This window comes from Streptomyces sp. NPDC001880 (assembly GCF_053594575.1).
Genome location: NZ_JBSFET010000042.1, coordinates 1 through 55229 on the forward strand (window position 1 = coordinate 1; position 55229 = coordinate 55229).

A 55229-nucleotide genomic window follows, 5' to 3' on the forward strand; every position below is an offset into this window, starting at 1 on the left:
GCCCGCATGGTCGACGAGGCCCACGGCGAGGTCAAGGTCGCCCTCCAGGAACTCCGCGACCTCGCCCGCGGCATCCACCCCGCCGTCCTCACCGATCGCGGACTCGACGCGGCGCTCTCCGCCGTCGCCTCCCGCTGCACCGTCCCCGTCACGGTGAGCGTGGACCTGCCGGGGCGGCCGGCCCAGGCGATCGAGGGGATCGCCTACTTCACCGTCTCCGAGCTGCTGCAGAACGTGAGCAAGCACGCACGGGCGACCCGCGCCTCGGTCGACGTGTGGCGGGTGGAGAACCGGCTGATGCTCCAGGTCACCGACGACGGACGTGGCGGCGCCGAGGTGTCGTCGGGCTGCGGGCTCGCCGGGCTGACCGAGCGGCTGGACGCGGTGGACGGCGTCCTGGTCGTGGACTCCCCGCAGGGCGGCCCGACCCGGATCACGGCCGAGCTGCCGTGGCGCGGCTGAGCACGGACGTACCCCACCCGGCAACGGACGTACTCCACCCGCTCCACCCGCTCCACCCGCTCCACCCGCTCCACCCGGCGACGGACGAACTCCACCCGGCGGCCGAGGACACCGCACCGCCGATACTGGGATGCTGGGGACCGTACACGCGGGACCAGCGAACAGTGGGGGATACGGCGTCATGGTGGAGGACAGGGTGCGAGTAGTCATCGCCGAGGATTCGGTGCTGCTCCGGGAAGGACTGACCCGGCTGCTGACCGATCTGGGGCATGACGTCGTCGCCGGAGTCGGGGACGCCGAGGCGCTGCTCAAGACGGTGAGCGACCTGGCGGGGCAGGACGCGCTGCCCGATGTGGTGGTCGCCGATGTGCGGATGCCCCCGACCCACACCGACGAGGGTGTGCGGGCGGCCGTGCGGCTGCGTAAGGACTATCCGGGGATCGGGGTGCTGGTCCTTTCGCAGTACGTCGAGGAGCGGTACGCGACCGAGTTGCTCGCCGGGTCCAGCCGGGGTGTGGGCTATCTGCTGAAGGACCGGGTCGCCGAGGTCAGGGAGTTCGTGGACGCGGTGGTCCGGGTGGCGCAGGGCGGTACGGCGCTGGACCCGGAAGTGGTGGCGCAACTGCTGGGCCGGAGCCGTAAACAGGACGTTCTGGCCGGGCTGACGCCGCGCGAGCGCGAGGTACTCGGTCTGATGGCGGAGGGGCGGACGAACTCCGCGGTGGCCAGGCAGCTCGTGGTGAGCGACGGCGCCGTGGAGAAGCACGTCAGCAACATCTTCCTGAAGCTGGGCCTGTCCCCCAGTGACGGGGATCACCGCCGGGTGCTGGCCGTTCTGACCTACCTGAACTCCTGACGGACTGACACTCTGTCAGATATCTGGTGGCGGACACCCTGGGCAGCCGACCACAGCCATCTCGGTGACCGGGGCGGGGCGTACAGCGCCAGGGGGCGTCACCAGAGTCCTAGTACCAAAGAATGAATGCGCAGCGTCTTCATCGAACGCCCGGGGGGCTTGCAAAACGTGACAAACCGGTATCGAATCGCGTCCCAAAATGACGTCCACCATCTGATCGGTCCAGGGAAGGCGACCCTTACCGACGTAGGGTGGGCAGGGGAACCGCCGGGGGGCCGGCGGGTCCCGAGTCGCCGCCCCGAGGGAGGTCCAGTTCAGTGACCAGCCAGGTCAGTAGCCCAGCCGGACAGGCCGATGAGGCCGGCGAGGCGCTCGTCGGGGGCCAGCGCGCCCCCCGCTCCGATCACGCGAGTGCGGGCGAGAAGGAGATCCGCCGTCTCGACCGGGTGATCATCCGCTTCGCGGGTGACTCCGGAGACGGTATGCAGCTCACCGGTGACCGCTTCACTTCGGAGACCGCGTCGTTCGGGAACGATCTGTCGACGCTGCCGAACTTTCCCGCCGAGATCCGCGCCCCCGCAGGGACCCTGCCGGGGGTTTCCTCGTTCCAGTTGCATTTCGCGGACCACGACATCCTCACGCCGGGTGACGCGCCGAACGTGCTGGTCGCGATGAATCCGGCCGCGCTGAAGGCGAACATCGGCGATGTGCCGCGTGGTGCGGAAATCATCGTGAACACCGATGAGTTCACCAAGCGGCCGATGGCGAAGGTCGGCTACGAGACCAGTCCCCTGGAGGACGGCTCACTGGAGGCGTACAACGTCCACCCGGTGCCGCTGACCACCCTCACGATCGAGGCACTGAAGGAGTTCGGTCTCTCCCGCAAGGAGGCCGGGCGCTCGAAGAACATGTTCGCGCTCGGGCTGCTCTCCTGGATGTACCACCGGCCGACCGAGGGGACCGAGGCGTTCCTGCGCGCCAAGTTCGCGAAGAAGCCGCAGATCGCCGAGGCGAACGTGACCGCGTTCCGCGCCGGGTGGAACTTCGGGGAGACGACCGAGGACTTCGCCGTCTCCTACGAGGTGGCGCCCGCCTCGCAGGCCTTCCCGGCGGGTACGTACCGCAACATCTCGGGGAACCTGGCGCTGTCGTACGGGCTGATCGCCGCGTCGCGCCAGGCGGACCTGCCGCTGTATCTGGGCTCGTACCCCATCACTCCGGCCTCCGACATCCTGCACGAGCTGAGCCGGCACAAGAACTTCGGTGTGCGCACCTTCCAGGCCGAGGACGAGATCGCGGGGATCGGGGCGGCGCTGGGCGCGGCCTTCGGGGGTTCCCTCGCGGTGACGACCACCAGCGGGCCGGGGGTGGCGCTGAAGTCGGAGACCATCGGGCTCGCGGTCTCCCTGGAGCTGCCGCTGGTCGTGGTCGACATCCAGCGCGGCGGCCCGTCCACCGGTCTGCCGACCAAGACCGAGCAGGCCGATCTGCTCCAGGCGATGTACGGGCGCAACGGCGAGGCCCCGGTCCCGGTCGTGGCCCCCAGGACCCCGGCGGACTGCTTCGACGCCGCGCTCGACGCGGCGCGGATCGCCCTGACCTACCGCACCCCCGTCTTCCTGCTCTCCGACGGGTATCTCGCCAACGGCTCCGAGCCGTGGAAGATCCCCGAGATCGACGAACTGCCCGATCTGCGGGTCCGGTTCGCGACCGGCCCCAACCACGAACTGGCCGACGGCACCGAGGTGTTCTGGCCCTACAAGCGCGACCCGCACACCCTGGCCCGGCCGTGGGCGGTGCCCGGCACCCCCGGTCTCGAACACCGCATCGGCGGTATCGAGAAGCAGGACGGCAGCGGCAACATCTCCTACGACCCGGCCAACCACGACCTCATGGTCCGCACCCGTCAGGCCAAGGTCGACGGCATCGAGGTCCCCGACCTCCAGGTCGACGACCCCTCCGGCGCCAGGACCCTGGTGCTGGGCTGGGGCTCCACCTACGGCCCCATCACCGCCGCCGTCCGCCGGCTCCGTGCCGCCGGACAGCCCATCGCGCAGGCCCATCTGCGCAACCTGAACCCCTTCCCGAAGAACCTCGGCGAAATTCTGGGACGTTACGACAAGGTCATCGTCCCCGAGATGAACCTCGGCCAGCTCGCCACCCTCATCCGGGCCAGGTACCTCGTCGACGCCCACAGCTACAACCAGGTCAACGGCATGCCGTTCAAGGCCGAACAGCTCGCGACGGCACTCAAGGAGGCCATCGATGCCTGACGCCAACCAGCTCCTGAACCTGGTGCCCAAGGCCGAGGCCGAGCAGTCCATGAAGGACTTCAAGTCCGACCAGGAAGTCCGCTGGTGCCCCGGCTGCGGTGACTACGCCGTTCTCGCGGCCGTGCAGGGCTTCATGCCCGAACTCGGCCTCGCCAAGGAGAACATCGTCTTCGTCTCCGGCATCGGCTGCTCCTCCCGCTTCCCGTACTACATGAACACCTACGGGATGCACTCCATCCACGGCCGCGCCCCGGCCATCGCCACCGGGCTCGCCTCCTCCCGCCGCGATCTGTCCGTCTGGGTCGTCACCGGTGACGGCGACGCCCTGTCCATCGGCGGCAACCACCTCATCCACGCCCTGCGCCGCAATGTGAACCTGAAGATCCTGCTGTTCAACAACCGGATCTACGGCCTCACCAAGGGCCAGTACTCCCCCACTTCCGAAATCGGCAAGATCACCAAGTCCACGCCGATGGGCTCTCTGGACGCCCCCTTCAACCCGGTCTCCCTGGCCATCGGCGCGGAAGCCTCCTTCGTGGCCCGCACCATCGACTCCGACCGCAAGCACCTCACGAGCGTGCTGCGCGCGGCGGCCGACCACCCGGGCACGGCGCTGGTGGAGATCTACCAGAACTGCAACATCTTCAACGACGGCGCGTTCGAGGCCCTCAAGGACAAGGACCGGGCGCAGGACGCGGTCATCCGTCTGGAACACGGGCAGCCCATCCGCTTCGGCGCGGACAACGGCAAGGGCGTCGTCCGCGACCCGGCCACCGGTGACCTCCAGGTCGTGACGGTCACCGAGGAGAACGAGTCCCGGATCCTGGTCCACGACGCCCACAACCCGTCCCCGACCACGGCCTTCGCCCTCTCCCGTCTCGCGGACCCCGACACCCTCCACCAGACCCCCATCGGCGTCCTGCGCGACATCGACCGCCCGGTCTACGACACCCTCATGGCGGAGCAGCTCGACACCGCCGTCGAACAGAAGGGCAAGGGCGACCTCGCCGCACTCCTTGCCGGAAACGACAACTGGACGGTCGTCGGCTGAGCCTGCCGTCCGGATCACGCCGTCGCCGGACGGGCTGAATTTCGGCCCGTCCGGCGATAGGGCTGAATTTCGGCCCGTCCGGCGATTGCGTACCGGGGTGCGTCGGGCCACCGCGCACGATGTGGCCATGACCCTGGACCGGCCCGTGTACCGAATCAAGCGGCGTCTGCTCGGCAAACCGCTCACCACCGAGCGCATCAGCGAGGAGAAGCTGAACAACCGGACGGCGCTCGGGGTGCTCGCCTCCGACTGCATCAGTTCGTCCGCGTACGGCTCCGAGGAGATGCTGCGGGTCCTCGTGCCGGTCGTCGGGGCCGCCGCCTTCACCCTTCTGATGCCGGTGACCGGCGCGATCCTGCTGGTACTACTGCTTCTGACGCTCTGTTACAGCGATGTCGTCACGATCTACACCCGGGCGGGCGGGTCCTATGTCGTCGCGCGGGAGAACTTCGGGCCGAACGTCGCACAGATCGCCGCCGTGGCCCTGCTCGTCGACTACATCGTCACCGTCGCCGTCCAGGTCTCGGCCGGCACCAACGCCCTGATCTCGCTCGCCCATCTGGTCGGCGACGACTTCACCGGCCTCGACCACCTCCAGCTCCCGGTCTCCGCCGGCGTCATCGCGCTGCTCGCGTACGGGAATCTGCGCGGGATCCGCGAGGCGGGCCGGACCTTCGCACTGCCCGCCTATCTCTTCATGGCCGCCGTCGGGCTCGTCCTCGTCGCCGCCGCGGTGCGCGGGATCACGGGCGGGCTGCCGCACGCCGATCTGCACGACGCCGGGGTCGTACCGCTCGGCACCCCGGGCGAGGGCTGGCTCCACGGCGCCTCGCTCTTCATCGTGCTGCGCTCGTTCGCCAACGGCGGCTCGTCCCTCACCGGGCTCGAAGCGATCTCCAACGGCATCTCCGCGTTCCGCGAACCGCAGGGCCGCAACGCCCGCCGCACCCTGATCGCAATGAGCTGTGTGCTCGGCGTCCTGGTCCTCGGCGTCTCCACGCTGGCGCACTTCACCCATGCCGTCCCGTACGTCGACGGCACTCCGACGGTCATCGCGCAGGAGGCCCATCTCGCCTTCGGCGACGGGCCGCTCGGGACGGCCGGGCTGGTCTTCGTGCAGCTGGCGACCGCACTGGTCCTCTACACCGGCGCCAACACGCCGTTCACCGGCTTCCCGTTCCTCGCCAGCTTCGTCGCCGAGGACCGGTTCCTGCCCCGGCAGCTGACCCGGCGCGGGCACCGGCTCGCATTCTCCAACGGCATCATCGCGCTGACCGTCGTCTCGCTGGCGCTGCTGCTGGTCACCGGGGCCAACGTGGACAAGCTGGTGGCGCTGTACGCGATCGGCGTGTTCACCGCCTTCACCATGGCCGGGTCCGGTCTCACCGCGTACCACCTGCGGCGCCGGGAGCGGTACCGCCGGGTCAAGATCGCCGTCAACGCGCTGGCCGCGGTCATCTCGGCCGCCGTCGTGCTGATCTTCGCGGTCACCAAGTTCACCGAGGGCGCCTGGCTGGTCGTGGTGGTCTTCCCGCTCGGCGTGTGGGCGCTGATGCGGATCAACCGCGAGTACCGGCGCGAGGCCGCGGTGCTCCAGAGCCTCCAGCCGCCGGGGGCCGACCGGCCCCGGGACCTGCGCCATCTGGTCTTCGTCCTGGTCGAGACGCTGGACCTGGCGACGATCAAGGCGCTGCGGTACGCGCACGAACTGCGCCCGGACGAGATCCGGGCGGTGCACTTCGCGATCGACGAGGCGCACGGCAGGCGGCTGGCCGCCCGGTGGGAGGAGACGGCCGCCACGTCCGTCTCCCTGGAGCTGGTGGCGTGCCCGGACCGGCGGCTGCGCCACGCGATGAAGGAGCTCGCCACCCGCACCACACAGGACGGCCGGACCTCTCTTACGGTGCTGGTGCCGCGGCGGATGTACACCAATTGGCTCGGGAAGCTGCTGCACCGGGGCACCGGCGAGCAGATGGCGAAGACGCTGGCACAGCTGCCGCACGTGGCGGTGACGATCCTGCCGTTCGACGTGTCGCGTGCGCTGCGCGCGCTGGAGGAGGGACGCGCACCCCAGCCGGAGTGACCACGCGGGCTAGGGGGCGTGGGCCTCGCGCTCGTCGTACGTCTCGCGCTTCGGCCGCACCGCGTCCGGGCGGCGTTCGGTCCAGCGGGCCAGTGCCCGTGCCTGCTCGGCGGCCTCCCGGCCCAGGCCGGTGAGCGAGTGGTCGCCCCGGGGCGGGAGCACCGAATTCGCGTCGCGAACAGCGACCTGGCCCGGCTGATCGGCCGGCCGACGCCGCCGCCCGCCGAAACCGTGGCACCCGCGTAACACCCGTTCACCCGCACCTCAGGAGCCCCTTGTCATGACCGTATCCCGATACGGGTATGACATCGGGCCCTCCCCGGCGCTACCGTCATGCAGTTGACGCAGACACGCCTGGAGGGCCCGTGAAGGGGATCAACGAACAACGGGCGGGACTCCTGTCCGGCATCGGCGCCTACGGCCTGTGGGGGCTCGTCCCACTCTTCTGGCCGCTGCTGAAGCCCGCCGGCGCGATCGAGATCCTCGCCCACCGCATGGTCTGGTCCCTGGGCTTCGTCGCCGTCGCACTGCTGGTGCTGCGCCGCTGGTCCTGGATCGGCGAGCTGGTCCGGCAGCCGAGGAAGCTCGGCCTGATCTCGGTGGCCGCGGTCACGATCACGGTCAACTGGGGCCTGTACATCTGGTCCGTCAACAACGGCCATGTCGTCGAGGCCTCGCTCGGCTACTTCATCAACCCGCTGGTCACCATAGCCATGGGCGTCCTGCTCCTGGGCGAACGGCTGCGCCCGGTGCAGTGGGTGGCGGTCGGTACCGGTTTCGCGGCGGTGCTCGTGCTGGCGATCGGCTACGGGCGGCCGCCGTGGATCTCGCTGGTCCTGGCGTTCTCCTTCGCGACCTACGGCCTGATGAAGAAGAAGGTCGACATGGGCGGCCTGGAGTCGCTCACCGCCGAGACCGCCGTGATGTTCGTGCCCGCGCTCGGCTATCTGCTGTGGCTGGGTGCCCGGGGCGAGTCGACGTTCACCTCCGACGGCGCCGGCCACGCGGCGCTGCTGGCCTCGGCGGGCCTGGTCACGGCCGTCCCGCTCGTGCTGTTCGGCGCGGCGGCGATCCGGGTGCCGCTCTCGACGCTGGGCCTGTTGCAGTATCTGGCGCCGGTCTTCCAGTTCATGCTCGGCATCCTCTACTTCCACGAGGCGATGCCGCCGGAGCGGTGGGCCGGGTTCGCTCTGGTGTGGCTGGCGCTCACCCTGCTGACCTGGGACGCGTTCCGGACCGCACGGCGGACCAGGGCCCAGGTGCGCGAGGCCCTGCAGACGGCGCAGCGGCAGGCACCGCGCCGGAATCCGCCGGCCGACGAACCGGCCCCGCACGCACAACTTTAGTTACCCAGTTGCTTTTTTAACTCGGTTACGTTTTCCTGGATACACGAAACCGCGACCGAGGAGCCCGCATGCCCGCAAACGCGCCTGCCGCAACCACCCCCGTACTGATCGTCGGTTCGGGTCCGACCGGCCTGGCCCTCGCCTGCGACCTGGCACGGCGCTCGGTCGGCGTACGGATCATCGACAGGTCCCCCGAATTCCCCCGCAGCTCACGGGCCAAGGGCCCCAACCCCCGCTCCCTGGAGGTGCTGGAGGACCTGGGCGTCGTCGACCGGGTGCTGGCCGCGGGGTCGGCGCCGCTGCCGATGCGCAAGTACCGGAACGGGCTGCCGGTCGCGGACACCGATCCGTCCGAGTTCTCGCACCCGACACCGGACACCCCGTACGCGCACGGCCGGCTGATCGCCCAGTGGCGACTGGAGGAGATCCTGCGGGACCGCCTTGCGGAGTACGGGGTGCACGTGGAGCTCGGCTCCGAGGCGGTCGGCCTGTCGCAGGGGCCCGAGTCGGTGACCGTCGCCCTCGCCGACGGCCGGAGCGTTCGGGCACGGTACGTGGTGGGCTGCGACGGCGGCCACAGCCCGGTGCGCAAGATGCTCGGCGTCTCCTTCGAGGGGAGGACGACCGAGGAGCAGGCGATGGTCTGCGGGGACGTGGAGGTGGACGGCCCCGACCGCGGCATCTGGCACCAGTGGTTCGACGAGGACGGCGCCGTGATGCTGTGCCCGATCCCGGGCACGCGCGCGGGCTGGTGGTTCCAGGCCGGGCCGGAGCGCGACGCGGCGGGAGCCCTCGTACCGCCCTCCCTGGAGAGCTTCCAGCGCCTGTTCGCCAAGCACACCCGGCTCCCGGCGGCCCGCCTGACGCAGGCGACCCTGCTGTCCACGTACCGGGTCAACGAGCGCATGGCCGACCGATACCGGGTGGGCCGCGTGCTGCTGGCCGGGGACGCGGCGCATGTGCACTCGGTCGCCGGCGGGCTGGGCATGAACACCGGCATCCAGGACGCGTACAACCTGGGCTGGAAGCTCGCCCGGGTCGTCGAGGGCCGGTCGGACGCCCGCCTCCTGGACACCTATGAGGAGGAGCGGCTGCCCGTCGCCTCCTGGACGCTGGGCATCACCGCCGAGCGGCTGCGGGCGACCCTCGACGCGATCCGGCAGCCGGGCGGCGGCCTGGACACGGCGGTCTCCGGGGACACGGCGGGCCTGGGCCTCGGCTACCCCTGGAGCTCCCTCTCCGCCCCCGGCTCCACCTCCCGGCTGCGGGCGGGCGACCGCGCGCCCGACGCCCCCTGCCGCGACACCGCGACAGGCGCGCCGACCCGCCTGTTCGAGGCGTTCGCGGGCCCGCACTTCACGCTGCTGGGCTTCGGCCCGGAGACAGCCGAGGCACTGCGGGCGACGGAGGCGGCGTACGGCGACACGGTGCGGGCGTACGGGGTGGACGCAGGAGCCCCCCGCGACCTGACCGACGACGCGGGCCACGCCCGCACGGCGTACGGCGCTGCCCCGGCCACCGCCCTCCTCGTCCTGGTCCGCCCCGACAACCACGTGGCCCTGATCGCCCCGGCCGCCAGGAGCGGGGCGATCGGCGACTACCTCGACCGCCTGGCCGGCACGGCCTGACGACGGGGAGCGCCTACGACGGCGGGCGCTGCGCGGCTTCCGGCGTTGGAGGGGCGGGAGGCCACGGGACATCGGCCAGCAGGGGCAGGATCTGCTTCTCCTCGTAGTCGAGGTGTGCGTTCAGTTCCGTGGACATCCGGTCCAGTTCGGCGTGAAAGCGCTCGGGACGGGCGATGCCGATGTCCGCCAGCAGGGACACCAGCTCGCCCTGGATGCGGGCGACCGTGCGGTGTTCGTCGGCGAGCCGGGCGAAGGTGTCCGTCAGGTGCGGGTGATGACGGGCGATGCCGGGGAACAGGTGCTCGTCCTCGCTGGTGTGGTGGAACTCCAGTGACTGGCAGAACGCCAGGCAGCGCTGCCGGATCTGGAGCCCGAGGCCCGGAGCCGGTGGCGCGCCGGGGCCCCGGTGGGCGGCCCGTGCGGCGAAGTGGGCGTCCACCTCCGCCTTCACCTGGCGCAACTGGCCCCGCAGCCAGGTGTGGACCTCCATGAGCTTGCCCGCGAGGGTGGTGATCTCGCGGGGCGGCTCCCAGCCCTCGGGCTCGGCGCGCTCCAGCACCACGACCGGGAGGAGCCGGGTGGTACGGGCCTGGTAGTCGGCGTAACCGGGCGCCGCCCGCACGGCGTGCGCGAACAGTTCCTCGCGCCGCGCCCCCTGCGCGGGGACCGCGAGGGCCTGGAATGTACGGGTGCCGAGCTCCACCCGGACCACGGGGTGGGCGAGCAGGTTGCGGTACCAGTCGGGGTGGCGCGGGGCGCCCAGGTTGGAGCCGACGACCAGCAGCGCGTCGCCGTGGCGGACGTAGCCGAGGGGTGTGGTGGTCTCCTTCCCCGACCTCGCGCCGGTGGTGGTCAGGAGTAGGAGGTCACCGCCCTCGAAGGGGCCGCCGACCTTCCCTGCGTTGGCGCGGAACTCCTCGATGACGGACTGGTTGAAAGGTGTGGGCATGTGTTCTGTGTCTCCGTGGGAACGGGTGAGCGCGATGCGCGGCCCATGGCGGTGCACGGTGCCGGGGCATGCGGAACGGGAGAGTGCGACCAGCGGTCGCGGCTGCGTCAGATGCAGGGCGCGGAGTGTGAACTCATGACGGGCCCCTCGGTGAAGGGTGTTCGCCCGAGCACCGGCCGGCCCACTGCTCTTTGGCCGGCGTCACGCGACACCGGGTTCATTACACGCACCCGGGCGGTGGCCTGTCAACGCACGCCCATCCGCGCTCCGGACGCCCCGACCCCGCCCTCCGGGCGGAGGACGACGCCACTTACGGGACAGCCCTTAGGCTTGCGCCATGCCCATCCCGCCCGCGTACGCACTCGTCGCCACCGACCTGGACGGCACCCTGCTGCGCAGCGACGACAGCGTGAGCCCCCGCACCCGCGCCGCGCTCGCGCTGGCCGCCCGCGCCGGGGCCCGGCATCTCGTGGTCACCGGGCGGCCGGTGCCCGGGATACGCGGACTGCTCGACGCACTGGGCTATCAGGGGCCGGCGGTGTGCGGTCAGGGGACCCAGCTGTACGACGCCGGGTCCGGGCGGCTGGTGCGTGCGCTCACCCTGGACCGGGAGGCCGCCGACACCGCGCTCGGCAGGATCGAGGCCCAAGTGGGGCCGGTCTTCGCGGCCGTGGACCAGGACGGGGCCGAAGGGCGGACCCTGATCGAGCCGGGCTATGCGATGCCCCATCCGACGCTGCCCGCCCAACGGACCCGTCACCGACACGAGTTGTGGTCCGCGCCCGTGGTGAAGGTGCTCATCCGGCACCCGGAGCTCACGGACGACGCACTGGCCGAGACGGCCCGCGAAGCCGTCGGCGATCTCGTCACCGTCACGCTCTCCGGCCCCGGCACGGTCGAACTCCAGCCGTACGGCGTCGACAAGGGGACCGGGCTCGCGCTGGCCGCCGAATACCTCGGCGTGGCCGCGGACTCCACGATCGCCTTCGGGGACATGCCCAACGACCTGCCGATGTTCCGGACGGCCGGGTACGGCGTGGCCATGGCCAACGCCCATCCTGAGCTGCGGGCCTCGGCGGACGAGGTGACGAAGTCGAACGAGGGCGACGGGGTCGCCAAGGTGCTTGAGCGGGTGTTCGGCTGAGCCGTCCGTACCGGCCTCCGACAGTCACCCCGGCCTCACGGCTCCGGAGGCACCCCGATCGCCCGCAGCACATGCGCGACCAGTGCCGCGATCTCCTCCTCGTCCGGCATCGGCCGGCGCAGGACATGCCGGTAGCAGATCGGGCTGTACAGCATCTCCACGGCCAGCGGAAGGTCGGCGTCCGGCGGGATCCGCCCCTGCTTCTGGGCCCGGCGCAGACGGGCGACCGCCTCCTCGAAGCGGGGGGCGACCAGCTTCGCCCGGACGGTCCGCGCGAGTTCGTCGTCGTGGTGCGTCTCGGAGAGGATCCCTGCGTACGCGGGGCCGAAGGGCGGCGTGGAGATGAGCTTCGCCGCACCCGCCAGATCGGCCCGCAGATCGGAGGCGATGTCGCCGGTGTCGGCGAACGGCGTCGTGCCGACCAGCGCGTCGGTGAAGGCCTCCAGGATCACCGCGCTCTTCGACGGCCACCAGCGATAGATCGTCTTCTTGCTGACGCCCGCTCTGGCCGCGATGGCCTCGACCGTGACGCGGCCGTACCCCTTCTCCGTGCACAGTTCGAGAGCGGCCTCCAGGGTCGCCCTCCGTGATCTCTCGCTGCGGCGCTGTGAACTCGGCGATGTGATCATTCGGTGAGCATAAGCGCGTTCGAACCGGCTGTTGTTGACAGCCCGTCACCAAGGATCGAACAATACGCAGGCGGAAACGGAACGTGCCGTGTCGCATCGTTCCCGCAGTTCGCACCGTTCGTGCCGTTCGTGCCGCGACGAGCCGATCGGGGGACGGCTCGCCCGGCCGACGGCGCGAATGGGGCGTTGCGCCCCGTGCGTCAGGCGGTGATGTCCTTCGTCGTGAAACGGGCCCAGGCCGCCGAGCCGAACACCACCGCGTACAAGCCCTGAAGCCCCAGGTTCTTGACCACTTCGTCCCAGTAGACGGGGGCGCGCAGCAGATCCGCGTACGACATCCAGTGGTGCGGGAAGAGATACGGGTGCAGCGCGCTCAACTGCGGGATGCCGTCCACGATCTGAACGGTGATCAGCAGTCCGACGGTGGTGGCCATGGCCGCGATGCCGCTGCCGGTGAGGGTCGAGACGAACAGGCCGACCGCAGCGAACCCGGTCAGCGACGCCGCGACCACCACCGCGATCAGCCCGGCCCGCAGCAGTCCCTCACCGAAGCCGATCCGTGTCCCCGAGATGGTGGTGACCTCGCCGACGGGGAAGAGCAGCACGCCCACGGCGAGCGCGGAGAGCGCCACGACCAGGGTCGCGACCAGGCAGAACACCAGCACCGAGGCGTACTTCGTCAGCAGCAGCCTGGTGCGGCCGGCCGGGGCGACCAGCAGATAGCGCAGCGTTCCCGCGTTGGCCTCGCCCGCGACCGAGTCGCCCGCGACGACCCCGACTGCCATCGGCAGGAAGACCGGGAGCGTCACGGCGAGGGCGGCGAAGACAAGGAAGAGTCCGTTGTTGGTGATCTGGGAGAGGAAAGCCGGGCCCCCTCCGCCGCCGCCCGGTCCGGGCGAGGAGCCGCCGTCCGTCTCGATCCGCACCGCGACCCCGATCAGCACGGGCACGGCGGCCAGCACCCCCAGCAGCGCGAGGGTGCGCCAGCGGCGGAGCGTGGTGGTCAGTTCGGAGCGGAGGATCCCGAAGGTCCACAACGGGCTCGGCGCCCGGCCCGCCCCGGCGACTGCGGCTTCAGCCTGCGACATCGAAACCCTCTCCGGTCAGTGCGACGAAGGCGTCCTCCAGCGAGGCCCGCTGGACGCCGAAGGACCTCAGGCGTACTCCGGCGTGCACCAGCGCCCCGCTGAGGTCGGCGAGTTCCACGTCGCCCGGCGGGGCCTCGGCGCTCACCCGGTCACCGTCGACCGCGATCCCGGTGACGCCAAGCTCCTTGAGGACCCGGGCGGCCTCTCCCGGGTCGGGGGTGGTGACGGCCAGCCGGCCTCGGGCGCCCGCGGCCAGCTCCGCGACCGGGCCCTGGGTGATCAGCCGGCCCCTGGCCATCACCGCGGCGTGCGTGCAGACCTGCTCGATCTCGTCGAGGAGGTGCGAGGAGAGGAAGACGGTGGTGCCGTCCGCAGCCAGTTCCCTGACCAGGGTGCGGATCTCCCGCATGCCCTGCGGGTCCAGGCCGTTGGTCGGCTCGTCGAGGACGAGCAGGCGGCGCGGCTGGAGCAGGGCGGCGGCGAGGCCCAGGCGCTGTTTCATGCCGAGCGAGTACGCCCTGGCCTTCTTCCCGGCCGCCGCGGCCAGCCCGACCCGGTCCAGGGCCTGCCCCACCCGGACCCGGCGGGTGCGCGGATCGGCGGTGGGGTCGGCGGAGTCGTACCGCAGCAGATTGTCCCGGCCGCTCAGGAAGCCGTACAGCGCGGGCCCCTCGATCAGCGCGCCGACCTGCGGGAGCACGGTGCGGGCGGCGCCCGGCATGGTGTGGCCCAGCAGCCGCGCGGTGCCGGACGTCGCCTCGATCAGGCCCATCAGCATCCGGATGGTGGTGGTCTTGCCCGAGCCGTTGGGGCCGAGGAATCCGAAGATGCTGCCGGCGGGGACGCTGAGGTCGAGGCCGTCGACGGCGAGCTGGCCGCCTCGGTAGCGTTTGGTGAGGCCCCGGGCCTCGATCACGGCTCCCGGCTCGGTGACCGTCGTCGGTTCGACGACGGTCCCGGACTCTGTCATGCGTACTCCCCATGGGTCGGGCAGGGCCCGTCCGCCGGACGGGCCAGGGCCTGTCGTCAAACTGCCGTCGTCGCCCGAAGGGCGGCCGCGCGGCGTCCGGTGCGTGCGATCGCAAGGCGTCGGAATGGACTCGGTCGGGTCTCCCTGCTCGAACGCACTCGAACACGCTTGAGAGTTCGAGGAAGGAGCTACCAGGCTATTCCGGCAACGCCGCGAGCGTGCGTGCCAAACGCCGCGCGGCAGACGGCATTTTGACGGCAGGCCCCCAGGGCGGACCGCCCCGCCGTACGGGGCGGATGCCGTTGGTCAATTCGCATTGACCAACAGCACCCAGAGCGTACGGCGGGGCGGGTGGGCGGTGCGGGAAGCGCGGCGCGCCCCGGCGTCAGGAGGCGCTGTTCGCCGCCCGGACCAGCGCGTCCTTGGTGACCGCGCCGACGTACACCTTGCCGTCGTCCGTCATCAGGGCGTTGACCAGGCGGGTCTTGAAGACCGTGCCCGAGCCGAACGTTCCGGTGACCTTGTCGCCCAGCGCGTCCAGGAACTGCTGGGCCTCGGCCGGGACATCGTCCGACGCCTTCGAGGGGAGGCCGGTGCCACCCGGGGTCGTGATCTCGGCGATGGCGTTCCAGCCCTCGCCGATGACCTTGGCGTCCTTGACTCCCTGGTCCCCGGCGCCCAGCTCCCCGACACCCGGGATCAGGCCGCCGAGGCTCTTGTCGGCCTTGTGCTGCGCCTTCGCGTCGTCGGCCTCGGTCACCTCGGTGCCCTTGGGCGGGGTGAACGTGAACGAGGAGGCGTCCGGCTTCGAGAAGTCGACCGCGGTGAAGCCGGCGTCGACGACGGCCTTGCCGCCGCTGCTCGGAAGCAGCGTGAACTTCAGCGGCACGCCGTTCTGCGCGTCGACCGCGACCGTGACCGAACCGATCGTGGAGCCGCTCTGCTTCGGCTTGACGACCAGCTTGTACGCGTCGCGCCCGGCGACCTGCGCGGTGCCGTCGACCGTCACCGACGTGGTGGGACCGGCCGCCTTCAGCACCTGCTCGGCAAGTGCCTTCGGGGTGGTGGGCACGCCCTCGGGAACGGGGTGCCCGGACTTCTTCCCGGCCTCCTTGCCCGCCTGGTCCTCGGTGGCGTGGTAGGCCTGGTCGGACTTGCTGTCGTACGCCCAGACCTGATCGCCGTTGCGGATCATGCTGTACTCGGACGCGTCGTCCAGGATCGACAGCCGCTGCTTGTCGGGGCCGTCGGCGGCCACCCGGAGGGTGTGCGTGCCGGAGGCCAGCTCCGTCATCCGCTCCTGCGGGTCGGCGCTCGAACCACCCTTGCCGCCCGTGTCGCCCGGGGCGAAGGATTCGGCCAGACCGCCGAGCGACGGGATGCCGAAGTCCGTGCTGATCTTCACCGTGCCGGAGAGCTGCTCGGCGTCCGAAGCGGCGATCTTCTCGATGAGTTCCTGTGCGCTGATCTTCGGCAGATCGGGGTCGCCGGAGCTCGCGAGCGCCGGGACGAGCCCGATCGTCGCGGCCGCGACTCCCGCCACCGCGACCGGGACGATGTAGCGCGCCGCCTTGCGGCGGCCTGCGGCGGTGCCCCTGGTCCCGCCGTCGGTTCCTGCGCTGTCGTTCGGTGCCATGTGTGCCCTACCTCCGTGGTCGGCGGCTTCCGTCCGGTTGCACTCGTCCACTCCGTGCCGCCATTCTCACCCGGTTTGGTCAGGAGTGGTTGTTCTCCATCTGACCAAACCCGGGGCACGGAGGCGTCAGCCCCCGGGAGCAACTCCACATACCTCTTCGGTATGACACAGCACGCCGTTTGCGCCCCCGTCCAGTAGGGGACGCCACGACGACGGCTCAGATCCTGCAGGACGGCCTCGGACCGGATGGCGGACGTGGTCCGGTGCGTGCGATTCCAAGGCGGAGGACAGAGCCGGACGGGGTCTCCCCCGTTCGAGCGGAGCCGAGAGCTCGGGCAAGGAGCGCCGGCGACCGACGGCAACGCGGGCAGCGTGCGTGCCCACCACGCCCACCCGGTCGGAGGTCACCCGACAGGCTCTCAGCCCGCGCGGTGCACCACCGCGTCGCACAGCTCCCGCAGCGCGGCCTTCGCATAGCCCTCGGGCAGCGGCGCCAGCGTGGCCCGCGCCTCCTCCGCGTACCGGACGGTGTCCCGCCTGGCCTGCTCCAGCGCCGGGTGGGCGCGCAGCCTGCGCAGCACCTCGGCGTGCCGGGCGTCGTCGCTGAGGTCGCCGGCGAGCAGTTCGACGAGCTCCAGGTCCTCCGGCTTCCCGTCGGCCTCCGCCTGCGCCCGCAGGTGGAGCACGGGGAGGGTGGGGATGCCCTCGCGCAGATCGGTGCCCGGGGTCTTCCCGGACTCGTGGGAGTCGGACGCGATGTCGAGCACGTCGTCGGCGAGCTGGAAGGCGACGCCGAGCCGCTCCCCGTACTGGGTGAGGATGTCCACGGCCGAGCCGTCCGCGCCGGCCATCATCGCGCCGAACCGGCAGGACACCGCGATCAGCGAGCCGGTCTTGCCGCGCATCACTTCGAGGTAGTGCTCGACCGGGTCGCGGCCGTCGCCGGGCCCCGCGGTCTCCAGGATCTGGCCGGTCACCAGACGCTCGAACGCCTCCGCCTGGATGCGTACGGCCTCCGGGCCGAGGTCGGCCAGTATGTGCGAGGCGCGGGCGAAGAGGAAGTCGCCGGTCAGCACGGCCACCGAGTTGCCCCAGCGGCTGTTGGCGCTGTCCACGCCGCGGCGCACATCCGCCTCGTCCATCACGTCGTCGTGGTAGAGCGTCGCGAGGTGCGTCAGCTCGACGACGACGGCCGCGGGCACCACGCCCGGTGCGTCCGGGTCGCCGAACTGGGCTGCCAGCATCGCCAGCAGTGGCCGGAAGCGCTTGCCCCCGGCGCGTACCAGATGTTGCGCGGCCTCCGTGATGAAGGGCACGCCGCACTTGGTGGCATCGAGCAGCCCGGACTCGACAGCAGCCAACCCGGCCTGGACATCGGCCTCAAGTGCCTGGTCCCGCACGCTCAGCCCGAATGGCCCGACGACGGTCACGAGGGGATCTCCTGTCTGCTGACGATCACACGGAATGTCGATGTGTCGCTGTCATCACTCAAGTCAGCGTATCCAATCCCCTTTGGATCACCGTGGGCGCCTTCCCGCCACCGCCGGTATGTTCGGGATCAGCTCATACGATCAGGAGTTCTCCCTTTGTCCCACACGGCCACCGACACCGAATCCAGTCAGCCGCCGCCCGAAGACGACCATGCATTTTTCGGCCAGCCACGAGGGCTGATGACCCTGTCCGGCCTGGAGGTCTGGGAACGCTTCTCGTTCCTGGGCATGCAGGCGATCCTGGTGCTCTACTTCGCGGACACCGTCGCCCACGGCGGCATGGGCATGGAGGCGGGCACCGCAGCATCGGTCTCAGCCGCCTACGGCACCCTCGTCTATCTGGTCTCCGTCGCCGGCGGCTGGCTGGCCGACCGGATCCTCGGCTCGTACCGAGCCGTCCTGTACGGCGGAATTCTCATCGCCTGCGGGCATTACGCCATGGCGGTGCCCACCGACACCATGACATGGGTCGGCCTCGGCCTGATCAGCGCCGGAACCGGTCTACTCAAGCCCAATGTTGCGACCATGGTCGGCAAGCTCTACCGCACCGCCGACGAGCGCCGCGACGCCGGCTTCGCCCTCTACTACATGGGCATCAACATCGGGGCGTTCCTCGGCCCGCTGGTCACCGGCTGGCTCGGGGAACACGCGAGCTGGCACTGGGGTTTCTCGGCCGCCGCCCTCGGTATGACCCTCGGTCTGATCCAGTACGTGCTGGGCCGGCGTCACCTGGCCGGCCGAACGCGCAGCGCCGAATTCGCGCTGGCACCGGCACCCATGCGGCGCGCCGTTCGGCTGATCGTGGCCGGCGCCGTCGTGGTAGCAGCCGTCGCCACCGCGCTCGCCCTGACCGGCTGGCTGACCATGGACCGCTTCGTCGACCTGCTCACCCTGATCTCGGTGATCGCACCGGTCGTCTACTTCGCGGTGATGTTCCGCAGCCCCCGGGTCACCTCGCAGGAGCGTGGCAGGCTCCGCCCGTACGTGGTGCTGTTCCTGGCGTCCGTCGTCTTCAACTTCATCCTGTTCCAGGCGTACTCGACGATGATGCTGCTCGCGTCGACCAACGCCCGTACCGAGATCTTCGGCTTCCAATTCCCGGCGAGCTGGTACGCCTCCGCGCTCGGCGCCTTCGAGGTCGCGCTCGCCCCGGTGGTCGCCGCGGTCTGGGCCCGGATGGGTCCGCGTCAGCCGCACGCCTCCAACAAGATCGCGATCGGGGTGATCCTCGGCGGGCTGTCCTTCCTGCTGATGGTGCTGCCGACCTCCGGACACTCCGGCGACACCTACAAGATGGCCGCCTGGTGGATCGTCGGCTCGTACCTGCTGCTCGGCCTCGGCGACATCCTGCTGGAGACCTCCGGCATGTCCGCGACCACCAAGCTCGCCCCCAAGGCGTTCGCCAGCCAGACGATGGCCCTCTGGTTCCTCTCGCTGGCCCTCGCCAACGGCATCCAGGCCCAAGTCGTGAAGCTGTACGGCGAGGTCTCCAACGCCGCCTACTTCGGTGTCAATGGCGCGATCGCGGTGGTGGCCGGTGTGGCCGTGATCGCCGCCGCACCCTGGCTCAAGCGCACCATGCACCCCGTCCACTGAGGTACCACCATGCACATCCGCACCACGTTCCCGTACGAGACCACCCATGAGGACGTCCGCATCCCGCTGCCGGACGGCACCCGGCTGTACGCCCGGATCTGGCGGCCCGTCACCGACGAACCGGTGCCCGCGCTGCTCGAATACCTGCCCTACCGGCTGAGCGACTGGACGGCGCCGCGGGACTGGCAGCGCCACCCCTGGTACGCGGGCCACGGCTACGCCTCCGTCCGCGTGGACGTACGCGGACACGGCAACAGCGAGGGGCTGCCGGGCGACGAGTACGACGCGACGGAGCTCGCCGACGGCGTCGCCGTCATCCACTGGCTGGCCCAGCAGCCGTGGTGCTCCGGCCGGGTCGGCATGTTCGGCATCTCCTGGGGCGGCTTCAACTCGCTCCAGATCGCCGCGCTGGCCCCCGAGCCGCTGAAGGCGATCGTCACCGTCTGCTCGACCGACGACCGCTACGACAACGACGTCCACTACATGGGCGGCTCGGTCCTCGCCGTCGACATGCACGCCTGGGCGGCGACCATGCTGGCCTTCGTCTCCCGGCCGCCGGACCCGGCACAGGTCGGCGAGGGCTGGAAGGACATGTGGCTGAAGCGGCTGGAGGCCGTCGACCCCTTCATCCACACCTGGCTGGCGCACCAGACCCGCGACGACTACTGGAAGCACGGCAGCGTCTGCGAGGACTACTCCGCGATCCAAGCGAAGGTCCTCGCGGTGGGCGGCTGGCACGACCCGTACCGCGACACCGTCCTGCGGCTCGTCGAGCACCTCGATCCGGACCGGGTCCGCGGGCTGATCGGGCCGTGGTCGCACCAGTATCCGGACCGCGGGCTGCCGCCGGGGCCGTCGATCGGCTTCCTCCAGGAGACGCTGCGCTGGTGGGACCAGCACCTGAAGGACAAGGACACCGGCGTCATGTCCGAGCCGCTGCTGCGGTCCTGGATCAGCGAGTCGCACCGCCCCGCCACGGTGTACGAGACGATGCCGGGCCGCTGGGTCGGCGAGCACAGCTGGCCGTCCCCGAACATCGAGCCGGCCGTGTACGCCCTTGGGGGCGGCCCGCAGATCGTCGACTCGCCGCAGCAGACGGGACTGGACGCCGGGCGGTTCTTCCCGTTCGGCAACGACGCCGACCTGCCGCCCGACCAGCGCGACGAGGACGCCAAGTCGGTCTGCTTCGAATTCCCGGTCGAGGACGCCCCGATCGAGATCCTCGGCCGCCCCCGGGTGAAGCTGCGGATCCGGATGGACGTGCCGCGCGGCCAGGCGATCGCCCGGCTCTGCGACGTCGCGCCGGACGGCTCCTCCACGCTGGTCACCCGGGGCGCGCTCAACCTCTCCGCCCGCAACGGCCGGGACCGCGCGGACGACTGGCCGGTGGGCCGCACCGAGGAGGTGACCTTCGAGCTGAACGGCATCGGGCACACCTTCCCGCCCGGCCACCGGATCAGGCTCGCGGTCTCCTCCTCGTACTGGCCGTGGATCTGGCCGCAGGCCGGGTCGGTGGGCTTCACCCTGGACGCCGACGGCAGCCTCGTCGAACTGCCGGTGCGCCGGCCCGTCGAGGAGGCGGCGATCCGGTTCGAGGAGCCGGAGCAGTCGGAGCCGCTCGGCGTGGTCCACCCGGTGACGCTCGACGAACAGCGCCCGGAGCGGCTGGTGGTCCGCGATGTCGCCAAGGGCGAATGGCGGCTGGAGGTCGACCCGCGCTACGGCGGCACCCGGGTCTACCCGGACGGCCTTGAGTTCACCGAGGACGCCCTGGAGACGTACACGGTCCGGGAGAACGACCCGCTCTCCGCACGCACCCGCTCCGACTGGACGATCCGGCTGCACCGGCCGGAGCTGGCGTGGGACGTACGGATCGAGACGCGCTCCGAGATCAGTGCAGACGACAGCGACTTCATCACCTCCGACGAGGTGGTCTGCAAGGAGGGCGGCGAGGTCGTCTTCCACCGCACCTGGGAGAAGCGGATCCCGCGCACGGCGGGCTGAACGGAAGGCACCGCCGTGCCCCGCGCACCCGGGGCACGGCGGAACTTTCCAGGCATCGCGGGCAGTTGGGACACTCCCACGAGGGGGCGGCGCCGACGTAACGTGTCCCCCAAGCGACCTGGAAAGCGAGGCGGCAACACATGCCCGAGCAGAGCAGTCCGCTCGATCTGGCCGAGGGCGACCCCTTCGGTCCGCACAACCTTCCCTACGGAGTGTTCTCCACCCCCGGCCACCCCGAGGACCGCCGGGTCGGCGTCCGCATCGGCAACCACGTACTGGACGCCGGAGCCGCGGCGCACGCGCTCGGCTCCCCCTACGCGCAGCTCCTCGCGCAGCCGGACCTGACCGCGCTGCTCTCGGCGGGCCGCACCGCGTGGCGGGACGTCCGGCGGGCGCTGACCGCGTGGGTGACGGTCCCGGCGCACCGCGCCGACATCGAACCGCTGCTGCACCCGGTCGACTCCGTGACGCTCCATCTGCCGTACGCGGTCGCGGACTACGTCGACTTCTACGCCAGCGAGAACCACGCCGCCAACGTCGGACAGATCTTCCGGCCGAACGGCGAGGCGCTGACGCCCAACTGGAAGCACCTCCCGATCGGCTACCACGGCCGGTCCGGCACCGTCGTCGTCTCGGGCACGGACGTGGTGCGCCCGTCCGGCCAGCGCAAGGCACCGACCGACGCGGCCCCGGTCTTCGGCCCCTCCGTCAAGCTGGACATCGAGGCCGAGGTCGGCTTCGTCGTCGGCGTGGGCTCCGAGCAGGGCCGCCCGGTCCCGCTCGGCGGCTTCCGCGACCACGTCTTCGGGCTCTGCCTGCTCAACGACTGGTCGGCGCGGGACATCCAGGCCTGGGAGTACGTCCCGCTCGGCCCGTTCCTCGGCAAGTCCTTCGCCACCTCCGTATCGGCCTGGGTGACACCGCTGGAGGCCCTGGAGTCGGCCCGTATCGCTCCCCCGGCCCGCGACTTCCCGCTGCTCCCCTATCTGGAGGACGCCGACGAGGAGGAGGCCGGCGGCCTCGACCTGCGGATCTCCGTCGCGATCAACGGCCAGGTGGTCGCCGAGCCGCCGTTCGCCACGATGTACTGGACGGCGGCCCAGATGCTGGCCCAGATGACGGTGAACGGCGCGTCGCTGCGCACCGGCGATCTGTACGGCTCCGGCACGGTCAGCGGCGCCGAGCCCGGCCAGCGCGGCTCCCTGCTGGAGCTGACCTGGAACGGCCGCGACCCGCTGGACCTCCCGGACGGCAAGCGCACCTTCCTGGAGGACGGCGACACGGTGACGATGACCGCCTGGGCCCCGGGCCCGGACGGCACCCGGGTGGGACTCGGCGAGGTCACCGGCCGGATCGTTCCCGCTGCTTGACCCCGCCCGCTCCGGAGCTCACGCTCCCCGAGGAGCTGCTGCTGCTCGCGCCGGCCCCGCGGCGCGGCAGCCGTACCACTCCGGTCGTTCCCTGGAGTACGGGACGGGCGGGCGCGGTCCCGCGGGAGCTGGAGCTCCGGGGCCGGGTCACCGGACAGGGCGGCCGGACACGGGTGGTCAGCCCGCTCCCTCCCGGGGAACCCGTTCCTCGCCCGGGTCCTGGGAAGCCTGTCGGACCCGGGCGTGGGCGGGCGCGCGGGCGGCGTCGGCACGCCGCTGTGGCCCCGGGGCAACCCGGGAGCCCGCTGGTCAGCAGTGTGCAGGGCGTTCACACGTTCGGGGGAGCCATGTCGCGTTCCCGGCGGATACGCTGGACAGTCCCACGAGACTCTGCGTCATGGGAGCACTGATGAGCGTCGAACCCGAGGCCCCCGAGCCGCGGTGGGCGGTTCCGCCCGTGGGCGGCTGGACCGCCGATGACCTGGACACACTCCCGAATCTGCCTCCGCACACGGAGCTGATCGACGGGAGCCTTGTTTTCGTGAGTCCGCAGACCGTATTCCATGAGCGTGCCATCGACTACCTCAAGTGGCAGTTGCAGTCGATCGCACCGACCGACCTGGAGGTCTTCCGCGAGTTCACCATCGACGTCGACTTCCAGAACAGGCCCGAACCCGATGTGGTCGTCGTGCGTGCGGACGTGGTCGAAGGCCTGCGGCAGACCCGCTTCCCCGCGGACGGCGTGCTGCTGGCCATCGAGGTCGTATCCGAGGAATCCGTCACCCGGGACCGGGAGACCAAGCCCGTGAAGTACGCGCGGGCGAAGATCCCGCACTACTGGCGGGTGGAGAACCACGACGACCGGGCGGTGGTCTACGTCTTCGAGCTGGAGCCGTCGACCGGGGCCTACACCTCCACCGGCATCTTCCACGACCGGATGAAGGTCTCCGTCCCCTTCCCGATCGATCTGGATCTCACCGCCATCACGGCGCGCCGCCGGGCGGCGGACCCGCAGTAGGCCGGTCCGCGGCGCCGCCCGACTCCCGTACTCACTCGTACTCGGGCGGCTCCTCGTCCCAGCCGAACTCGGGGTCCGATTCGGGGGCCGACGGGGCCGGTGCGGCTTCGTGTGCCGGGGCCGATTCCGCGGGAGCCGGTTCCCCCGGTTCCCCGAACGTCGCAAGCACCTCCAGCACCCCCTCCCCGTACGTCGCCAGCTTCTTCTCGCCCAGTCCGCTGATCCCGCTCAGCGCGGACACCGAGTCCGGTCGCACCGTGGCGATCTCGCGCAGGGTCGCGTCGTGGAAGATGACGTACGCCGGGACGCCCTGCTCCTTCGCCCGGACGCCCCGCCAGGCCCGCAGCGCCTCGAAGACCGGGACGGCCTCGGGGGCCAGCTCGGCGGCGACCGTCTGCGACTTCGGCTTGCGTTCGGCCTTCGTGGAGCGCGACGCGGGCTTCGGCGCCTCCTTGCGCAGCAGCACCTCGCGCTGTCGGCCGAGCACCGATCCACTCTCCTGCGTCAGCACCAGCGTGCCGTACTCTCCCTCGACGGCGAGCAGCCCCTGGGCGAGCAACTGCCGTACGACGCCGCGCCATTCGGCCTCGGACAGCTCCTCGCCGATGCCGAAGACCGAGAGCTGGTCGTGGTCGAACTGGATGACCTTGGCGGTCCTGCGGCCGAGCAGGATGTCGATGATCTGGCCCGCGCCGAACTTCTGCCCGCGCTCCCGCTTCAGCCGCACCACGGTCGACAGCAGCTTCTGCGCGGCCACCGTGCCGTCCCAGCTCTCGGGCGGGGTGAGGCAGGTGTCGCAGTTGCCGCAGTCCGCGGTGGTGGGCTCCTGGCCGAAGTACGTCAGCAGCTGGGCGCGGCGGCACCGGACCGTCTCGCACAGGGCCAGCATCGAATCGAGGTGGGAGGCCGCGCGGCGGCGGAAGGCCTCGTCTCCCTCGCCGCCCTGGATGAGCTTGCGCTGCTGGACGACGTCCTGGAGGCCGTACGCCATCCAGGCCGTGGACGGCAGTCCGTCACGGCCGGCGCGACCGGTCTCCTGGTAGTAACCCTCGACCGATTTCGGCAGGTCGAGATGGGCGACGAAGCGCACGTCCGGCTTGTCGATGCCCATGCCGAAGGCGATGGTCGCGACGACGACCAGGCCCTCCTCGCGCAGGAACCGGGACTGGTGGACGGCGCGGGTGCCCGCGTCGAGCCCCGCGTGGTACGGGACGGCCTCGATGCCGTTGCGGCAGAGGTACTCGGCGGTCTTCTCCGTCGAGTTGCGCGAGAGGCAGTAGACGATGCCCGCGTCCCCGGCGTGCTCGTCCTTGAGGAAGGAGAGCAGTTGCTTCTTCGGGTCGGCCTTCGGCACGATCCGGTACTGGATGTTGGGCCGGTCGAAGCTGGCGACGAAATGCTTGGCGTCGGGCATGCCCAGACGCTGGGTGATCTCCTGGTGCGTGACGTCCGTCGCGGTCGCCGTCAGGGCGATGCGCGGTACGTCGGGCCAGCGCTGACCGAGGACGGAGAGGGTCAGATAGTCCGGGCGGAAGTCGTGACCCCACTGGGCCACGCAGTGCGCCTCGTCGATCGCGAAGACGGAGATCTCGCCGCGCGAGAGCAGCGTGAGCGTGGAGTCCAGCCGGAGCCGTTCCGGGGCCAGGTAGAGCAGATCGAGCTCACCGGCAAGGAACTGGGCCTCCATCGAGCGGCGCTCGTCGAAATCCTGCGTGGAGTTGATGAAGCCGGCCCGCACCCCGAGCGCCCGCAGCGCGTCCACCTGGTCCTGCATCAGGGCGATCAGGGGGGAGACGACGACGCCCGTACCCGCTCTGACCAGCGCCGGGATCTGGTAACAGAGGGATTTGCCGCCGCCGGTCGGCATGAGCACGACGGCGTCCCCGCCGGCCACCACATGATCGACGATCGCTTCCTGCTCGCCGCGGAACGCCTCGTACCCGAACACCTTGTGCAGCGTCCGCCGCGCGTCGCTCTCGGTCACATCCATGGTCCCGCCCGTCGTGCCCATCGCTCTGTCCCCCGGGTCCGTCCCGCGTCGTACTCGTTGCCGCCGTCCCCTGCCACGATAGGCGCCGCCCACGACAACGCCGGACGGGCTCGACTTCTCAAGCCCGTCCGGCGCGGTCCCGGCTGCGTGGCGTGTGCGCTACCTCACGAACACTCCCGCCTGGCTCGCCAGGTCGAGGAAGTACTGCGGGGCCAGGCCCAGCACCAGCGTGACCGCGACACCGACCGCGATCGTCGTCATCGTCAGCGGGGACGGCACGGCGACCGTGGGGCCGTCCGCCTTCGGCTCGCTGAAGAACATCAGCACGATGACCCGGATGTAGAAGAACGCGGCGATCGCCGAGGAGATCACACCGACCACGACCAGTCCGACCGCGCCGCCGTCCGCCGCGGCCTTGAACACGGCGAACTTCCCGGAGAACCCGGAGGTGAGCGGGATACCGGCGAAGGCCAGCAGGAACACCGCGAAGACCGCGGCGACCAGCGGCGAGCGCCGGCCGAGCCCGGCCCACTTCGACAGGTGCGTGGCCTCGCCGCCCGCGTCGCGCACCAGGGTGACGACGGCGAACGCACCGACCGTCACGAAGGAGTACGCGCCCAGGTAGAAGAGGACCGACGAGATGCCGTCCGGGCTCGTCGCGATCACACCGGCGAGGATGAATCCGGCGTGCGCGATCGAGGAGTAGGCCAGCAGCCGCTTGATGTCGGTCTGCGTGATGGCGACGACCGCACCGCCCAGCATCGTGATGATCGCGACGGCCCACATGACCGGGCGCCAGTCCCAGGCGAGGCCCGGCAGCACCACGTACAGCAGGCGCAGCAGCGCGCCGAACGCGGCGACCTTGGTGGCCGCGGCCATGAAGCCGGTGACCGGGGTCGGGGCGCCCTGGTAGACGTCCGGGGTCCACATGTGGAACGGGACGGCGCCGACCTTGAAGAGCAGGCCGGTCAGGATCATCGCGCCGCCGATCAGCAGCAGCGCGTCGTTGCCCATGGTGTCGGCGAGTGCCGGGTCGATCTGGCTGACGGAGCCGTCGACCACGTTCGCGATCGCCGCATACGAGACGGAGCCCGCGTACCCGTAGAGCAGGGCGATCCCGAAGAGCAGGAACGCCGAGGAGAAGGCGCCGAGCAGGAAGTACTTCACCGCGGCCTCCTGCGACATCAGCCGCTTGCGGCGGGCGACGGCGCACAGGAGGTAGAGCGGGAGGGAGAAGACCTCCAGGGCCACGAAGAGCGTCAGCAGATCGTTGGCCGCGGGGAAGATGAGCATGCCGGCCACCGAGAAGAGGACCAGCGGGAAGACCTCGGTGGTGGTGAATCCGGCCTTGACCGCCGCCTTCTCGCTGTCGCTGCCGGGGACCGCTGCGGCCTGGGCGGCGAAGGAGTCGACGAGCTTGCCGTGCGAGGCGGGGTCGAGCCGCCGCTCGGCGAAGGTGAAGACGGCGACCAGCGAGGTCAGCAGGATGGTGCCCTGCAGGAACAGCGTCGGCCCGTCGATCGCGATGGCGCCCATCGCGGCGATGTGCGCCTTCGTCGTGCCGTATCCGCCGGCCGCCAGTCCGACGACCGCGGCGAACGCGGCGGCGAGGGCGACGACCGCGAGGAAGACCTGCGTGTAGTAACGGGCCCGGCGCGGCACGAAGGCCTCGACGAGTACGCCCACGACGGCGACACCGATCACGATGAGGACCGGGGCCAGCTGGGTGTACTCGATGACCGGTGCCTTGAACTTCTCGACCGGGGCGGCCGATGTCACCCCGCCCGCCGTTGTCCACAGGCTGTGGACAGCTGTTGCGCTCACTTGGCGGCCTCCACCTCAGGCTGGGGGTCCTTCTTCTGGACGTCCGACATGGTGTGCTGCACCGCCGGATTGACGATCTCCGTCAGCGGCTTCGGATAGACACCCAGGAAGAGCAGCAGCGCGATCAGCGGAAGGACCACCACCAGCTCCCGGACCTTGAGGTCCGCCATGCCCTGGACCTCGGCCTTCACCGGGCCCGTCATCGTCCGCTGGTAGAGGACGAGGACGTAGAGCGCAGCGAGCACTATGCCGGTCGTGGCGATGATGCCAGCCGCCGGATACGCGCTGAACGTGCCGACCAGGACCAGGAACTCGCTGACGAACGGGGCGAGTCCGGGCAGCGACAGGGTGGCCAGAGAGCCGATCAGAAAGGTGCCGGCCAGGACGGGCGCCACCTTCTGCACCCCGCCGTAGTCGGCGATGAGCCGCGAACCGCGCCGGGTGATCAGGAAGCCCGCCACCAGCATCAGCGCGGCGGTCGAGATGCCGTGGTTGACCATGTAGAGCGTGGCGCCGGACTGGCCCTGGCTGGTCATCGCGAAGATGCCCAGGATGATGAAGCCGAAGTGCGAGATCGACGCGTAGGCGATCAGGCGCTTGATGTCGCGCTGGCCGACGGCGAGCAGCGCCCCGTACACGATGCTGATCAGCGCCAGGGCGACGATCACCGGCGTGGCCCACTTGCTGGCCTCCGGGAAGAGCTGGAGACAGAAGCGGAGCATCGCGAACGTGCCGACCTTGTCGACGACCGCGGTGATCAGGACGGCGACCGGGGCGGTCGCCTCGCCCATCGCGTTGGGCAGCCAGGTGTGCAGCGGCCACAGCGGGGCCTTCACCGCGAAGGCGAAGAAGAACCCGAGGAAGAGCCAGCGCTCCGTGCTGGTCGCCATGGAGAGCGAGCCGCTCGCACGGGCCTCGGCGATCTCGGAGAGCGAGAACGTCCCCGCGACGACGTAGAGCCCGATCACGGCGGCCAGCATGATGAGCCCGCCGACCAGGTTGTAGAGCAGGAACTTGACCGCGGCGTAGGAGCGTTGCGCCGCCGCGTTCTCGTCGGTGCCGGTGTGGGCCCGGTCCCCGAAGCCGCCGATGAGGAAGTACATCGGGATGAGCATGGCTTCGAAGAGGATGTAGAAGAGGAAGACGTCGGTGGCCTCGAAGGAGAGGATCACCATCGCTTCGACCATCAGGATCAGGGCGAAGAAGCCCTGGGTCGGCCGCCAGCGCGAGGACTTCGTCTCGAGGGGGTCGGCGTCGTGCCAGCCGGCCAGGATGACGAAGGGGATCAGCAGGGCGGTGAGCGCCATCAGCGCCACCCCGATGCCGTCCACACCCAGTTCGTAGCGGACGCCGAAGTCCTTGATCCAGGCGTGCGATTCGGTGAGCTGGTAGCGGTCGCCGCCGGGCTCGAAGCGGGCGAGGGCGATGCCCGCCAGCACGAGCGTGGCCAGCGAGAAGACCAGCGCCAGCCATTTGGCGGCGGTGCGCCGGGCGGCCGGGACGGCAGCGGTGGCGACCGCGCCGATCGCCGGGAGCGCCGCCGTCGCTGTCAGGAGGGGAAAGGACATGGTGATCAGACCGCCCTCATCAGCAGGGTCGCGGCGATGAGAACCGCCGTACCGCCGAACATCGAGACCGCGTAGGAGCGGGCGTAGCCGTTCTGCAGCTTGCGCAGCCGGCCGGAGAGCCCGCCCATCGTGGCCGCCGTGCCGTTGACGACGCCGTCGACCAGGGTGTGGTCGACGTAGACCAGGGAGCGGGTGAGGTGCTCGCCGCCGCGGACCAGGACCACGTGGTTGAAGTCGTCCTGGAGGAGGTCGCGGCGGGCGGCCCGGGTGAGCAGCGAGCCGCGCGGGGCGACGACCGGCACGGGCTTGCGTCCGTACATCGCCCAGGCGATGGCGACGCCGATGACGAGCACCACCATGGTGGCGGCGGTGACCGTCGTGGCGCTGACCGGTGCGTGTCCGTGGCTGTGTCCGGTGACCGGCTCCAGCCAGTTGAGGAAGCGGTCGCCGATGGAGAAGAAACCTCCGGCGAAGACCGAACCGAACGCGAGGACGATCATGGGGATGGTCATCGACTTCGGGGACTCGTGCGGATGCGGCTCGTGGCCTTCCGCGTCGGGCTGCCAGCGCTTCTCGCCGAAGAACGTCAGCAGCATCACGCGCGTCATGTAGAACGCGGTGATCGCGGCGCCCAGCAGGGCCACCGAGCCCAGGATCCAGCCCTCGGTGCCGCCCTTCGCGAAGGCAGCCTCGATGATCTTGTCCTTGGAGAAGAAGCCGGACAGGCCGGGGAAGCCGATGATCGCCAGATAGCCGAGGCCGAAGGTGATGAAGGTGACCGGCATGTACTTCCTGAGGCCGCCGAACTTCCGCATGTCGACCTCGTCGTTCATGCCGTGCATGACCGAACCTGCGCCGAGGAAGAGCCCTGCCTTGAAGAAGCCGTGCGTCACCAGGTGCATGATCGCGAAGACATAGCCGATCGGGCCGAGCCCGGCGGCCAGGATCATGTAGCCGATCTGCGACATCGTCGACCCCGCGAGGGCCTTCTTGATGTCGTCCTTCGCGCAACCGACGATCGCACCGAAGAGCAGCGTGACCGCTCCGACGACCACGACGGCCAACTGCGCGTCCGGCGCGGCGTTGAAGATAGCGCCGGACCTGACGATGAGGTACACACCCGCGGTCACCATGGTCGCGGCGTGGATGAGGGCCGAGACCGGGGTCGGGCCCTCCATCGCGTCACCGAGCCAGGACTGCAGCGGCACCTGGGCCGACTTGCCGCAGGCCGCGAGCAGCAGCATCAGGCCGATCGCCGTCAGCTTGCCCTCGCTCGTCTGCCCCGTCGCTTCGAGGACCGGGCCGAAGGCGAAGGTGCCGAAGGTGGTGAACATCAGCATGATCGCGATCGACAGGCCCATGTCGCCGACCCGGTTGACCAGGAATGCCTTCTTGGCGGCCGTGGCCGCGCTGGGCTTGTGCTGCCAGAAACCGATGAGCAGGTACGACGCCAGACCGACGCCCTCCCACCCGACGTACAGCAGCAGGTAGTTGTCGGCGATGACCAGGATCAGCATCGCCGCGAGGAAGAGGTTCAGATAGGCGAAGAAGCGGCGCCGGCGCTCGTCGTGCTCCATGTAGCCGATCGAGTAGATGTGGATCAGGGTGCCCACACCGGTGATCAGCAGCACGAACGTCATCGACAACTGGTCGAGCTGGAAGGCCACATCGGCCTGGAAGCCCTCGACCGGAATCCAGCTGAACAGCTTCTGGTGCAGCGTCCGGTCCTCCGCACCCTTCCCCAGCATGTCGAGGAAGAGCACCACACCGATGACGAACGACACGGCGGCGAGCAGGGTGCCGAGCCAGTGTCCGGCCCGGTCCAGCCGTCGGCCGCCGCAGAGCAGGACCGCCGCTCCGAGCAGAGGCGCCGCGACGAGCAGCGCGATCAGGTTCTCCACGATTCAACGTCCCCTTACAGCTTCATCAGGCTGGCGTCGTCGACCGAGGCCGAGTGGCGGGAACGGAACACCGATACGATGATCGCGAGCCCGACCACGACCTCGGCGGCGGCGACGACCATCGTGAAGAAGGCGATGATCTGGCCGTCGAGATTGCCGTGCATCCGGGAGAAGGTCACGAGCGCGAGGTTGCAGGCGTTGAGCATCAGCTCCACGCACATGAACAGCACGATCGCGTTCCGCCGGATCAGCACCCCGGCCGCGCCGATGGTGAACAGCAGGGCTGCGAGATAGAGGTAGTGGACCGGATTCACTTGGCGACCTCCTCTTCATCGTTGTCACGGCCGAGCCGTTCCTCGGAGCGCTGCTCCAGCGCCTTGAGCCGGTCCAGCGACTCGTTCGACACATCGCGGATCTGGCCGCGGTTTCGCAGCGTCTGCATGACGCTGAGCTCGGCAGGCGTGCCGTCCGGGAGCAGGCCCGGGATGTCCACGGCGTTGTGCCGGGCGTAGACACCGGGGGCGGGCAGCGGCGGCAGCTGCTTTCCGCGTACGCGCTCCTCGGACATCTCCCGCTGGGTCCTGGCCCGTTCGGTGCGCTCCCGGTGGGTGAGCACCATCGCGCCGACCGTCGCCGTGATCAGCAGGGCGCCGGTGATCTCGAAGGCGAAGACGTACTTGGTGAAGATGAGGCTGGCGAGCCCCTCGACGTTCCCGCCGTGCTCGGCGTTGGCGGTGCCGAGTCCGTTGAAGCTGTTCAGCGAGGCGTTGCCGATACCGGCGATGAGCAGGACGCCGAAGCCGAGCCCGCAGCCCGCAGCCAGCCAGCGCTGCCCCTTCAGGGTCTCCTTCAGCGAGTCGGCCGCGGTGACACCGACGAGCATGACCACGAAGAGGAACAGCATCATGATTGCGCCGGTGTAGACGACGATCTGGACGATGCCCAGGAAGTAGGCGCCGTTGGCGAGGTAGAACACCGCAAGGACGATCATGGTCCCGGCGAGGCTCAGCGCGCTGTGCACGGCCTTCTTCATCAGTACGGTGGACAGTGCGCCGATCACGGCGACGATCCCGAGCACCCAGAACTGGACGGCCTCACCGGTCGAGGTCTGGGAGGCCGCAGCGGCCAGGGCGGTCATGCGCCCACCTCCTGCGCCGAGCCGTTGTTCCCGTGGTGCGCGTCGTCCGGCTTCTCGCCCTTGGAGACGGCGACCTGACGCTCCGTACCGGGTGCGGCCTCGGTGACCAGCCCCCGGTAGTAGTCCTGTTCGTCCATCCCCGGGAAGATCGCGTGCGGGGTGTCGACCATGCCCTCCTCCAGGCCCGCGAGCAGCTCGTCCTTGGTGTAGATGAGGCTTTCGCGGCTGGTGTTGGCGAGCTCGAACTGATTGGTCATCGTCAGCGCCCGGGTCGGGCAGGCCTCGATGCACAGTCCGCAGAAGATGCAGCGCGCGTAATTGATCTGGTAGACGCGGCCGTAGCGCTCACCCGGGGAGTAGCGCTCCTCGTCGGTGTTGTCCGCGCCCTCGACGTAGATCGCGTCCGCCGGGCAGGCCCAGGCGCACAGCTCGCAGCCGATGCACTTCTCCAGTCCGTCCGGGTGGCGGTTGAGCTGGTGCCGGCCGTGGAAGCGCGGCGCCGTCGCCTTCGGCGTTTCCGGATACTGCTCGGTCAGCCGCTTCTTGAACATGGCCTTGAAGGTCACGCCGAAGCCGGCGACGGGATTCTGGAACTTCTCCTCCGAGGATCCCGAGGATCCCGAGGACTCCGATGACTCAGACACCGTCGGCCTCCTTTCCGTCACTCGAACGTTCGTCACTCTGAGTATCCGCCCCGCCACTGGCAACGAGCTTCCGCTCGCCCCGCGGCCTGCGGCGCGGCACCGGCGGCAGGGTCTGTCCGGGCAACGGCGGCACCGGGAACCCGCCCGCCATCGGGTCGAACGCCGGCTCAGGTCCGGCCTCCGCCTCGGCGGCCCGGCCCTTCTTGTCGCGGAAGACGTCGGCGACGAAGGAGATCAGCAGGATCGCGATCACGGCCCCGGCCACGTACAGCACGATCTTCGTGAAGTCGTAGCCCTCGTTGCGCAGCGCCCGCACCGTCGCGACCAGCATCAGCCAGACCACGGAGACGGGGATCAGGACCTTCCAGCCGAGCTTCATCAGCTGGTCGTAACGGACCCGGGGCAGCGTGCCGCGCAGCCAGATGAAGAAGAAGAGCAGCAGCTGGACCTTGATGACGAACCAGAGCATCGGCCACCAGCCGTGGTTCGCGCCCTCCCAGAAGGTGCTGATCGGCCACGGGGCCCGCCAGCCGCCCAGGAACAGGGTCGTGGAGACCGCGGAGACGGTGACCATGTTGACGTACTCGGCGAGCATGAACATCGCGAACTTGATCGACGAGTACTCGGTGTTGAAGCCGCCGACCAGGTCGCCCTCGGACTCCGGCATGTCGAACGGGGCGCGGTTGGTCTCGCCGACCATCGTGACGATGTAGATGATGAACGAGACCGGCAGCAGGATGATGAACCAGCGGTCCTGCTGCGCCTCCACGATCTTCGAGGTCGACATCGACCCCGAGTAGAGGAAGACCGAGGCGAACGCGGCGCCCATCGCGATCTCGTAGCTGATCATCTGCGCGCAGGAGCGCAGACCGCCGAGGAGCGGGTACGTCGATCCGGACGACCAGCCGGCCAGCACGATGCCGTAGATCCCGACCGAGGCGACCGCGAGGATGTAGAGCACCGCGATCGGCAGGTCGGTGAGCTGCATCGTGGTGCGGTGCCCGAAGATCGATACCTCGTTGCCGGACGGGCCGAACGGGATCACCGCGATCGCCATGAACGCCGGGATGGCGGCGACGATCGGGGCGAGCACGTAGACGACCTTGTCGGCCCGCCTGACGACCACGTCCTCCTTCAGCATCAGCTTGATGCCGTCGGCGAGCGACTGGAGCATGCCCCAGGGGCCGTGCCGGTTGGGACCGATGCGCAGCTGCATCCAGGCGACGACCTTGCGCTCCCACACGATGGAGAAGAGCACGGTCACCATCAGGAACGCGAAGCAGAACACCGCCTTGATGACGACGAGCCACCACGGGTCCTTGCCGAACATCGACAGGTCCTCGGCGGCGAGCACGACGCTGTGCGGTGCCGCGGCCAGTTGAGCGAAGGCACTCACGCCCCCACCTCCGGTGTGACGTCGGGAGTACCCGGTGCGGCGGGGCCGATCCGGACCAGACCGCCGGGCCGGGCGCCGGTGTCGGCCGGTACGCCCCGCCCGGCGGAGTTCAGCGGCACCCAGACCACCCGGTCCGGCATGTCGGTGACCTTCAACGGGAAGGTGACGCTGCCCGCCGGGCCGGTGACGGCCAGCAGATCACCGTCCTTCACGCCCGTCTCGGCCGCGGTGGCCGCGGACAGCCGGGCGACCGCGGCGTGCCGGGTGCCGGCCAGCGCCTCGTCGCCCTCCTGGAGCCGGCCCAGGTCGAGCAGCATCCGGTGGCCCGCGAGGACGGCCTCGCCGTCGCCGGGCCTGGGCAGCGGCTGCGCCGGCTCGTTCGGTTCGGTGGCGCGCGCCCCGCTCCAGCCGCCGAGCCGGTCCAGCTCACGGCGTACGGACCTCAGGTCCGGCAGCGCGAAGCGACCGGGCCCCTCGGCGGCCGCGGTGCGGGCCATCGCGTCGGCCAGCATGTGCAGCACCCGGGCGTCGCCCGGCGCGAGCGTGCGCGTCATCTGCTCGGGCTTCAGCGCCGCCTCGAACATCCGCGCCCTGCCCTCCCAGTTGAGGAAGGTGCCGGACTTCTCGGCCACCGCGGCGACCGGGAAGACCACATCGGCGCGCTCGGTGACCTCGCTCGGCCGCAGCTCCAGCGAGACCAGGAAGCCGACCTGGTCCAGGGCCTCCAGGGCCCGCGCCGGGTCCGGCAGGTCCACGACCTCGACCCCGGCGACGACCAGCGCGCCCAGCTCGCCGGTGGCCGCGGCCTCGACGATCTGGCCGGTGTCGCGGCCGAAGCGGGACGGGAGTTCGGCGACGCCCCAGGCGGCCGCCACCTCGTCCCTGGCCCGCGGGTCGGTCGCCGGACGGCCGCCGGGCAGCAGCGACGGAATTGCGCCCGCCTCCACCGCGCCGCGCTCGCCGGCCCGGCGCGGGATCCACACCAGCTCGGCCCCGGCCGCGGTGGCCGTCCGTACCGCGGCGGTGAACCCGCCGGGCACCGCGGCCAGCCGCTCACCGACCACGATCACGGCGCCCTCGCCACGCAGCGCCTCGGCCGCCGCGGCTCCGTCGCCCTCCAGCCCGACACCGCCCGCGAGCGCGTCCAGCCACTCGGTCTCGGTGCCGGGGGCGGCGGGAAGCAGCGTGCCGCCCGCCTTCTCCAGGCCGCGGGTGGCGTGCGAGGCGATGGCGTAGGTGCGCTGTCCGTGCTTGCGGTTGGCCTTGCGCAGCCGCAGGAAGACGCCGGGCGCCTCCTCCTCCGACTCGAACCCGACCAGCAGTACCGTCGGGGCCTTCTCCAGCGAGGTGTACGTGATCCCGCTGCCGTCCACATCGTGTCCGCGCCCGGCGACGCGGGCGGCCAGGAAGTCGGCCTCCTCGCCGCTGTGGACCCGGGCCCGGAAGTCGATGTCGTTGGTGTCCAGCACGGTCCGGGCGAACTTGCTGTACGCGTAGGCGTCCTCGACGGTCAGCCGGCCGCCGGTGAGCACACCGGTCCGGCCGCGCGCGGCGGAGAGGCCGGCGGCCGCGGCGGCCAGCGCCTCGGGCCAGCTCGCCGGTTCCAGGACGCCGTCCGCGTTGCGCACCAGCGGGGTGGTGAGCCGGTCCCGCTGCTGCGCGTAGCGGAAGCCGAAGCGGCCCTTGTCGCAGATCCACTCCTCGTTGACCTCGGGGTCGTCGGCGGCGAGCCGCCGCATGACCTTGCCGCGCCGGTGGTCGGTGCGGGTCGCGCAGCCGCCCGCGCAGTGCTCGCAGACGGACGGCGAGGACACCAGGTCGAAGGGGCGGGAGCGGAATCGGTACGCCGCCGAGGTCAGCGCCCCGACCGGGCAGATCTGGATGGTGTTCCCGGAGAAGTACGACTCGAACGGGTCGCCCTCGCCCGTACCGACCTGCTGGAGCGCGCCGCGCTCGATCAGCTCGATCATCGGGTCGCCCGCCACCTGGTTGGAGAACCGGGTGCAGCGCGCGCAGAGCACGCATCGCTCACGGTCCAGCAGCACCTGGGTGGAGATCGGGACGGGCTTCTCGTAGGTGCGCTTCTTGCCGTCGAAGCGGGAGTCCGCGTCGCCGTGCGACATCGCCTGGTTCTGCAGCGGGCACTCGCCGCCCTTGTCGCAGACCGGGCAGTCCAGCGGGTGGTTGATGAGCAGCAGCTCCATCACACCCTTCTGGGCCTTCTCGGCGACCGGCGAGGTGAGCTGCGACTTCACCACCATGCCGTCGGTGCAGGTGATGGTGCAGGACGCCATCGGCTTGCGCTGGCCCTCGACCTCGACGATGCACTGGCGGCAGGCGCCGGCCGGGTCGAGGAGCGGGTGGTCGCAGAAGCGCGGGATCTCGATGCCGAGGAGTTCGGCGGCCCGGATGACCAGGGTGCCCTTGGGCACGCTGATCTCGATGCCGTCGATGGTCAGCGTGACCAGGTCCTCGGGCGGGATGGCCGCCTCGCCGCCCCCGGAGGGCGCACTCGTGGTGACTGTCATGCGTTCACCCCCTGGTGAGCGTTCTTGTCGTCGGCCCAGACGGTCGACCTGGCGGGATCGAAGGGGCAGCCCTTGCCCGTGATGTGCTGCTCGTACTCCTCGCGGAAGTACTTCAGCGAGGAGAAGATCGGCGAGGCGGCGCCGTCGCCGAGGGCGCAGAAGGACTTGCCGTTGATGTTGTCGGCGATGTCGTTCAGCTTGTCGAGGTCGGCCATCTGTCCCTTGCCTGCCTCGATGTCCCGGAGCAACTGGACCAGCCAGTAGGTGCCTTCGCGGCAGGGCGTGCACTTGCCGCAGGACTCGTGGGCGTAGAACTCGGTCCAGCGGGTGACGGCCCGCACGACGCAGGTCGTCTCGTCGAAGCACTGGAGCGCCTTGGTGCCGAGCATGGAACCGGCGGCGCCGACGCCCTCGTAGTCGAGCGGTACGTCGAGGTGCTCGTCGGTGAACATCGGGGTCGACGAGCCGCCCGGGGTCCAGAACTTCAGCCGGTGGCCGGGGCGCATGCCGCCGCTCATGTCGAGCAGCTGGCGCAGCGTGATGCCGAGCGGCGCCTCGTACTGGCCGGGGCCCGCGACGTGCCCGCTGAGCGAGTACAGCGTGAAGCCGGGTGACTTCTCGCTGCCCATCGACTTGAACCACTCCTTGCCCCGGTTCAGGATCGCGGGAACCGAGGCGATGGACTCGACGTTGTTCACCACAGTGGGGCAGGCGTACAGACCGGCGACCGCGGGGAAGGGGGGTCGCAGCCGGGGCTGGCCACGCCGTCCTTCGAGAGAGTCGAGCAGCGCGGTTTCCTCACCACAGATGTACGCACCGGCACCGGCGTGCACCGTGAGTTCCAGATCGAGCCCCGAGCCCAGGATGTTCGTCCCCAGATAACCCGCCTCGTACGCCTCTCGTACCGCCTCGTGCAGACGCCGCAGTACGGGGACGACCTCACCGCGCAGGTAGATGAACGCGTGCGACGAACGGATCGCGTAACAGGCGATCACGATGCCCTCGATGAGGCTGTGCGGGTTGGCGAACAGGAGCGGGATGTCCTTGCAGGTGCCCGGTTCCGATTCGTCGGCGTTGACAACCAGATAGTGCGGTTTGCCATCGCCCTGCGGGATGAACTGCCACTTCATCCCGGTGGGGAAGCCCGCGCCGCCGCGGCCGCGCAGGCCGGAGTCCTTGACGTACGCGATGAGGTCGTCCGGTGCCATGGCGAGGGCCTTGCGCAGTCCCTCGTATCCCTCGTGGCGCCGGTAGGTCTCCAGGGTCCAGGACTCCGGCTGGTCCCAGAAGGCGGAGAGGACGGGGGCGAGCAGCTTCTCGGGGCTGTCCCCGTTGCCGCCTCCGTTGTCGTTGATCTCGGTCGTCAACGTCATCACTCCCCCTCCTCGGCGTGCGGGCGTTCGCCGCGCGGGGCGACGACGCGCGGATGCGGCTCCTCGCCCTTGGCGAGCCGGAGACCGATCAAGGAGGCGGGGCCCGCGCCGCCGGATGCCTCGACGGCACCGGGGCGCTCGTCGGGGAAGCCGGCCAGGATCCGGGCGGTCTCCTTGTACGAGCAGAGCGGGGCGCCGCGGGTGGGTTCGACGGTGCGCCCGGCGATCAGGTCGTCGACCAGGCGGGTCGCGCTCTCGGGCGTCTGGTTGTCGAAGAACTCCCAGTTGACCATCACCACGGGGGCGAAGTCGCAGGCCGCGTTGCACTCGATGTGTTCGAGGGTGATCTTCCCGTCCTCGGTGGTCTCGTCGTTGCCGACGCCGAGGTGCTCCTTGAGCCGGTCGAAGATCGCGTCGCCGCCCATCACCGCGCACAGGGTGTTGGTGCAGACGCCGACCTGGTAGTCACCGCCGGCTTTGCGCCGGTACATGGTGTAGAAGGTGGCGACCGCGGTGACCTCGGCGGTGGTGAGGCCGAGCAGCTCGGCGCAGAACGCCATGCCCGTGCGGGAGACGTAGCCCTCCTCGGACTGCACCAGGTGCAGCAGCGGCAGCAGGGCGGAGCGGCTGTCGGGGTAGCGGGCGATCACCTCCTTCGCGTCCGCTTCGAGCCTGGCGCGCACCTCGGCCGGGTAGGCGGGGGCGGGGAGCTGCGGCATCCCCAGACTGACTTCCTGACGTGCTTCGGTCACCGGTCGACGCCTCCCATCACGGGGTCGATGGACGCGACGGCGACGATGACGTCGGCGACCTGGCCGCCCTCGCACATCGCCGCCATGGCCTGAAGGTTGGTGAAGGACGGGTCGCGGAAGTGGACCCGGTACGGGCGGGTGCCGCCGTCCGAGACGACATGCACGCCGAGTTCGCCCTTGGGCGACTCGACCGCGGTGTACACCTGTCCGGCCGGGACCCGGAAGCCCTCGGTCACCAGCTTGAAGTGGTGGATCAGGGCCTCCATGGAGGTGCCCATGATCTTCTTGATGTGGTCGAGCGAGTTGCCGAGGCCGTCGGGGCCGAGCGCGAGCTGGGCGGGCCAGGCGATCTTCTTGTCGGCGACCATCACCGGGCCGGGGGCGAGCCGGTCGATGCACTGCTCGACGATCCGCAGCGACTGGCGCATCTCCTCCAGGCGGACGAGGAAGCGGCCGTAGGCGTCGCAGGTGTCGGCGGTGGGGACGTCGAACTCGTAGTTCTCGTATCCACAGTACGGGTCGGTCTTGCGCAGGTCGTGCGGGAGCCCGGCGGAGCGCAGGATCGGGCCGGTGGCACCGAGGGCCATGCAGCCGGTCAGGTCGAGATAGCCGACGTCCTGCATGCGGGCCTTGAAGATCGGGTTGCCGGTGGCGAGCTTGTCGTACTCCGGCAGGTTCTTCTTCATGGTCTTCACGAACTCGCGCAGCTGGTCGATCGCGCCGGGCGGCAGGTCCTGGGCGAGTCCGCCGGGGCGGATGAACGCGTGGTTCATCCGCAGGCCGGTGATCAGCTCGAAGAGATCGAGAACGAGTTCACGATCGCGGAAGCCGTAGATCATGATCGTGGTGGCGCCGAGCTCCATGCCGCCGGTGGCGATGCACACCAGGTGCGAGGAGATCCGGTTGAGCTCCATCAGGAGCACGCGCAGGACGGTGGCCCGGTCGGGGATCTGGTCCTCGATGCCGAGGAGCTTCTCGACGCCGAGGCAGTACGCCGCCTCGTTGAAGAAGGGCGTCAGATAGTCCATGCGCGTGACGAAGGTGGTGCCCTGCGTCCAGTTCCGGAATTCGAGGTTCTTCTCGATGCCGGTGTGGAGGTAGCCGATGCCGCAGCGGGCCTCGGTGACGGTCTCGCCGTCGATCTCCAGGATCAGCCGCAGAACACCGTGCGTGGACGGGTGCTGGGGGCCCATGTTGACAATGATGCGCTCGTCGTCGGATTTGACCGCGGACTCGACGACCTCGTCCCAGTCACCGCCGGTGACTGTATATACAGTCCCCTCGGTCGTCGCCCGGGCATCCGACAGGGGCGTCCCGGAGGGACCCGTCGAGGGGTGGTCGCCGGGCGACGGGTGGGAGTGGGGAGTAGACATCAGGAGTACGACCTCCGCTGGTCCGGAGCCGGGATCTGGGCGCCCTTGTACTCGACGGCGATGCCGCCGAGCGGGTAGTCCTTGCGCTGCGGGAAGCCCTGCCAGTCGTCCGGCATCATGATCCGGGTGAGGGCGGGGTGCCCGTCGAAGACGAGCCCGAAGAAGTCGTAGGTCTCGCGCTCGTGCCAGTCGTTGGTCGGGTAGACCGCGACGAGGGACGGGATGTGCGGATCGCCGTCCGGGGCCGACACCTCCAGGCGGATCAGCCGGCCGTGAGTGATCGAGCGCAGGTGGTACACGGCGTGCAGCTCGCGGCCCTTGTCGCCGAGGAAGTGGACGCCGCTCACCCCCGTGCAGAGCTCGAAGCGGAGCGCCGGGTCGTCGCGCAGGGTCCGGGCGACGACGACGAGGTGCTCGCGGGCGATGTGGAAGGTGATCTCGCCGCGGTCGACGACGGTCTTCTCGATGGCGTGCTCGGGAAGCAGGTCCTGCTCCTCCAGAGCCCCTTCGAGCTCGTCGGCGACCTCGTCGAACCAGCCGCCGTACGGACGGGACGTGGCGCCCGGCAAAGTCACGGTGCGGACCAGGCCGCCGTAGCCGGAGGTGTCACCGCCGTCACCGGCGCCGAACATGCCCTTGCGTACGCCGATGACCTCGCCGGTGTCCTCGCGCGGGGCGGGCACACCGTTGTGGTTCTGCTCGTCGTGGTTCCGGGTCTCGCTCACCGCAGCAGCCCCTTCATCTCGATCAGGGGAAGCGCCTTGAGCGCCGCGTCCTCCGCCTCGCGGGCGGCCTCCTCCGCGTTGACCCCGAGCTTGGAGCTCTGGATCTTCTGGTGGAGCTTGAGGATCGCGTCCATCAGCATCTCGGGCCGCGGCGGGCAACCGGGCAAATAGATGTCAACAGGAACAATGTGATCAACACCCTGAACAATGGCGTAATTGTTGAACATTCCGCCCGATGATGCGCAAACCCCCATGGAGATCACCCACTTGGGATTGGGCATCTGGTCGTAGACCTGCCGCAGGACGGGAGCCATCTTCTGGCTGACCCGCCCTGCCACGATCATCAGATCCGCCTGCCGCGGCGATCCGCGGAAGACCTCCATCCCGAAACGGGCCAGGTCGTAGCGCCCGGCCCCGGTCGTCATCATCTCGATGGCGCAACAGGCGAGGCCGAAGGTGGCTGGGAAGACGGAGGACTTCCGCACCCAGCCGGCGGCCTGCTCGACAGTGGTCAGTGCGAAGCCGCTGGGCAGCTTCTCTTCGAGTCCCATGGTGTGCCCCTCAGCCCCTCAGTCCCATTCCAGGCCGCCGCGACGCCACACATAGGCGTAGGCGACGAAGACGGTGAGCACGAAGAGCAGCATCTCCACGAGCCCGAAGATCCCCAGGGCGTCGAAGGTGACGGCCCAGGGATAGAGGAAGACGATCTCGATGTCGAAGACGATGAAGAGCATCGCCGTCAGGTAGTACTTGATGGGGAAGCGGCCGCCTCCGGCCGGCGTGGGTGTCGGTTCGATACCGCACTCGTACGCTTCGAGCTTTGCCCGGTTGTACCGCTTGGGGCCGATAAGCGTGGCCATGACCACGGAGAAGATCGCAAACCCTGCCCCGAGGGCGCCGAGCACGAGGATGGGCGCGTAGGCATTCACGCTCCTCGCTCCTTCCAGTCGTCCTTGACCGTTGGACCGCATCGGGCGACCGGCTCACCACCCCACCAAGATCGTGTACATGTGAGGCAGTTCACAAGCCCGACTGCCCCGCATCCTATGCCCGCCATCCTGTGATCTGCGACACGGGGTACGACAACGCCTTTGTGATCTCCACCACCTGACGAAGGATCATGAAGTCGGATGAGCGGTGATCTTCGTACGCGAAGCGGCCGAGTGATCACGAGACGTGACATCCGATGCCGTTACCGCTGGTCAAACGACTGTCGCCCTATCAAGAGATGGCCACCTCAAGCAAATTGGCGATGGACACCACGGGGTGATAAAGGATCTTCCTCGCTCCGGCCGCGAACGGTCACCCAGCGGCCGGCCCGACCCCGCCCGGCCCCCTTGAACCTCACCCGAGAGAGGGGGCCCCTGGAGCGAAGTGGACGCGTGGGCGCATTCACGGCCAAGCGACCGAACGAGGCATCTCCCCTCACCGGGTGTCGGCTTGAGCGCATGGCGCATAACCGACCCCCGCACGGCGACCCCCATGTGACCTGCGTCACTTCATCAAAGGTGCAATAAAAGCGGGCTTGGCCATTGGTGTGAACGGATGGTAAGCGGCGGGCAATTCGGGCGTATTGCCGAAAGTCCGTGATCACAGGGGTGATCAGGCATGCCCGTTTTGCCGGTTACGGCGTCAATAAGGGTCCCCGGAAAGCGGATTCGCAGGTTCCGTACGTAACTGTGTCGCAACACACGTTTCTTGATGGGAGCCCCGAGGCCCTGATAGCGCTAGTACTCATGTCCCACACCGCTCACATACCCAGCCACCGGAAGCCTCGCCGAAGCGCCTCGAAGACGGCGCTGCGGGCCGGAGTTGCCAGTGGCGTCCTCAGCACCATCGCGGTCGCAGGCGCTGCCGGTACGGCCCAGGCCGAGCCGGTGACCCAGACCATCGAGATGCCCACCATCACCTCCGGGCTCTCCACCGCCGTCGCCGCGTCCGCCGAGGCCACGCAGCAGGTCGCCCAGGACCTGCAGACGCAGGCCCAGGAGGACGCCGCAGCCACCACCGCTGCCAAGTCCGCCAAGAAGGCCAAGGCCGAGGCGGTCCGCAAGGCAGAGGCCAAGGCCAAGGCGGAGGCGGCCGCCAAGGCCAAGGCGGAGGCCGCCGAGCGCGCTTCCCGCTCCGAGGCCCGTACGGCGCTCAGCACGACCTCCGGCTCCACCGCCGGCACGGCCGTGTCCACGGCCTCCTCCTCGTCCTCCTCCTCGTCGAGCGCGACCGGTTCCGCAGCGGCCGTCATCGCCTTCGCACAGGCCCAGGTCGGCGACGCCTACGTGCTCGGCAGCACCGGCCCCAGCTCGTGGGACTGCTCCAGCCTCGTCCAGGCCGCGTTCCGCTCGGTCAACATCGACCTGCCGCGCGTTTCCCAGGCCCAGTCCACCGCCGGCACCCAGGTCTCCCTGAGCAACCTCCAGCCGGGCGACATCCTGTACTGGGGCGGCGCGGGCAGCGCGTACCACGTCGGGATCTACGTGGGCAACGGCGAGTTCGTCGGTGCGCAGAACTCCAGCACCGGTGTGGTGCAGCGCCCGCTGTCCTACGACCCGCCGTCGGGCGCGGTCCGCGTTCTCTGATTCGGCGCAACCTCCGGGTTCACGGATTCACAAGCGCCTTCGCGGCGCGCGGCGAAGGGCCGTCACTCCCCCGCTCGGGAGCGACGGCCCTTCGCCGTATCCGGTCCTGTGGCACGCCGGTGCTCGGTCGGCCCGGCACCCGGTTCGCCCCGCTTTCCGGGAGCCTCGGTGTCCGGGGGTGGCGAGGATGAACCGCACCGTCCTCAAGTGGCGACCGTGCCCCGTACGTGGTGGGGAGAGCCCCACCACGGCATGCGGTGCTGGCCCCCCGATGAATTCGGGGGACCGCTTTACTGACCGTATCTCCTGCTGACCGCACGATGATTGCATGCAGCAAACGCAGGCTCATTCGCCCGGTCGCGGTCGCGGTCGCGATCCATTCATAGACGTCATCAGAGCACTATGTGTGCTGGCCGTGATTTCCCAGCACTGGCTCATGCCCGTACTGGCCTATGAGAATGGGCATTTGAGCACCGGGAATGCGCTCGCCAGTCCCGGCTGGTGGATTGTCACATGGCTGACGCAGGTCATGCCCATGGTGTTCTTCGCCGGCGGAGCCGCCAATTTCTTCTCGTTCCGGTCGGCGAAATCGGTGCACATCTGGCTCCGGAGCAGAATCGCGCGTCTTCTGGTGCCGGTCATACCCCTGGGAACCGTGTGGCTGCTGCTGCCCCACGCGTTGATCGGCGCAGGAGTGCCTGAGCAACCGGTGCTGATGGCGGGCAAAATAGCCGGCCAGTTGCTCTGGTTCCTCGCCGTCTACGTGCTCGTGGTCGCGCTCACGCCGGTGATGTTCAGGTGCTACCGCCGGTACGGATGGCGTGTGATCGGCATGCTCGCCGTCTGCGCCCTGGTCGTCGATGTACTGCGCTTCGAGGTCAACCCCGCCATCGGGTTCCTGAACGCCCTGGTCGTCTGGCCGGCAGCCCACCAGCTCGGCTTCCACTACGCCGACGGCGGCCTGCGCATGCGGAGCGGGTGGACATCGGCGGGTCTGGCCGCGGTCGGCTTCGGACTCACCGCGGCCGCCGTGTTCTTCGGCCCCTACCCGGCATCCATGATCGGAATGCCCGGGGCCCCGGTCTCCAACATGAGCCCTCCGACCGCGGTGATGCTGTCGCTGACCATCGGCCAGCTCGGACTCTGGCTGACGCTCAAGCCCGCCATCACGCGATTCGCCGAACGTCCACTGGCCACCGTCTTTCTGCAGTGGTGCGGAACCCGTTTCATGACCCTGTACCTCTGGCACATGCCCGCGCTCGTGATGACGGCGGGAATCTCGATCGTCGGACTCGGCTTCGCGACACCGAATCCCGGCAGCCCGATGTGGTTCGCGGTGGCACCGCTGTGGGTCGGCGTTTCGGGATTCTTCCTGGTGTGCTTCACCAGAATTTTCGGCCGGTTCGAATTCCGTCGCCGTTCCGGTGCGGCATCGGACATGGGCCTCGGCAAGGTCGTTCTCGCGGCGGTGCTTTCCGCCGGTGGCCTTCTCGGACTTGCCGCGCAAGGTTTCATTTCCCCCGGAAACTCAGTCGGTCCGGTGCTGTGGGTGGCGCTGGTGCTGGCAGGACTGCTCGTCGTACGGGAGAGGACCGCCCCGAAGGCCGTTGTCGGGCAAGGCTCTCGCACCGTGCCCGTTCAACTGGCGGTGCGCCGTGAAGGTGCCCGGGTCCTCTCCCGGCAGGGCAGCGGATGAGGGCCTGGCGCCCCGAGTGCGGGGCGGGACGCCTCAGCGTCCGGTGGCGGCGAGGGTGAACCACACCGTCTTCGAGTGCGGCGAGCGGTCCCCGTACGCGGTGGTCCCCCACCGGGCGGCGATCCCGTCCACGAGGAGGAGCCCCCGGCCGCCCTCGTCCGCGTCGGCCTGCGGCGAGGGAGTGCGCGGGGGCGGCGGCGTGGGCAGGCGGCCGGGTTCGTCGTCCGTCACGTACACCGTCACCTGCATCCGGTTGACGGTGACCTCCACCCGGATCTGCGGCGAGTCCGTGTGGCAGTACGCGTTGGAGACGACCTCGCTCGCACAGAGCCGGGCGTCGTCGACGAGGCGCGGGTGCCCGGCGACCCACAGCACCGTCGCCACGAAGTCCCGCACGATCTTGGGGGCGGTGGGGGCGTTCGGCACGACGAGCCGGTATCGCTCGCCGCGTTGGGGGAGGTAGGGGGCGGGTGCTGGAGGAGCGGTTACGGAGGTCATGGCGCGGTCTCCCTGCGTGAGGCGGTCTCCGGGGCGTCGTGCGGTGGGCGTGGTCCGTGGCATTGGCCGAGTCCCGCAGGCGTTCAACTTCCTTGCAGGTGGCTGCACTTCGGGCCGACTCCCCCTTGGGCTCGACACCACCGGACGCTAGGGCACAACAATGGGACGGCGCAACAGTGTGACGGCCGTAGCACCCATACGAGTGGACCAGTGGCACGGTTGAGCGGCACACTCGTACCCGCACGAAGGGGAGGGCCCATGCCACCAAGGAGCTACCCGACCGCCCGACAGAGGCGGCTGGGTGCGGAACTTCGCAAGCTGCGCGAGCGGGCGGGGATGTCGGGGAGCGAGGCAGCCGCGTACCTCGGCGGCGAGCGAGCCCAGATCAGCCACATCGAGTCCGGCCGGTACGGAGTGAGCAGCGAACGGGTTCGTCGGCTCGCAGCCCACTACTCGGCAACCGACAAGCACCTGGTCGACGCCCTGGCCGAAATGGCCGAGGAGCGCACGAAGGGATGGTGGGACGACTACCGCGGAGTGCTCTCGCCCGGATTTCTGGACCTGGCAGAGCTCGAACACAAGGCGTCCTACATTCGCGCCATCCAGATGCTCAACATCCCTGGTGTGTTCCAGACGGAGTCGTATGCACGAGCCATCATCCGAAGCGGAATCTCCGACCTTCCCACTGACGAGCTGAACGCCCGCGTCGAGCACCGCACCAGACGGCGCGACATTTTCGACCGCCCCAGGCCGACCCCGTTCGAGGCATTCATCCATGAGGCCGCATTGCGCATGCGGTACTGCGATCCCGAGACGATGCGGGCTCAACTCGCCTTTCTGCACGAGGTTTCCACCTGGCCGTCCGTGACGATCCGCATCATCCCGTTCGCCCAGCAGATCACCGGTTCAGTGCACTCGACGCTGTACGCCGGGGCGAGCATCCCGGCGCTCGACACCGTCCAGCTGGACAGCGCATTCGACGCAGGATTCCTGGATGCCGAGGCCCAGTTGGCGCGATATCGAGCCCTCCTTGGCTCCATCGAGTCCATCTCTCTCGACACGAAGGAGTCCGCACAATTCATCCAACGCATCGCACAGGAAATGTGAGCCCACCCGCATGACCGACGCAATCAACTGGCAGAAGTCCTCCTTCTCCGGAGCAGACAACAATCAGAGCTGCATCGAACTGGCCCCCGTCGACGGCTCGATCAAGATGCGCGAGAGCGACGACCCCGATGTCGTCGTCACCACCACCGTCGCCAAGCTGCGCGCTTTCGTGCTCGGCGTGAAGGCCGGCGAGTTCGACCACCTGATCTGAGCCCGGCCCACGAGCGCCCTCCGGTTCGAACACCGGAGGGCGTTTTGCACACCCGGCGCAACATAGGGACGTCACACTGTTGCACCGCGCTCACCGGTAACGCTACCGTCGCTCTGCGTCGACGCGTGTGAGGGAGCCACCCGCCCCCGCACACGCGCGGTGCCACAACTTCCGCCTGCTTATCTGCCACTTGGCGCGCCCGCTGCGATCGGACGGTAGACGATGCGTACGCCCCTCACCCCCTTACAGCCGGCCGTCGAACGCGGCTACCGGTTCGAGGCCCTCCGCTACGGCCCCGCCACCGGCTTCGTCCCCGAACCGATCGACCTGCGCATCCTGACCACGCCTCAGGAGGCCATCCGCGCCATCCGGATCCAGCTCCGGGCGAACCATCTATTCGGCCTCACACCGCGCGAACTGATCCGCGCCCACTACTGGTCCGACCAAGGCGGCTGGGTGCAGGCTCTGGGGGCGCTGCACCGCGGCGAGCCCTGCGGGTTCACGCTCATGCTGCGCGGCGGCCGGCACATCGAATGGCACGTCCGCCCGCTGACCTACGTATCGCTCGACGCCCGCACCCACCACCGCCCCACCCCGCTCCCCATCGCACAGAACTACGCATGAGTTAGGCTCGCCGGGGCGCAGCGAGGGCATCGATCGGGCTCAGGTATCGGCCCGCTGGGCCGGAATGTGAGGCCGCCCGTGCGGGACTACTTGCTGATGCTGTTCGTCACGGCGGCGGTGACCCATGTCCTGACCGGCCCCGTAAGAAAGTTCGCGATCTCCATCGGGGTGGTCCCCGAGGTCCGGGCACGCGACGTCCACCGCGAGCCCACTCCGCGCCTGGGCGGCATGGCCATGTTCGGTGGGCTGCTCGCCGGACTGCTGGTCGCCTCCCACCTGCCGCACCTGGAAGAGATCTTCACGCAGAGCTCGACACCACGGGCGCTGCTCTCCGGCGCGGCACTGATCTGCCTGCTCGGCGTACTCGACGACAAATGGGGTGTCGACGCGCTGGTCAAGCTCGGCGGCCAGGTGCTCGCCGCCGGAGTGATGGTCTTCCAGGGACTCACCATCCTCTGGCTCCCGGTGCCGGGCACCGATGGGATCTATCTCTCCGACTGGCAGGGCACGCTGCTGACCGTGGGGCTGGTCGTCGTCTCCATCAACGCGGTCAACTTCGTCGACGGGCTCGACGGACTGGCGGCGGGCACGGTGGGCATCGCGGCGACGGCGTTCTTCCTGTACGCGTACCGGCTCTGGTACGGCTACGGGATCGAGGCCGCCGCGTCCACCACGCTGATCTCCGCGATCCTGGCGGGCATGTGCCTGGGCTTCCTGGTCCACAACTCGCATCCGGCCCGGATCTTCATGGGCGACTCGGGCTCGATGCTGCTCGGCCTGCTCATCGCCGGGTGCGCGGCCTCGGTGACGGGCGAGGTCGATCCGAGCCTTCTCAACCAGTCGGTGGACGGCAGGTCCGGATCGGCCGCGATGGTGCCGGTCTACATTCCGCTGCTGCTGCCGCTGTCCGTCATCGCGCTGCCCGTCGCGGACCTCGTGCTCGCCGTCATCAGGCGTACGTGGAACGGGATGTCCCCCTTCGCCGCCGACAAGGGCCACCTCCACCACCGCCTGCTCCAGCTCGGCCACTCGCACCGCCGGGCCGTGCTGCTCATGTACTTCTGGTCGGCGCTGTTCTCGTTCGGGATCGTGGCCTACTCGGCGCGGGGCGCCAAGTCCTGGATGCTCTTCGGGGTCGCGTTCGTCTGCGCGGTGGGCCTGTTCCTGCTGCTCCAGCCCCGCTACACATCCGGTATCACCCGCCGCCTGCTGCCGCGCAGGCCCAGGGGCCGCGTGGTCGCCACCGGCGGAAAGCGCACCGAGGCCGACGACCTCCGCACACGCGTGGACGCCGGCCACCGGGACGGCTGACGGGCGGCGTGCCGATCCGAGCGGGGCTTCCTGGCGAACCAGGGCCCTGGGGGCGAGCACGGGCGCACCACTGATCAACCCGCACGATGGGCCCAGGCAACCGTCTACCCCGACATGCGGACCGACCCCGACAACGCCCCCGCAACAACAATGGAACCAGTCCGGGCGGTGAGCTTGCCACGTTGGACGACTTCCTGACGGGGTACCACTATGCAGATGAGCGAGACGAACAAGCGCCGGGACATCCCGAAGGACCGCTGGGTCTTCGGCCTGGAGGAGGTCCCCGCATCTGACACGGGCGAGGACGGGGCACCTCATCGTGTTGCCTCCGCCTTCGACACCACCGTCATCAGCGCTCCAGAAGGCACGCCCCAGGAACTGTGCTGGGCAGCGGAGGAGATCGTTTCCCAATGCGGGCCGGAATGGGTGGTCTCGTCAGTCCTCCTGCAGTGGCTCAGGATCGAAGCTGGTGATGAGCTCCGACTGGGGGTGGAAAGCTGCCTGCTGGAGCGCGTCTCCGACGATCGGGTTCGCCTGCACGCCCACTACAACCAGTGGGAGGAGTTGGTCGTACCCATGACGGATGTTCGGCGCATGCTGATCGACATGATGCACTTCCTCACCAAGGAGGCCCGTCACCCGCTGCCGAGCTGGCGCATCCGGCGCCTCGGGCAACGGGATTGGACGCAGAAACGCACCGCTGAGTAGCTGATCATTTGCCGACCTCGGACGGACCGTGGTGCGCGTACCGCGACTACGCAGCGGCCTTCTTGAGCCGTCGCCAGCAGATCAACCGCAGGCGAGCGAGACGAATCCGTCGTCCGTCCGGGACTCGCAGTTACATGCTGTCGGGCGGGATGGGTGTGGCCTGGTGGTAGTACATCTGCCACGACGCGGCCGCACCCTGCTGGCGCCAGAGCGAACTCCGCCGTGCCCGGTTTCCATCAAGCGTGGTCTCGTAGGTGAGATGTACCAGCCCGGGTGCCAGAAGGACGCCGGTGATATCAGAGGGCTCGTAGCGCGGGCCACTTTCTGTAGCACCGTCCATCTCGGGCATCGCAGCAAGCATGTCCTCATACGTCCACCGCCGCCCCGAGGCCCCGACCTCTACGAAGTCCGGGTCCAGGAGTTGCTGGGCAAGCGAGCGTGAACTACGCACGCTGGGGTCCATCAGACGCAGCTCGCCTGCGATCGCTTCGCGTACCTCATCTGTCTCCCGGGTCATGCAGGCATCTTCGCCCAGGTGACCAAGCCCATCGCAACCGAGTTACTGCGTGCAGAGCACAGCTCGACTTCCGGGCTGTGCTGGTCACCACCTATCGAGACGACCCCTTCAGAGCTCGTAACACGAGCACGATCGGGCCTTCTTGAGGCGTCTCCAGCAGATGAGGCTGCAGGCCAGGGAGACGAAGGCGTCGTGGAACTCGGTGCGGCGTTCCCAGCGGATGGCAAGTCGCTTGAAGTGGTGGAGCAGGGCGAAGGTCTGCTCGACGACGTAGCGGAGCTTGCCCAGACCCCGGATGTTCGGGGCACCCTTGCGGGAAATGACAGGCAGGATGCGGCGCTTGCGGAGCTCGTCGCGGTTCGGATTGGAGTCGTAGCCCTTGTCTCCGAACAGGGCTTCGGGACACCTGCGAGGACGACCGGGGCGGTCGGCGACGGGTGGAATGCCGTCGACCAGGGCGTGGGTCTGGGTGACATCGTTGACGTTGGCCGCAGCCGTGATGACCTCGAGCGGTGTTGGCGAGCAGCACCGAGCCAACACCCTGCCGAGAAGTCACGTACGGGAAGAAGGAGAGCTCTTCGCGGACCAGAAATCCGACTTGACGTCAGGAATGGGGGTCATCTTTCCAGCATAGTTCGGGCCGACTGTCTCCGCTTTCGGCGGAGACACCTCGGAAGCGTTTACACAAGGCGTCGCAACCTCAAAAAAGGCTTGCCCTGCGCCACCGATGAGCACGCGCACATTGAATTCGTCGGGCGTCCTGTAGTACATGGCCGGCATATCTGAGTTGTTCACCGAGAGCTGCTTGTATCCCTGGCTCTCCCAGTAACGCTCGATCACCCCCAGGAAGCTACCCCGACGTTCCTTCGAGATAATCGTCATGACCGCCCGGCGCCTCTGCACGTCACAATTACCCTCAGTCGACTGCCCGTGGGTCCAGTGCACTGGTGGCTTGATGGCAGCGAATGTCCCGTCGAGGATCTCGTCCGCACGCACCGCCGCCTCCTGCATGTTCATCTCTACCTCCCGCCCAGTCGGATCGCCTGATGTGTCGCATCCAGCCAGGAGCAGCGCTCCAGCCATCAGCACCACTGCTTTCAAAACCCTCATCGAGGCATCTCCAAGCTGATCTTTTCAGACTGCCCAACCACGATCTCGGCAATATTGTCGGCCGATGCCCGATTTTCCGCCGAGTTGATACCGGCTCCCAGAACAAATCCGGTCTGACCTCCGTCGACCGTGCCGGAGGTCATTCGGAGGCTTCCGCATTGGTTCGGGAGTTCGGTGACGAGTTGGTGCCGGGCCAAAGGACGTACGCCGAGACATTGTCGGCGGTATCGGGGGTGCCATAGGCGATAATCGAGCGCCCGTTACTCTCATCGCCGATGCCCAGCAAGTACATCGGCGGCTCACTGTCCTTCTCCAGCTTCTCCTGGATCCCCTCAGACACCCAGCATGTCCCGGGAAGCGTCATCATGCTTCGCGTCGAGTTGCCCGACGTCACCGGTCGGCTCGGCGTGGCCGTCCTCTCCCCGAATCCCGAATCCCGTTGATGCATATGAGTGGCGTGCCGCTCGGCCACCTGCGCCTTGAGCCGTTCCCACTCGTCCCACGCCACGCGCGTGCCCTCCCCCGTAAGCCCCGGGCATCGCCCGGGCAAAGCGACCCAGTTACGTCTGTTGTGATCTCTGAGATTACCGGCAGAGACGTTACGCACAGGTGCGCTGCGTCATGTCCGCACGATCACTCAAACCGGCCCTGAGTACCCGTACTTACGCGCACCACCTTCGTGTCTGGCCGGCCGCTCGGGCACATGGCTCGAAGCCGCCACCGCGCGCGATGAGAATCGGTACCGTTCGGGCCCGGCAGACCCTTGCGGCGTCTGCCGGACGAACGTGCTTTTGATGTACGGAAGTTGGCTGGATGCCAGTGGTGCGGTCTGCGGATGGACGCTACACCGGCGCCAAATCAACACAGTGGCCGGTCGCTTCTCCTCCGTGGGCAGACGCACATCAATAAAACCGGCCACGGCCGCATTCACCGAGTGAGCGCAGCCGTAGCCGGTTCGAGGGTCCGAGGGGGGGCGGATCAGGCCCGCGGGGCCACCTTCGCGAGGCCGTTGATGATGCGGTCCATCGCGTCGCCGCCCGTGGGGTCGGTGAGGTTGGCGAGCATCTTCAGGGTGAACTTCATCAGCAGCGGGTGCGTCAGGCCGCGCTGGGTGGCGACCTTCATGACCTTGGGGTTGCCGATCAGCTTCACGAAGGCGCGGCCCATCGTGTAGTAGCCGCCGTAGGTCTCCTTGAGCACCTTCGGGTAGTTGGTGAGAGCCAGTTCGCGCTGGGCCGGGGTCGCGCGGGCGTGGGCCTGGACGATGACGTCCGCGGCGATCTCGCCCGACTCCATGGCGTACGCGATGCCTTCGCCGTTGAACGGGTTGACCATGCCGCCCGCGTCACCGACGAGCAGCAGGCCCTTGGTGTAGTGCGGCTGGCGGTTGAAGGCCATCGGGAGGGCGGCGCCGCGGATCGGCGACGTCATGTTCTCCGGGGTGTAGCCCCAGTCCTCCGGCATCGACGCGCACCACGCCTTGAGGACCTCGCGCCAGTCCAGCTCCTTGAAGGCGGAGGAGGAGTTGAGGATGCCGAGGCCGACGTTGGACGTGCCGTCGCCCATGCCGAAGATCCAGCCGTAGCCGGGCAGCAGCCGGTCCTGGGGGCCGCGCCGGTCCCACAGCTCCAGCCAGGACTCCAGGTAGTCGTCGTCGTGGCGGGGCGAGGTGAAGTACGTACGCACGGCCACGCCCATCGGACGGTCCTCGCGGCGGTGCAGGCCCATGGCGAGCGACAGCCGGGTGGAGTTGCCGTCGGCGGCGACGACGAGCGGGGCGTGGAAGGTGACCGGGGTCTTGTCCTCGCCGAGCTTCGCGTTGACGCCGGTGATGCGGCCGGTGCGGTCGTCGACGATCGGGGCGCCGACATTGCAGCGCTCGTACAGCCGCGCGCCCGCCTTCTGCGCCTGGCGGGCCAGCTGCTCGTCGAAGTCGTCGCGCTTGCGGACCAGCCCGTAGTCCGGGTACGAGGCGAGATCGGGCCAGTCCAGCTGGAGGCGGACGCCGCCGCCGATGATGCGCAGGCCCTTGTTCCGCAGCCAGCCGGCCTCTTCGGAGATGTCGATGCCCATGGAGACGAGCTGCTTGGTGGCGCGCGGGGTGAGGCCGTCGCCGCAGACCTTCTCGCGGGGGAAGGCCGTCTTCTCCAGGAGCAGAACGTCCAGTCCGGCCTTGGCGAGGTAGTACGCCGTCGTGGAGCCGGCCGGGCCTGCCCCGACGACGATCACATCCGCGCTGTGTTCGGAGAGGGGCTGCTCGGTCACGGTCGGATCTCCCGAAGACTCGAAATCGCGTGCCGCGCGGCACCTGTCCCATGCAGTCTAGGGGGGTCGCCGATCAACCTTCCGAAGGGCTCCCAGATGTCGACCGTGCTTCCCGGCGCTCCCTCCGTACAGCTGCGCGTCCCGACCGACGAGGACGCACTCTCCTGGCACCGCGCCTTCGACGACCCCGAGGTGATGGAGTTCTTCGGCGGTGCGTCGGAGGAGCTCTCGATGTACGAGGAGTGGACCGCCCGGCAGCGCCGGCTCGACGCCGAGCTCGGCTACTGCCTGTGGACGGTGCTGGGCGAGGACGGCGAGGTGGCCGGCTTCACCGGCGCCCAGCCCTGGCCGCGGACCGATTACGGGCCGGTCGGCGAGATCGAGATCGGCTGGCGGCTGGCCCGGACCGCCTGGGGCCGGGGTTACGCCACCACCGCCGCGCGCCTCACGCTGGAGCGGCTGCGCGCGGCCGGGGTGGAGCGGGTGGTGGCGACGATCGACGCGGAGAACGAGCGGTCGATCGCCGTGGCCCTGCGCCTGGGGATGGAGCGCGCGGAGAGCTTCACGACGCCGACGACGGGCCAGGAGGTGGTCTGCTTCCGGCTGGCCCTGACGCCGTGAGCGCGGGCGTCAGTCGATGTCGTTGAGGGACCAGGTGGACAGGGCGGTGTCGAAGATCCGCCGGGCGCCCGGCCAATCGGTGTCGCGTTCGGTGGTGTAGATGGCGTACTCGGTGCCGTCTTCCGCGATGTAGCTCTGGTCGATCGCGTGGATCGTCTCGCCGCTCTCCCGGTCCTCGTAGGTGTACTCCCAGATCGCGCCCGGCCGCCCCTGGAAGGTGTTGGCCGTCAGCTCCAGCCGTCGGTAGTTCTTCTGGTTGGCGTCGGCGGTGCGCTCCAGCGTCACGAAGTTCTCGTACGAGGTGTACGGGGCGTTGCGGATGACGCCGACCTTGAGTGCGGCCCGGCCGGTGGAGCCCGCGTAGGTGATCTGGTGGTTCTCCTCGCTCTGCCGGTCCCAGACCATGGGGACGGCGAAGGAGAAGCCGGCGGTGTCGGAGACGAGCCGGAATCCCTCGGGGACGGTGGGGGCGGAGGGGGCAGCGGCAGCGTCGGTAGCGGTGGGCTCCGGGCTGCCGGACGGGGACGGTTCGGGGGACGAGGCCGGTTCGTCGGTCGGCGTCCGACTGCTCCGGGCCTCGGTGGTGGGCTTGTCGTCCGTGACCGCTCCGTCGCCGCTCCGGCCGTCCGTCAGGGCCAGAATCCCCGCGGTCGCGCCGCCGCCGATGAGCAGCGCCGCGACGAGGGTGCCGGTCCAGACGAGGGCGGTGCGCTTGCGGCCACCGGCCGGGGAGGCCGGAGGGGCTGCGGGGGCGGCGGCCAGGCTGACGGTCTGCGGGTCGTAGGGGGCCGCGTTGTAGGGGGCCGCGTCGTACGGATTCGGCGTCGGAGCCGGAGTCGGTGTCGGGGCCTGAGCCGGAGCCGGAGCCGGAGCCGGAGCCTGAGCCGGAATCGGAGTCGGGGCCTGAGCCGGTGGCGTCGGCGGGGCCTGAGCCGGAGTCGGAGCCGGAGCCGGAGTCGGGGCCGGAGTCGGGGCCGGAGCCTGAGCCTGAGCCGGAGTCGGGGCCTGAGCCGGTGGCGTCGGCGGGGTGGACGTCGGCGCCTGAGCCGGTGGCGGCGTCTGAGCCGGAGTCGGCGCCTGAGCCGGTGGCGGCGCCGGGGTGGCCGTCGGATGGCCCCGCATGGCCGGCAGACAGCTGCCCCGGACCGGGCCGATCGCGTCCCCCCACTGCGGCGGGATC

General features: G+C 69.5%; 48 protein-coding genes and 2 pseudogenes. 20 read left to right on the plus strand and 30 right to left on the minus strand.

The window, feature by feature from the left end:
- From ACWCQ6_RS22070 to ACWCQ6_RS22090, 5 genes are all read left to right on the plus strand, one after another.
- Positions 1 to 462, plus strand: a 462-nt coding sequence (locus ACWCQ6_RS22070) for a sensor histidine kinase (RefSeq protein WP_451091639.1), incomplete at its 5' end; no start/stop codon positions are given.
- Between the two features lie 181 nt (positions 463 to 643).
- Entirely contained in the window at positions 644 to 1318 is a 675-nt protein-coding gene (locus ACWCQ6_RS22075) for a response regulator transcription factor (protein ID WP_344506746.1), read from the plus strand.
- A gap of 317 nt (positions 1319 to 1635) precedes the next feature.
- The gene (locus ACWCQ6_RS22080) at positions 1636 to 3591 is read left to right on the plus strand and encodes a 2-oxoacid:acceptor oxidoreductase subunit alpha (protein ID WP_451091641.1); all 1956 of its coding nucleotides are present in this window, start codon (positions 1636 to 1638) and stop codon (positions 3589 to 3591) included.
- Complete coding sequence (locus ACWCQ6_RS22085) at positions 3584 to 4642, plus strand: 2-oxoacid:ferredoxin oxidoreductase subunit beta (protein WP_451091643.1); 1059 nt, start codon at positions 3584 to 3586, stop codon at positions 4640 to 4642. The genes ACWCQ6_RS22080 and ACWCQ6_RS22085 overlap by 8 nt, the downstream gene beginning before the upstream one ends.
- Positions 4643 to 4769: 127 nt before the next feature.
- Entirely contained in the window at positions 4770 to 6725 is a 1956-nt protein-coding gene (locus ACWCQ6_RS22090) for an APC family permease (RefSeq protein ID WP_451091645.1), read from the plus strand.
- Positions 6726 to 6734: 9 nt separating this feature from the next.
- Here ACWCQ6_RS22090 and ACWCQ6_RS22095 read toward each other — a convergent pair.
- Positions 6735 to 6902: pseudogene (locus ACWCQ6_RS22095) on the minus strand (winged helix-turn-helix transcriptional regulator); the annotation flags it as partial.
- A gap of 188 nt (positions 6903 to 7090) precedes the next feature.
- Between ACWCQ6_RS22095 and rarD the strand changes: the two are divergent.
- Positions 7091 to 8071 carry an EamA family transporter RarD gene (gene rarD, locus ACWCQ6_RS22100; RefSeq protein WP_451091647.1) on the plus strand — a complete coding sequence of 327 codons (981 nt, stop codon included), beginning with the start codon at positions 7091 to 7093 and terminating at the stop codon, positions 8069 to 8071.
- A 68-nt stretch (positions 8072 to 8139) separates the two neighbouring features.
- Positions 8140 to 9699, plus strand: a complete 1560-nt coding sequence (locus ACWCQ6_RS22105; protein WP_451091649.1) for an FAD-dependent monooxygenase — start codon at positions 8140 to 8142, stop codon at positions 9697 to 9699.
- A 13-nt stretch (positions 9700 to 9712) separates the two neighbouring features.
- Here ACWCQ6_RS22105 and ACWCQ6_RS22110 read toward each other — a convergent pair whose 3' ends face one another.
- Complete coding sequence (locus ACWCQ6_RS22110; RefSeq protein ID WP_451091651.1) at positions 9713 to 10648, minus strand: nitroreductase/quinone reductase family protein; 936 nt, start codon at positions 10646 to 10648, stop codon at positions 9713 to 9715.
- Positions 10649 to 10985: 337 nt separating this feature from the next.
- Here ACWCQ6_RS22110 and ACWCQ6_RS22115 point away from each other — a divergent pair, with 337 nt between their 5' ends.
- Positions 10986 to 11792, plus strand: coding sequence for an HAD family hydrolase (locus ACWCQ6_RS22115; RefSeq protein ID WP_451091653.1), 807 nt, complete (start codon positions 10986 to 10988; stop codon positions 11790 to 11792).
- A gap of 35 nt (positions 11793 to 11827) precedes the next feature.
- Here ACWCQ6_RS22115 and ACWCQ6_RS22120 read toward each other — a convergent pair whose 3' ends face one another.
- The 5 genes from ACWCQ6_RS22120 to ACWCQ6_RS22140 form a co-directional block, all read right to left on the minus strand.
- Positions 11828 to 12421, minus strand: coding sequence for a TetR/AcrR family transcriptional regulator (locus ACWCQ6_RS22120; RefSeq protein WP_451091655.1), 594 nt, complete (start codon positions 12419 to 12421; stop codon positions 11828 to 11830).
- Between the two features lie 200 nt (positions 12422 to 12621).
- The gene (locus ACWCQ6_RS22125; protein WP_451091657.1) at positions 12622 to 13509 is read right to left on the minus strand and encodes an ABC transporter permease; all 888 of its coding nucleotides are present in this window, start codon (positions 13507 to 13509) and stop codon (positions 12622 to 12624) included.
- The gene (locus tag ACWCQ6_RS22130; protein WP_451091659.1) at positions 13496 to 14479 is read right to left on the minus strand and encodes an ATP-binding cassette domain-containing protein; all 984 of its coding nucleotides are present in this window, start codon (positions 14477 to 14479) and stop codon (positions 13496 to 13498) included. The genes ACWCQ6_RS22125 and ACWCQ6_RS22130 overlap by 14 nt, the downstream gene beginning before the upstream one ends.
- 385 nt (positions 14480 to 14864) lie before the next feature.
- Positions 14865 to 16115, minus strand: coding sequence for a LolA family protein (locus tag ACWCQ6_RS22135; RefSeq protein ID WP_451091661.1), 1251 nt, complete (start codon positions 16113 to 16115; stop codon positions 14865 to 14867).
- 419 nt (positions 16116 to 16534) lie between these two features.
- Entirely contained in the window at positions 16535 to 17545 is a 1011-nt protein-coding gene (locus tag ACWCQ6_RS22140) for a polyprenyl synthetase family protein (RefSeq protein WP_451091663.1), read from the minus strand.
- Between the two features lie 156 nt (positions 17546 to 17701).
- Between ACWCQ6_RS22140 and ACWCQ6_RS22145 the strand changes: the two genes are divergently transcribed.
- The 4 genes from ACWCQ6_RS22145 to ACWCQ6_RS22160 all read left to right on the plus strand — a co-directional run bounded on the left by ACWCQ6_RS22145 (position 17702) and on the right by ACWCQ6_RS22160 (position 23593).
- Positions 17702 to 19201 (plus strand): peptide MFS transporter, encoded by a 1500-nt coding sequence (locus ACWCQ6_RS22145; protein ID WP_451091665.1) that lies wholly within the window; start codon positions 17702 to 17704, stop codon positions 19199 to 19201.
- 9 nt (positions 19202 to 19210) lie between these two features.
- On the plus strand, positions 19211 to 21205 hold the full coding sequence (locus ACWCQ6_RS22150; RefSeq protein WP_451091667.1) for a CocE/NonD family hydrolase: 1995 nt from the start codon (positions 19211 to 19213) through the stop codon (positions 21203 to 21205).
- A gap of 140 nt (positions 21206 to 21345) precedes the next feature.
- A complete protein-coding gene (fahA, locus tag ACWCQ6_RS22155; RefSeq protein ID WP_451091669.1) occupies positions 21346 to 22575 on the plus strand; it encodes a fumarylacetoacetase in 1230 nt (409 codons plus the stop codon).
- Positions 22576 to 22984: 409 nt separating this feature from the next.
- Complete coding sequence (locus ACWCQ6_RS22160; protein ID WP_451091671.1) at positions 22985 to 23593, plus strand: Uma2 family endonuclease; 609 nt, start codon at positions 22985 to 22987, stop codon at positions 23591 to 23593.
- Between the two features lie 31 nt (positions 23594 to 23624).
- Here the strand turns inward: ACWCQ6_RS22160 and recQ are convergent, their stop codons facing one another.
- The 15 genes from recQ to ACWCQ6_RS22235 form a co-directional block, all read right to left on the minus strand.
- The gene (recQ, locus tag ACWCQ6_RS22165; protein WP_451091673.1) at positions 23625 to 25604 is read right to left on the minus strand and encodes a DNA helicase RecQ; all 1980 of its coding nucleotides are present in this window, start codon (positions 25602 to 25604) and stop codon (positions 23625 to 23627) included.
- A gap of 138 nt (positions 25605 to 25742) precedes the next feature.
- Positions 25743 to 27407 (minus strand): NADH-quinone oxidoreductase subunit NuoN, encoded by a 1665-nt coding sequence (gene nuoN / locus ACWCQ6_RS22170; protein ID WP_451091675.1) that lies wholly within the window; start codon positions 27405 to 27407, stop codon positions 25743 to 25745.
- Positions 27404 to 28975, minus strand: a complete 1572-nt coding sequence (locus tag ACWCQ6_RS22175; protein WP_451091677.1) for an NADH-quinone oxidoreductase subunit M — start codon at positions 28973 to 28975, stop codon at positions 27404 to 27406. The genes nuoN and ACWCQ6_RS22175 overlap by 4 nt, the downstream gene beginning before the upstream one ends.
- Positions 28976 to 28980: 5 nt before the next feature.
- Positions 28981 to 30876, minus strand: coding sequence for an NADH-quinone oxidoreductase subunit L (gene nuoL / locus ACWCQ6_RS22180; protein ID WP_451091679.1), 1896 nt, complete (start codon positions 30874 to 30876; stop codon positions 28981 to 28983).
- Between the two features lie 14 nt (positions 30877 to 30890).
- The gene (gene nuoK, locus ACWCQ6_RS22185) at positions 30891 to 31190 is read right to left on the minus strand and encodes an NADH-quinone oxidoreductase subunit NuoK (protein WP_451091681.1); all 300 of its coding nucleotides are present in this window, start codon (positions 31188 to 31190) and stop codon (positions 30891 to 30893) included.
- Entirely contained in the window at positions 31187 to 32014 is an 828-nt protein-coding gene (locus tag ACWCQ6_RS22190; RefSeq protein ID WP_451091683.1) for an NADH-quinone oxidoreductase subunit J, read from the minus strand. Before ACWCQ6_RS22190 ends, nuoK begins: the two co-directional genes overlap by 4 nt.
- The gene (gene nuoI / locus ACWCQ6_RS22195; protein ID WP_451091685.1) at positions 32011 to 32658 is read right to left on the minus strand and encodes an NADH-quinone oxidoreductase subunit NuoI; all 648 of its coding nucleotides are present in this window, start codon (positions 32656 to 32658) and stop codon (positions 32011 to 32013) included. Before nuoI ends, ACWCQ6_RS22190 begins: the two co-directional genes overlap by 4 nt.
- The gene (gene nuoH, locus ACWCQ6_RS22200) at positions 32651 to 34054 is read right to left on the minus strand and encodes an NADH-quinone oxidoreductase subunit NuoH (protein ID WP_451091687.1); all 1404 of its coding nucleotides are present in this window, start codon (positions 34052 to 34054) and stop codon (positions 32651 to 32653) included. The genes nuoI and nuoH overlap by 8 nt, the downstream gene beginning before the upstream one ends.
- A complete protein-coding gene (locus tag ACWCQ6_RS22205) occupies positions 34051 to 36582 on the minus strand; it encodes an NADH-quinone oxidoreductase subunit G (protein ID WP_451091689.1) in 2532 nt (843 codons plus the stop codon). The genes nuoH and ACWCQ6_RS22205 overlap by 4 nt, the downstream gene beginning before the upstream one ends.
- Positions 36579 to 37955 carry an NADH-quinone oxidoreductase subunit NuoF gene (gene nuoF / locus ACWCQ6_RS22210; protein WP_451091691.1) on the minus strand — a complete coding sequence of 459 codons (1377 nt, stop codon included), beginning with the start codon at positions 37953 to 37955 and terminating at the stop codon, positions 36579 to 36581. Before nuoF ends, ACWCQ6_RS22205 begins: the two co-directional genes overlap by 4 nt.
- On the minus strand, positions 37955 to 38674 hold the full coding sequence (gene nuoE / locus ACWCQ6_RS22215) for an NADH-quinone oxidoreductase subunit NuoE (RefSeq protein ID WP_451091728.1): 720 nt from the start codon (positions 38672 to 38674) through the stop codon (positions 37955 to 37957). Before nuoE ends, nuoF begins: the two co-directional genes overlap by 1 nt.
- 29 nt (positions 38675 to 38703) lie before the next feature.
- On the minus strand, positions 38704 to 40080 hold the full coding sequence (locus tag ACWCQ6_RS22220; protein WP_451091693.1) for an NADH-quinone oxidoreductase subunit D: 1377 nt from the start codon (positions 40078 to 40080) through the stop codon (positions 38704 to 38706).
- Positions 40080 to 40805, minus strand: coding sequence for an NADH-quinone oxidoreductase subunit C (locus ACWCQ6_RS22225; RefSeq protein ID WP_451091695.1), 726 nt, complete (start codon positions 40803 to 40805; stop codon positions 40080 to 40082). The genes ACWCQ6_RS22220 and ACWCQ6_RS22225 overlap by 1 nt, the downstream gene beginning before the upstream one ends.
- Positions 40802 to 41356: a NuoB/complex I 20 kDa subunit family protein gene (locus ACWCQ6_RS22230; protein ID WP_451091697.1), complete on the minus strand. Its 555-nt coding sequence runs from the start codon at positions 41354 to 41356 to the stop codon at positions 40802 to 40804. Before ACWCQ6_RS22230 ends, ACWCQ6_RS22225 begins: the two co-directional genes overlap by 4 nt.
- Positions 41357 to 41374: 18 nt before the next feature.
- Entirely contained in the window at positions 41375 to 41734 is a 360-nt protein-coding gene (locus tag ACWCQ6_RS22235) for an NADH-quinone oxidoreductase subunit A (RefSeq protein ID WP_003992243.1), read from the minus strand.
- A gap of 807 nt (positions 41735 to 42541) precedes the next feature.
- Between ACWCQ6_RS22235 and ACWCQ6_RS22240 the strand changes: the two genes are divergently transcribed.
- Together ACWCQ6_RS22240 and ACWCQ6_RS22245 are read left to right on the plus strand one after the other, a co-directional pair.
- Positions 42542 to 43381 (plus strand): C40 family peptidase, encoded by an 840-nt coding sequence (locus tag ACWCQ6_RS22240; RefSeq protein WP_451091701.1) that lies wholly within the window; start codon positions 42542 to 42544, stop codon positions 43379 to 43381.
- A 328-nt stretch (positions 43382 to 43709) separates the two neighbouring features.
- Positions 43710 to 45077, plus strand: a complete 1368-nt coding sequence (locus ACWCQ6_RS22245) for an acyltransferase family protein (RefSeq protein ID WP_451091703.1) — start codon at positions 43710 to 43712, stop codon at positions 45075 to 45077.
- A gap of 33 nt (positions 45078 to 45110) precedes the next feature.
- Here the strand turns inward: ACWCQ6_RS22245 and ACWCQ6_RS22250 are convergent, their stop codons facing one another.
- Positions 45111 to 45575 carry an ATP-binding protein gene (locus tag ACWCQ6_RS22250; protein WP_451091705.1) on the minus strand — a complete coding sequence of 155 codons (465 nt, stop codon included), beginning with the start codon at positions 45573 to 45575 and terminating at the stop codon, positions 45111 to 45113.
- Positions 45576 to 45833: 258 nt separating this feature from the next.
- Between ACWCQ6_RS22250 and ACWCQ6_RS22255 the strand changes: the two genes are divergently transcribed.
- The 5 genes from ACWCQ6_RS22255 to ACWCQ6_RS22275 all read left to right on the plus strand — a co-directional run bounded on the left by ACWCQ6_RS22255 (position 45834) and on the right by ACWCQ6_RS22275 (position 49536).
- Entirely contained in the window at positions 45834 to 46682 is an 849-nt protein-coding gene (locus ACWCQ6_RS22255; RefSeq protein ID WP_451091707.1) for a helix-turn-helix domain-containing protein, read from the plus strand.
- Between the two features lie 10 nt (positions 46683 to 46692).
- Entirely contained in the window at positions 46693 to 46893 is a 201-nt protein-coding gene (locus ACWCQ6_RS22260; RefSeq protein ID WP_114246022.1) for a DUF397 domain-containing protein, read from the plus strand.
- Between the two features lie 222 nt (positions 46894 to 47115).
- Positions 47116 to 47517: a hypothetical protein gene (locus tag ACWCQ6_RS22265; protein ID WP_451091710.1), complete on the plus strand. Its 402-nt coding sequence runs from the start codon at positions 47116 to 47118 to the stop codon at positions 47515 to 47517.
- Between the two features lie 78 nt (positions 47518 to 47595).
- The gene (locus ACWCQ6_RS22270) at positions 47596 to 48828 is read left to right on the plus strand and encodes an MraY family glycosyltransferase (RefSeq protein WP_451091712.1); all 1233 of its coding nucleotides are present in this window, start codon (positions 47596 to 47598) and stop codon (positions 48826 to 48828) included.
- A 216-nt stretch (positions 48829 to 49044) separates the two neighbouring features.
- Entirely contained in the window at positions 49045 to 49536 is a 492-nt protein-coding gene (locus ACWCQ6_RS22275) for a hypothetical protein (protein ID WP_451091714.1), read from the plus strand.
- Positions 49537 to 49666: 130 nt separating this feature from the next.
- Here the strand turns inward: ACWCQ6_RS22275 and ACWCQ6_RS22280 are convergent, their stop codons facing one another.
- From ACWCQ6_RS22280 to ACWCQ6_RS22305, 6 genes are all read right to left on the minus strand, one after another.
- Positions 49667 to 50053, minus strand: coding sequence for a nuclear transport factor 2 family protein (locus ACWCQ6_RS22280; protein WP_451091716.1), 387 nt, complete (start codon positions 50051 to 50053; stop codon positions 49667 to 49669).
- 108 nt (positions 50054 to 50161) lie between these two features.
- Positions 50162 to 50593, minus strand: a complete 432-nt coding sequence (locus tag ACWCQ6_RS22285; protein WP_451091718.1) for a transposase — start codon at positions 50591 to 50593, stop codon at positions 50162 to 50164.
- Between the two features lie 12 nt (positions 50594 to 50605).
- On the minus strand, positions 50606 to 51070 hold the full coding sequence (locus ACWCQ6_RS22290) for a hypothetical protein (protein ID WP_451091720.1): 465 nt from the start codon (positions 51068 to 51070) through the stop codon (positions 50606 to 50608).
- A gap of 89 nt (positions 51071 to 51159) precedes the next feature.
- Positions 51160 to 51306, minus strand: coding sequence for a hypothetical protein (locus ACWCQ6_RS22295; RefSeq protein WP_451091722.1), 147 nt, complete (start codon positions 51304 to 51306; stop codon positions 51160 to 51162).
- Positions 51303 to 51671: a hypothetical protein gene (locus ACWCQ6_RS22300; protein WP_451091730.1), complete on the minus strand. Its 369-nt coding sequence runs from the start codon at positions 51669 to 51671 to the stop codon at positions 51303 to 51305. The genes ACWCQ6_RS22295 and ACWCQ6_RS22300 overlap by 4 nt, the downstream gene beginning before the upstream one ends.
- Positions 51672 to 52141: 470 nt before the next feature.
- On the minus strand, positions 52142 to 53428 hold the full coding sequence (locus tag ACWCQ6_RS22305) for a geranylgeranyl reductase family protein (RefSeq protein ID WP_451091724.1): 1287 nt from the start codon (positions 53426 to 53428) through the stop codon (positions 52142 to 52144).
- A 96-nt stretch (positions 53429 to 53524) separates the two neighbouring features.
- Here ACWCQ6_RS22305 and ACWCQ6_RS22310 point away from each other — a divergent pair, with 96 nt between their 5' ends.
- The gene (locus ACWCQ6_RS22310; protein WP_451091726.1) at positions 53525 to 54049 is read left to right on the plus strand and encodes a GNAT family N-acetyltransferase; all 525 of its coding nucleotides are present in this window, start codon (positions 53525 to 53527) and stop codon (positions 54047 to 54049) included.
- Positions 54050 to 54058: 9 nt separating this feature from the next.
- On the opposite strand, the pseudogene ACWCQ6_RS22315 reads toward ACWCQ6_RS22310, so the two are convergent.
- Positions 54059 to 55229 (minus strand): annotated as a pseudogene (locus tag ACWCQ6_RS22315) (hypothetical protein); the annotation flags it as partial.

Excerpts from the sequence above, each read along its gene's own strand:
- ACWCQ6_RS22075 (WP_344506746.1), top strand. The coding sequence starts at position 644 with ATGGTGGAGGACAGGGTGCGAGTAGTCATCGCCGAGGATTCGGTGCTG.
- ACWCQ6_RS22085 (WP_451091643.1), top strand. The coding sequence starts at position 3,584 with ATGCCTGACGCCAACCAGCTCCTGAACCTGGTGCCCAAGGCCGAGGCC.
- ACWCQ6_RS22090 (WP_451091645.1), top strand. The coding sequence starts at position 4,770 with ATGACCCTGGACCGGCCCGTGTACCGAATCAAGCGGCGTCTGCTCGGC.
- ACWCQ6_RS22105 (WP_451091649.1), top strand. The coding sequence starts at position 8,140 with ATGCCCGCAAACGCGCCTGCCGCAACCACCCCCGTACTGATCGTCGGT.
- ACWCQ6_RS22110 (WP_451091651.1), bottom strand. The coding sequence starts at position 10,648 with ATGCCCACACCTTTCAACCAGTCCGTCATCGAGGAGTTCCGCGCCAAC.
- ACWCQ6_RS22115 (WP_451091653.1), top strand. The coding sequence starts at position 10,986 with ATGCCCATCCCGCCCGCGTACGCACTCGTCGCCACCGACCTGGACGGC.
- ACWCQ6_RS22120 (WP_451091655.1), bottom strand. The coding sequence starts at position 12,421 with ATGATCACATCGCCGAGTTCACAGCGCCGCAGCGAGAGATCACGGAGG.
- ACWCQ6_RS22125 (WP_451091657.1), bottom strand. The coding sequence starts at position 13,509 with ATGTCGCAGGCTGAAGCCGCAGTCGCCGGGGCGGGCCGGGCGCCGAGC.
- ACWCQ6_RS22130 (WP_451091659.1), bottom strand. The coding sequence starts at position 14,479 with ATGACAGAGTCCGGGACCGTCGTCGAACCGACGACGGTCACCGAGCCG.
- ACWCQ6_RS22135 (WP_451091661.1), bottom strand. The coding sequence starts at position 16,115 with ATGGCACCGAACGACAGCGCAGGAACCGACGGCGGGACCAGGGGCACC.
- ACWCQ6_RS22150 (WP_451091667.1), top strand. The coding sequence starts at position 19,211 with ATGCACATCCGCACCACGTTCCCGTACGAGACCACCCATGAGGACGTC.
- fahA (WP_451091669.1), top strand. The coding sequence starts at position 21,346 with ATGCCCGAGCAGAGCAGTCCGCTCGATCTGGCCGAGGGCGACCCCTTC.
- ACWCQ6_RS22160 (WP_451091671.1), top strand. The coding sequence starts at position 22,985 with ATGAGCGTCGAACCCGAGGCCCCCGAGCCGCGGTGGGCGGTTCCGCCC.
- recQ (WP_451091673.1), bottom strand. The coding sequence starts at position 25,604 with ATGGGCACGACGGGCGGGACCATGGATGTGACCGAGAGCGACGCGCGG.
- ACWCQ6_RS22175 (WP_451091677.1), bottom strand. The coding sequence starts at position 28,975 with ATGTCCTTTCCCCTCCTGACAGCGACGGCGGCGCTCCCGGCGATCGGC.
- ACWCQ6_RS22190 (WP_451091683.1), bottom strand. The coding sequence starts at position 32,014 with ATGACCGCCCTGGCCGCTGCGGCCTCCCAGACCTCGACCGGTGAGGCC.
- ACWCQ6_RS22205 (WP_451091689.1), bottom strand. The coding sequence starts at position 36,582 with ATGACAGTCACCACGAGTGCGCCCTCCGGGGGCGGCGAGGCGGCCATC.
- nuoF (WP_451091691.1), bottom strand. The coding sequence starts at position 37,955 with ATGACGTTGACGACCGAGATCAACGACAACGGAGGCGGCAACGGGGAC.
- nuoE (WP_451091728.1), bottom strand. The coding sequence starts at position 38,674 with ATGCCGCAGCTCCCCGCCCCCGCCTACCCGGCCGAGGTGCGCGCCAGG.
- ACWCQ6_RS22220 (WP_451091693.1), bottom strand. The coding sequence starts at position 40,080 with ATGTCTACTCCCCACTCCCACCCGTCGCCCGGCGACCACCCCTCGACG.
- ACWCQ6_RS22230 (WP_451091697.1), bottom strand. The coding sequence starts at position 41,356 with ATGGGACTCGAAGAGAAGCTGCCCAGCGGCTTCGCACTGACCACTGTC.
- ACWCQ6_RS22240 (WP_451091701.1), top strand. The coding sequence starts at position 42,542 with ATGTCCCACACCGCTCACATACCCAGCCACCGGAAGCCTCGCCGAAGC.
- ACWCQ6_RS22245 (WP_451091703.1), top strand. The coding sequence starts at position 43,710 with ATGCAGCAAACGCAGGCTCATTCGCCCGGTCGCGGTCGCGGTCGCGAT.
- ACWCQ6_RS22250 (WP_451091705.1), bottom strand. The coding sequence starts at position 45,575 with ATGACCTCCGTAACCGCTCCTCCAGCACCCGCCCCCTACCTCCCCCAA.
- ACWCQ6_RS22255 (WP_451091707.1), top strand. The coding sequence starts at position 45,834 with ATGCCACCAAGGAGCTACCCGACCGCCCGACAGAGGCGGCTGGGTGCG.
- ACWCQ6_RS22260 (WP_114246022.1), top strand. The coding sequence starts at position 46,693 with ATGACCGACGCAATCAACTGGCAGAAGTCCTCCTTCTCCGGAGCAGAC.
- ACWCQ6_RS22265 (WP_451091710.1), top strand. The coding sequence starts at position 47,116 with ATGCGTACGCCCCTCACCCCCTTACAGCCGGCCGTCGAACGCGGCTAC.
- ACWCQ6_RS22275 (WP_451091714.1), top strand. The coding sequence starts at position 49,045 with ATGAGCGAGACGAACAAGCGCCGGGACATCCCGAAGGACCGCTGGGTC.
- ACWCQ6_RS22280 (WP_451091716.1), bottom strand. The coding sequence starts at position 50,053 with ATGACCCGGGAGACAGATGAGGTACGCGAAGCGATCGCAGGCGAGCTG.
- ACWCQ6_RS22290 (WP_451091720.1), bottom strand. The coding sequence starts at position 51,070 with ATGAACATGCAGGAGGCGGCGGTGCGTGCGGACGAGATCCTCGACGGG.
- ACWCQ6_RS22295 (WP_451091722.1), bottom strand. The coding sequence starts at position 51,306 with ATGACCTCCGGCACGGTCGACGGAGGTCAGACCGGATTTGTTCTGGGA.
- ACWCQ6_RS22310 (WP_451091726.1), top strand. The coding sequence starts at position 53,525 with ATGTCGACCGTGCTTCCCGGCGCTCCCTCCGTACAGCTGCGCGTCCCG.